This is a genomic window from Arthrobacter rhizosphaerae, assembly GCF_023062595.1.
In the GTDB taxonomy this organism is placed as follows: domain Bacteria; phylum Actinomycetota; class Actinomycetes; order Actinomycetales; family Micrococcaceae; genus Arthrobacter; species Arthrobacter rhizosphaerae.
In genome coordinates, this window is record NZ_JALLAN010000002.1 from 416,363 (window position 1) to 473,395 (window position 57,033).

The 57,033-nt window shown below is 62.7% G+C and carries 52 protein-coding genes (2 of these 52 only partly in view); 33 read left to right on the plus strand and 19 right to left on the minus strand.

Features of this window, described 5'->3' with window-relative positions:
* The 3 genes from MU551_RS04565 to MU551_RS04575 all read left to right on the plus strand — a co-directional run.
* Positions 1–430, plus strand: partial view of an SLC13 family permease gene (locus MU551_RS04565; protein ID WP_247040987.1) — the 3' end only. The gene continues 1,094 nt to the left of window position 1, outside the view; only the last 430 of its 1,524 coding nucleotides appear in the window; its start codon lies beyond the left edge, outside the window; it ends in the stop codon at positions 428–430.
* Positions 431–452: 22 nt separating this feature from the next.
* Positions 453–1,661 (plus strand): glycerate kinase family protein, encoded by a 1,209-nt coding sequence (locus tag MU551_RS04570; protein ID WP_247040989.1) that lies wholly within the window; start codon positions 453–455, stop codon positions 1,659–1,661.
* A 127-nt stretch (positions 1,662–1,788) separates the two neighbouring features.
* Complete coding sequence (locus tag MU551_RS04575) at positions 1,789–2,760, plus strand: SMP-30/gluconolactonase/LRE family protein (protein ID WP_247040991.1); 972 nt, start codon at positions 1,789–1,791, stop codon at positions 2,758–2,760.
* A gap of 94 nt (positions 2,761–2,854) precedes the next feature.
* Here the strand turns inward: MU551_RS04575 and MU551_RS04580 are convergent, their stop codons facing one another.
* The 4 genes from MU551_RS04580 to MU551_RS04595 all read right to left on the minus strand — a co-directional run bounded on the left by MU551_RS04580 (position 2,855) and on the right by MU551_RS04595 (position 8,501).
* Positions 2,855–5,059 (minus strand): alpha-galactosidase, encoded by a 2,205-nt coding sequence (locus tag MU551_RS04580; RefSeq protein ID WP_247040995.1) that lies wholly within the window; start codon positions 5,057–5,059, stop codon positions 2,855–2,857.
* 106 nt (positions 5,060–5,165) lie between these two features.
* Complete coding sequence (locus MU551_RS04585; RefSeq protein ID WP_247041127.1) at positions 5,166–6,506, minus strand: ABC transporter substrate-binding protein; 1,341 nt, start codon at positions 6,504–6,506, stop codon at positions 5,166–5,168.
* A gap of 62 nt (positions 6,507–6,568) precedes the next feature.
* Entirely contained in the window at positions 6,569–7,540 is a 972-nt protein-coding gene (locus MU551_RS04590; RefSeq protein ID WP_247040996.1) for a carbohydrate ABC transporter permease, read from the minus strand.
* A gap of 10 nt (positions 7,541–7,550) precedes the next feature.
* Positions 7,551–8,501 (minus strand): carbohydrate ABC transporter permease, encoded by a 951-nt coding sequence (locus tag MU551_RS04595; protein WP_372489789.1) that lies wholly within the window; start codon positions 8,499–8,501, stop codon positions 7,551–7,553.
* Between the two features lie 207 nt (positions 8,502–8,708).
* Here MU551_RS04595 and MU551_RS04600 point away from each other — a divergent pair, with 207 nt between their 5' ends.
* Together MU551_RS04600 and MU551_RS04605 are read left to right on the plus strand one after the other, a co-directional pair.
* Complete coding sequence (locus tag MU551_RS04600; RefSeq protein WP_247041131.1) at positions 8,709–9,911, plus strand: Gfo/Idh/MocA family protein; 1,203 nt, start codon at positions 8,709–8,711, stop codon at positions 9,909–9,911.
* 14 nt (positions 9,912–9,925) lie between these two features.
* Positions 9,926–10,957, plus strand: coding sequence for a LacI family DNA-binding transcriptional regulator (locus MU551_RS04605; RefSeq protein WP_247040997.1), 1,032 nt, complete (start codon positions 9,926–9,928; stop codon positions 10,955–10,957).
* A 40-nt stretch (positions 10,958–10,997) separates the two neighbouring features.
* Here the strand turns inward: MU551_RS04605 and MU551_RS04610 are convergent, their stop codons facing one another.
* The gene (locus tag MU551_RS04610) at positions 10,998–11,801 is read right to left on the minus strand and encodes a DeoR/GlpR family DNA-binding transcription regulator (RefSeq protein WP_247040999.1); all 804 of its coding nucleotides are present in this window, start codon (positions 11,799–11,801) and stop codon (positions 10,998–11,000) included.
* 253 nt (positions 11,802–12,054) lie between these two features.
* Complete coding sequence (acs, locus tag MU551_RS04615) at positions 12,055–14,109, minus strand: acetate--CoA ligase (protein ID WP_247041132.1); 2,055 nt, start codon at positions 14,107–14,109, stop codon at positions 12,055–12,057.
* A gap of 404 nt (positions 14,110–14,513) precedes the next feature.
* On the opposite strand from acs, the gene MU551_RS04620 reads away from it, so the two are divergent.
* The 3 genes from MU551_RS04620 to MU551_RS04630 are packed head-to-tail and all read left to right on the plus strand — an operon-like array spanning position 14,514 to position 17,477.
* Positions 14,514–15,917: a hypothetical protein gene (locus MU551_RS04620; protein ID WP_247041001.1), complete on the plus strand. Its 1,404-nt coding sequence runs from the start codon at positions 14,514–14,516 to the stop codon at positions 15,915–15,917.
* Between the two features lie 10 nt (positions 15,918–15,927).
* Positions 15,928–16,803, plus strand: coding sequence for an endonuclease III (nth, locus tag MU551_RS04625; protein ID WP_247041003.1), 876 nt, complete (start codon positions 15,928–15,930; stop codon positions 16,801–16,803).
* A complete protein-coding gene (locus MU551_RS04630; RefSeq protein WP_247041005.1) occupies positions 16,800–17,477 on the plus strand; it encodes an NUDIX hydrolase in 678 nt (225 codons plus the stop codon). Before nth ends, MU551_RS04630 begins: the two co-directional genes overlap by 4 nt.
* Positions 17,478–17,523: 46 nt before the next feature.
* Here the strand turns inward: MU551_RS04630 and MU551_RS04635 are convergent, their stop codons facing one another.
* Positions 17,524–17,721, minus strand: coding sequence for a YegP family protein (locus tag MU551_RS04635; RefSeq protein ID WP_247041007.1), 198 nt, complete (start codon positions 17,719–17,721; stop codon positions 17,524–17,526).
* Positions 17,722–17,858: 137 nt separating this feature from the next.
* Positions 17,859–19,565, minus strand: a complete 1,707-nt coding sequence (locus tag MU551_RS04640) for a bifunctional 3'-5' exonuclease/DNA polymerase (RefSeq protein WP_247041009.1) — start codon at positions 19,563–19,565, stop codon at positions 17,859–17,861.
* A 233-nt stretch (positions 19,566–19,798) separates the two neighbouring features.
* Between MU551_RS04640 and ssd the strand changes: the two genes are divergently transcribed.
* The 7 genes from ssd (at position 19,799) to MU551_RS04675 (ending at position 25,137) form a co-directional block, all read left to right on the plus strand.
* Positions 19,799–21,064 carry a septum site-determining protein Ssd gene (gene ssd, locus MU551_RS04645; protein ID WP_308198285.1) on the plus strand — a complete coding sequence of 422 codons (1,266 nt, stop codon included), beginning with the start codon at positions 19,799–19,801 and terminating at the stop codon, positions 21,062–21,064.
* On the plus strand, positions 21,061–22,326 hold the full coding sequence (locus MU551_RS04650) for a TadA family conjugal transfer-associated ATPase (protein WP_247041012.1): 1,266 nt from the start codon (positions 21,061–21,063) through the stop codon (positions 22,324–22,326). Before ssd ends, MU551_RS04650 begins: the two co-directional genes overlap by 4 nt.
* Positions 22,327–22,544: 218 nt before the next feature.
* Positions 22,545–23,231 carry a type II secretion system F family protein gene (locus MU551_RS04655; RefSeq protein ID WP_247041014.1) on the plus strand — a complete coding sequence of 229 codons (687 nt, stop codon included), beginning with the start codon at positions 22,545–22,547 and terminating at the stop codon, positions 23,229–23,231.
* The gene (locus tag MU551_RS04660; RefSeq protein WP_247041016.1) at positions 23,228–23,917 is read left to right on the plus strand and encodes a type II secretion system F family protein; all 690 of its coding nucleotides are present in this window, start codon (positions 23,228–23,230) and stop codon (positions 23,915–23,917) included. Before MU551_RS04655 ends, MU551_RS04660 begins: the two co-directional genes overlap by 4 nt.
* 146 nt (positions 23,918–24,063) lie before the next feature.
* The gene (locus tag MU551_RS04665; RefSeq protein WP_247041018.1) at positions 24,064–24,411 is read left to right on the plus strand and encodes a DUF4244 domain-containing protein; all 348 of its coding nucleotides are present in this window, start codon (positions 24,064–24,066) and stop codon (positions 24,409–24,411) included.
* A gap of 8 nt (positions 24,412–24,419) precedes the next feature.
* Complete coding sequence (locus MU551_RS04670) at positions 24,420–24,794, plus strand: TadE family type IV pilus minor pilin (protein ID WP_247041020.1); 375 nt, start codon at positions 24,420–24,422, stop codon at positions 24,792–24,794.
* Complete coding sequence (locus tag MU551_RS04675; RefSeq protein WP_247041022.1) at positions 24,784–25,137, plus strand: Rv3654c family TadE-like protein; 354 nt, start codon at positions 24,784–24,786, stop codon at positions 25,135–25,137. Before MU551_RS04670 ends, MU551_RS04675 begins: the two co-directional genes overlap by 11 nt.
* Before the next feature lie 166 nt (positions 25,138–25,303).
* Here MU551_RS04675 and sftH read toward each other — a convergent pair whose 3' ends face one another.
* Together sftH and MU551_RS04685 are read right to left on the minus strand one after the other, a co-directional pair.
* Entirely contained in the window at positions 25,304–27,688 is a 2,385-nt protein-coding gene (gene sftH / locus MU551_RS04680; protein WP_247041024.1) for a DEAD/DEAH box helicase, read from the minus strand.
* A gap of 53 nt (positions 27,689–27,741) precedes the next feature.
* Positions 27,742–28,434, minus strand: coding sequence for a GNAT family N-acetyltransferase (locus tag MU551_RS04685; protein ID WP_247041026.1), 693 nt, complete (start codon positions 28,432–28,434; stop codon positions 27,742–27,744).
* Positions 28,435–28,606: 172 nt separating this feature from the next.
* On the opposite strand from MU551_RS04685, the gene trhO reads away from it, so the two are divergent.
* Positions 28,607–29,500: an oxygen-dependent tRNA uridine(34) hydroxylase TrhO gene (gene trhO, locus MU551_RS04690; protein ID WP_247041027.1), complete on the plus strand. Its 894-nt coding sequence runs from the start codon at positions 28,607–28,609 to the stop codon at positions 29,498–29,500.
* A gap of 81 nt (positions 29,501–29,581) precedes the next feature.
* Here the strand turns inward: trhO and MU551_RS04695 are convergent, their stop codons facing one another.
* The 3 genes from MU551_RS04695 to MU551_RS04705 all read right to left on the minus strand — a co-directional run bounded on the left by MU551_RS04695 (position 29,582) and on the right by MU551_RS04705 (position 31,574).
* Complete coding sequence (locus MU551_RS04695; RefSeq protein WP_247041028.1) at positions 29,582–30,118, minus strand: hypothetical protein; 537 nt, start codon at positions 30,116–30,118, stop codon at positions 29,582–29,584.
* 62 nt (positions 30,119–30,180) lie between these two features.
* Positions 30,181–30,768 (minus strand): hypothetical protein, encoded by a 588-nt coding sequence (locus MU551_RS04700; protein WP_247041031.1) that lies wholly within the window; start codon positions 30,766–30,768, stop codon positions 30,181–30,183.
* Positions 30,765–31,574 (minus strand): hypothetical protein, encoded by an 810-nt coding sequence (locus tag MU551_RS04705; RefSeq protein ID WP_247041033.1) that lies wholly within the window; start codon positions 31,572–31,574, stop codon positions 30,765–30,767. The genes MU551_RS04700 and MU551_RS04705 overlap by 4 nt, the downstream gene beginning before the upstream one ends.
* A 255-nt stretch (positions 31,575–31,829) precedes the next feature.
* Between MU551_RS04705 and MU551_RS04710 the strand changes: the two genes are divergently transcribed.
* The gene (locus MU551_RS04710; RefSeq protein WP_247041035.1) at positions 31,830–32,402 is read left to right on the plus strand and encodes a GNAT family N-acetyltransferase; all 573 of its coding nucleotides are present in this window, start codon (positions 31,830–31,832) and stop codon (positions 32,400–32,402) included.
* Positions 32,403–32,470: 68 nt separating this feature from the next.
* On the opposite strand, the gene MU551_RS04715 is transcribed toward MU551_RS04710, so the two are convergent.
* A complete protein-coding gene (locus tag MU551_RS04715; protein ID WP_247041037.1) occupies positions 32,471–32,914 on the minus strand; it encodes a DUF6023 family protein in 444 nt (147 codons plus the stop codon).
* Between the two features lie 206 nt (positions 32,915–33,120).
* On the opposite strand from MU551_RS04715, the gene MU551_RS04720 reads away from it, so the two are divergent.
* From MU551_RS04720 to MU551_RS04750, 7 genes are all read left to right on the plus strand, one after another.
* The gene (locus tag MU551_RS04720) at positions 33,121–33,888 is read left to right on the plus strand and encodes a MerR family transcriptional regulator (protein ID WP_247041039.1); all 768 of its coding nucleotides are present in this window, start codon (positions 33,121–33,123) and stop codon (positions 33,886–33,888) included.
* Positions 33,889–34,023: 135 nt separating this feature from the next.
* On the plus strand, positions 34,024–35,685 hold the full coding sequence (locus tag MU551_RS04725; RefSeq protein WP_247041041.1) for a DUF7059 domain-containing protein: 1,662 nt from the start codon (positions 34,024–34,026) through the stop codon (positions 35,683–35,685).
* 102 nt (positions 35,686–35,787) lie between these two features.
* Entirely contained in the window at positions 35,788–36,399 is a 612-nt protein-coding gene (locus MU551_RS04730; protein ID WP_281506918.1) for an ArsR/SmtB family transcription factor, read from the plus strand.
* Between the two features lie 180 nt (positions 36,400–36,579).
* Positions 36,580–39,306, plus strand: coding sequence for a type I DNA topoisomerase (gene topA, locus MU551_RS04735; RefSeq protein WP_247041045.1), 2,727 nt, complete (start codon positions 36,580–36,582; stop codon positions 39,304–39,306).
* 73 nt (positions 39,307–39,379) lie between these two features.
* A complete protein-coding gene (locus tag MU551_RS04740; RefSeq protein ID WP_247041053.1) occupies positions 39,380–39,826 on the plus strand; it encodes an SseB family protein in 447 nt (148 codons plus the stop codon).
* Positions 39,827–39,889: 63 nt separating this feature from the next.
* The gene (locus MU551_RS04745) at positions 39,890–40,918 is read left to right on the plus strand and encodes a Ppx/GppA phosphatase family protein (protein ID WP_247041055.1); all 1,029 of its coding nucleotides are present in this window, start codon (positions 39,890–39,892) and stop codon (positions 40,916–40,918) included.
* Positions 40,919–41,752, plus strand: a complete 834-nt coding sequence (locus MU551_RS04750) for a sugar phosphate isomerase/epimerase family protein (RefSeq protein WP_247041057.1) — start codon at positions 40,919–40,921, stop codon at positions 41,750–41,752.
* A gap of 312 nt (positions 41,753–42,064) precedes the next feature.
* On the opposite strand, the gene MU551_RS04755 is transcribed toward MU551_RS04750, so the two are convergent.
* Positions 42,065–42,754 carry a hypothetical protein gene (locus MU551_RS04755; RefSeq protein WP_247041059.1) on the minus strand — a complete coding sequence of 230 codons (690 nt, stop codon included), beginning with the start codon at positions 42,752–42,754 and terminating at the stop codon, positions 42,065–42,067.
* A gap of 330 nt (positions 42,755–43,084) precedes the next feature.
* Here MU551_RS04755 and proC point away from each other — a divergent pair, with 330 nt between their 5' ends.
* Positions 43,085–43,918 carry a pyrroline-5-carboxylate reductase gene (gene proC / locus MU551_RS04760; protein ID WP_247041060.1) on the plus strand — a complete coding sequence of 278 codons (834 nt, stop codon included), beginning with the start codon at positions 43,085–43,087 and terminating at the stop codon, positions 43,916–43,918.
* A gap of 15 nt (positions 43,919–43,933) precedes the next feature.
* Here proC and MU551_RS04765 read toward each other — a convergent pair whose 3' ends face one another.
* Positions 43,934–44,572 carry a potassium channel family protein gene (locus MU551_RS04765; RefSeq protein ID WP_372489793.1) on the minus strand — a complete coding sequence of 213 codons (639 nt, stop codon included), beginning with the start codon at positions 44,570–44,572 and terminating at the stop codon, positions 43,934–43,936.
* A 40-nt stretch (positions 44,573–44,612) separates the two neighbouring features.
* Entirely contained in the window at positions 44,613–46,049 is a 1,437-nt protein-coding gene (locus tag MU551_RS04770; RefSeq protein WP_247041064.1) for a TrkH family potassium uptake protein, read from the minus strand.
* 104 nt (positions 46,050–46,153) lie between these two features.
* On the opposite strand from MU551_RS04770, the gene MU551_RS04775 reads away from it, so the two are divergent.
* Both MU551_RS04775 and MU551_RS04780 read left to right on the plus strand, forming a co-directional pair.
* On the plus strand, positions 46,154–47,365 hold the full coding sequence (locus MU551_RS04775; RefSeq protein ID WP_247041066.1) for an acetoin utilization protein AcuC: 1,212 nt from the start codon (positions 46,154–46,156) through the stop codon (positions 47,363–47,365).
* 62 nt (positions 47,366–47,427) lie between these two features.
* A complete protein-coding gene (locus MU551_RS04780; RefSeq protein WP_247041068.1) occupies positions 47,428–47,991 on the plus strand; it encodes an ArsR/SmtB family transcription factor in 564 nt (187 codons plus the stop codon).
* Between the two features lie 81 nt (positions 47,992–48,072).
* On the opposite strand, the gene MU551_RS04785 is transcribed toward MU551_RS04780, so the two are convergent.
* Positions 48,073–49,413, minus strand: a complete 1,341-nt coding sequence (locus MU551_RS04785) for an alpha-hydroxy acid oxidase (RefSeq protein WP_281506869.1) — start codon at positions 49,411–49,413, stop codon at positions 48,073–48,075.
* Positions 49,414–49,536: 123 nt separating this feature from the next.
* Here MU551_RS04785 and MU551_RS04790 point away from each other — a divergent pair, with 123 nt between their 5' ends.
* On the plus strand, positions 49,537–50,226 hold the full coding sequence (locus tag MU551_RS04790; protein ID WP_247041073.1) for a FadR/GntR family transcriptional regulator: 690 nt from the start codon (positions 49,537–49,539) through the stop codon (positions 50,224–50,226).
* A 221-nt stretch (positions 50,227–50,447) separates the two neighbouring features.
* Here MU551_RS04790 and MU551_RS04795 read toward each other — a convergent pair whose 3' ends face one another.
* On the minus strand, positions 50,448–51,461 hold the full coding sequence (locus tag MU551_RS04795; protein ID WP_247041074.1) for a LacI family DNA-binding transcriptional regulator: 1,014 nt from the start codon (positions 51,459–51,461) through the stop codon (positions 50,448–50,450).
* Between the two features lie 178 nt (positions 51,462–51,639).
* Between MU551_RS04795 and MU551_RS04800 the strand changes: the two genes are divergently transcribed.
* From MU551_RS04800 to MU551_RS04820, 5 genes are all read left to right on the plus strand, one after another.
* Positions 51,640–53,079 (plus strand): Gfo/Idh/MocA family protein, encoded by a 1,440-nt coding sequence (locus tag MU551_RS04800; protein WP_247041075.1) that lies wholly within the window; start codon positions 51,640–51,642, stop codon positions 53,077–53,079.
* On the plus strand, positions 53,076–54,098 hold the full coding sequence (locus MU551_RS04805) for an NAD-dependent epimerase/dehydratase family protein (RefSeq protein ID WP_247041076.1): 1,023 nt from the start codon (positions 53,076–53,078) through the stop codon (positions 54,096–54,098). The genes MU551_RS04800 and MU551_RS04805 overlap by 4 nt, the downstream gene beginning before the upstream one ends.
* Complete coding sequence (locus tag MU551_RS04810) at positions 54,095–55,000, plus strand: 5-dehydro-4-deoxyglucarate dehydratase (RefSeq protein ID WP_247041082.1); 906 nt, start codon at positions 54,095–54,097, stop codon at positions 54,998–55,000. Before MU551_RS04805 ends, MU551_RS04810 begins: the two co-directional genes overlap by 4 nt.
* 14 nt (positions 55,001–55,014) lie before the next feature.
* Positions 55,015–56,157: a mandelate racemase/muconate lactonizing enzyme family protein gene (locus MU551_RS04815; protein ID WP_247041084.1), complete on the plus strand. Its 1,143-nt coding sequence runs from the start codon at positions 55,015–55,017 to the stop codon at positions 56,155–56,157.
* A gap of 70 nt (positions 56,158–56,227) precedes the next feature.
* Positions 56,228–57,033, plus strand: the 5' portion of a protein-coding gene (locus MU551_RS04820; RefSeq protein ID WP_247041090.1) for an aldehyde dehydrogenase (NADP(+)). The gene runs 667 nt beyond the window's last position; only the first 806 of its 1,473 coding nucleotides appear in the window; its start codon is at positions 56,228–56,230; its stop codon lies off the right edge, out of view.

A 57,033-nucleotide genomic window follows, 5' to 3' on the forward strand; every position in this document is an offset into this window, starting at 1 on the left:
GACATCGGGTGCGGCTCATTGGCTGGCTTCATCGCTCCTGGGCCCCGTGGAATTGCTTGGTCCTGCCAAACCGGTGATTTTTGTGGTCGCCGTCGTGGCAATTTCCACTTCTGCTCATCTGGTCATCCAATCCCGTTCGGCGCGTTCGGCAGTGCTTATCCCCATCGTGGTGGCGTCAGCCGGGGCGATGGGTGTTGACCCTGTGGCCGCGGCCTTCGCATCGACAGCTGCTGCCGGTTTCTGCCACACCCTTACGAGCTCAGCCAAACCCGTCGCTCTCTTCGCCGAAACCGATGGCCAAGCCAATTACGAGCCCCGCGATCTCCTGCGGCTCTCGGCGTGGCTGGGTCCGGCCAATGCCGTCGTCGTCCTGCTTTTCAGCTTTTTTGTCTGGCCGCACATGGGCCTTCCGCTCTTTCCGTCCCACTAACCACTAGCTAAAGGTGGCTCCAATGGTCATGTCCATTCCGCAAAGGATCCTCGTGGCTCCTTCAGGATTCAAGGAAAGTCTCGATGCTGTGGAGGTCGCAGCCGCCATAGCCGCGGGCATACGGCAGGTGATCCCCGGCGTTCAGGTCAGATCAGTTCCGCTGGCCGACGGCGGCGAAGGTACGGCTGTTGCCCTGGCGGCGGCCACCGGGGGAAGGATCGTGACCCGGGAGGTGACAGGGCCGCTCGGTCAGAAAGTATCGTCGCATTTCGCCATGCTCGGCGGAGCGGCGGGCAGGACGGCGGTGGTGGAAATGGCCGCAGCGGCCGGTTTGAAGCTGGTACCCAAGGACTGCCGAAATCCAGGCCTGACTTCTACCCGCGGTGTGGGAGAACTCATTCTGGCCGCTCTGGATGAAGGTGCGGAGCGGATCATTGTGGGCTGCGGGGATTCCGGAACGTCCGACGGCGGTGCGGGCGCCTTGCGGGCTCTTGGGGCACGAATTCATGGCTCGAACGGGGAGGCGCTGGAGGAGGGAGGGCAGTCCTTGGCGAAGGTTGAGGGAATTGATCTCAGCACACTGGATGCCAGGTTGGCGGCCTGCAGGATCGATCTTGCCCTTAATCCTTTCAACGTTCTGTGTGGTCCCCAGGGAGTGGCGCGGGTTTTTGGACCCCAGAAAGGAGCCACGCCGGAACAGGTCGAGGTCCTCTCCTCTGGTTTCGATCGGTGGGCAGCGGTGCTTGCCGCGGCGTCGGGCAAGTCTGAACTGGATCTCAGGACCGGAGCAGGGACAGGGGCGTCCGGGGGTTTAGGGGCAGGTCTGGCAGCGATTGGAGCCAACCTGGTGCCTCGCTTGGAGCTGCTGCTGGATTCCGGGCTGGCTGGAATCGACCTGGATGCCTGCATCGCTGACGCGGACCTGGTGGTCACCGCCGAAGGAGCTATTGACTTCCAAACTCCCCGGGGAAAAGTGCCAGCCGAAGTGGCAAAACGGGCGCAGGCAGCGGGTGTCCCGGTTCTGGCCTTCGCCGGATCGATCGGTAAGGATGCCCACGACGTTCACGCCGCCGGGATCGACGCTATTTCGGGAATTATCCCGATTCCCATGGACATGGACCGTGCTGTGGCAGAGGGCGCGATGCTTCTCAGGGAAGCTACAGAACGAACGTTTCGCGTGCTCCTGCTCGGCTCGGCAATCTCCTCCCGGCTGGGCCGTTTGGCTGCCTGAAAAGTGGTCCAGTGGGGAGCTATGGCTACTCGTGGCGGGGTTGCCTACACTGGAAAAACCATCGTGCGGAGTAGCCCGTTCGTACCCAGAAAAAGCCCGCACGGAAGAACCCGAAGCGGGGAGAATCATGTCTACAAATGCCAGGAAATTCACGTTATTCCGCAATGCCGCCGCAACGATTGCCGCGCTGGCGGCCCTGCTGCTGGCCGCACCTGCAACGTTGGCCGCGCCCCAGGCCTCAAACGGGGGGACTACCGTCATCGATCTCCCCGAAGCAGAAGGAGCTGAGGGGATTGCTGCCGGTAAGGGAACCACGTTCTTTGCTGGAGATCTTGTGAGCGGTGATATTTACCGCGGGGACATCCGTACAGGGACGGCCGAAGAGTTCATCACGGCTCCGGAAGGCCGGGCAGCCGCCGGCATGAAAGTGGATGTGAAGAACGACCTCCTGTTCGTCGCAGGAGGCGGCACCGGCCAGGCCTACGTCTATGACCTGCAAACCGGCGACACCGTTGCCACCTACCAGCTCGCGCCTGCGGGAACGGGTTTCATCAACGATGTCACCCTCACCCAAGAAGGCGCCTGGTTCACCAACTCATTCGAAGGAGTGCTCTACTTCATCCCTGTTGACAACCAGGGGAACCTGGGGACCTTTGAAGTCCTCCCCTTGAGTGGCCCGGCCGCCAACGACACCTTCGGATTCAACGTCAACGGGATCACGGCCGTCCGCGGCGGCCAGACGCTGATTGTGGCACACTCCGGACTGGGCACCCTGTTCACCGTTGACCCCGAAGCCGGCGGCAGTGCACCGATCATGGTCACCGACACTGCCGGAAACCCGGTGGTGTTGACCAACGTTGACGGCATCATCGCTCAAGGCAACACCATCTGGGCGGTTCAGAACTTCAGCAATCAGGTCAGCCGCATCCAGTTGGATGCCACACTGTCCTCGGGCGTTGTTGAGGAAGTCATCACCAGTCCGGCCTTCTTGATTCCGACGACGGCTGCCCTGATTGGCGGAACGCTCGCCTTGCCGAACGCGAAATTCATGTTGGGCGCCACCGAATTTGAAGTGGTGCTCGTCGACGCCCGGAGCTGACGGCTCCTGCTGAGGCTGCTTATCGATCAAACCGTGCCGGCCCTTTCGGGCCGGCACGGCCTGTTCGTATCAAGTGCTCGCTGCACAGTGCTAGCTACAAGCTGGTGAACTTCAGGACCAAGGCATGCTCGGGGTTGAGAATGGGCATCGGCAGGCCGACTTCCGCGAGGAACCGTCCTGTCGCTTCGGCTCCTGAATTAAGCCAGGCAGGCGGCTGCGTCTGGGTGAAGGTATGTCCATAGTCAGCATCACCAGGGGCCGGGAAGATGGCCTCGACGCGGTAAGGCTGTTCGGGAACAAGGCCGGGAATGGCGATTCTTCCGGGCTGCTCGGCGAAACCGGTCCCCGTGCTCACCACCGCAAACAATCCGCCGGTTTCACCAGGTTCCGGCGAGGAAGCAGGTACGACCCCGTGGAGCATCAGGGAACCCTTGGGGACATCAGCCCTGATCATCGTGCCGGAGTGGATGAGGCCCCGGTGCTCCTTGTACAAGGCGATAAAGCGCTGGAGCTCCTCACGCTCCGGGCCTTGTACTTCACGGACGTCCCACTCCATCCCGAAGTGTCCGAACAGGGCAGTGATCGCGCGGAAGGACAGGTCATGGGTCCGGGCGGTGGTGTGGGACGTGGTGGGACCAACATGGCCACCGACCAGTTCCGGCGGTACTACCAGCCCGGTCCAGCGCTGGATGGTCTGGCGTTCGAGGGCGTCGTTGCAGTCCGATGCCCAGATCCGGTCGGTGCGTTCAAGGATGCCCAGGTCCACCCTGGCACCTCCTGAAGAGCAGCTCTCGATTTCGACGCCGGGATGCGCCTTGCGGAGCTCGTCGAACAACCGGTAGGCGGCCAGCGTCTGTTCGTGGACAGAGGCGCGCCCTGCGTGCCCGTGCTCAGTCAGGTCACGGTTCTGGTCCCATTTGAGGTAGCTGATCTTGTATTCCCGGAGGAGGGAATCGATCCGGTCAAAAATGAACTGCCAGGCGTCAGGATTGACGAGGTCAATGATGTGCTGGGAACGCCAGGGCAAAGCCAGCCTGCCGCCGTCCTTATAGGACAAGCTTGCCGGGCCTACAATCCATTCGGGGTGTGCCCTGGCTGTGTCCGAATCAAGGTTGACCATTTCCGGCTCCACCCAGAGGCCGAACTCCATGCCACGGGCATTGACGGCATCGATGAGCGGGTGAAGTCCGTCAGGCCACAGGGCGTCGTCAACGTACCAGTCGCCCAAGCCCGCCTGGTCGTTGCGACGGCCAAGGAACCAGCCGTCATCGAGCACAAACCGTTCTACCCCGAGATCGGCGGCGGAATCTGCGAGCTCGATCAGAGTGTCGAGGCGGTGGTCGAAGTACACGGCCTCCCAGACGTTGAGGACCACTGGCCGCGGTTTTCCGCCACCGGCCGCCGGGAGTACGTGGTGAGGCCTGGCGCGGAACCAGCTGTAGAAGGCCTCGCTGATGCCGTCCAGGCCGCGGTCCGAGTATGCCGCGAACAGGGCGGGGGTGGTGTAGCTCGTTCCGGGCTCGAGGATCACTTCGGCTGAACCGAGGAGTTCCGAGCCGCCAATCATGGTGCGGCCGTCAGCGATGGTGTCGGCGAACTGTTCGTGGTTGCCGCTCCAGGCCAGGTGGGTTGCCCAGACCTTGCCGTGGCGGTTGCCGAAGCCGGCGCTGCCTGCGGCGAACAGGAGTGAGGAATCGTGGCCGGTGCGTCCGTGGCGTCCGGTTCGGACCCACGTCCCCTGCTGGATGGACCGGCGCTGGGGGTGGCGTTCGCGGCACCAGCGGCCCGTCAGGTCAAGGAGTTCCACGGCGTCCGGTCCCACGGGAAGGACGGTGGCCAGCTCATCCAGCTGGAACGGCGATGATCCCGTATTGGTGACGGTGTGCCGCAGCTCCAGCAGCCCGCCGTCGTGAAGGGTGAGGGAGGACTCCACCGTAATTCCGGCTTCCTCATCAGCCTGGACGACGACGGCGGAAGTACCTTTCCCGGGAACGTCACCTGTGGCGACCACGGAGGCTTTCACCGCCCGGAGGCGAACCGAGAAGTCGAGGCCGGAGACGCCGTCGGAAATCCTGTGACCGCGGAGGGCGGGGCGACCGCGCCAGCTGGAGGACGCCTGGGGAAGCAGGCCTGCGGGAACCGTCGCGTCCACCGACGACGGCGGAATGGGCTCGCCGAGGATGGAGAGGTCCGGCAGCGCGGCGCCGAGATCAGCCCCCCAATGAATGACCTCAGCCTCCCCGTTGTCGAAGCTCATCACCAAGCTGGTGCCGGCGGAACGGAGGTGCAGGGGATCCATTGATAAGTCTCTTTCTGTACAAAAAATTCGATCATTGCAGGGCCCGCTTTACACGCTCGAGTGGATCAAGCGCGCAAAGCGGGCCCCGGAACTGCTAGCTGGGTTCTTACTTGAAGAGGGCGTTGACCTGATCGTTGGCTTCGCTCAACGAGCTGGCCGGCTTCTTGCCTGACAGGACAGCGTCCATGGCCGGCTTCATGATGCCTTCAACCTTCGCCGCCTTATCTGCGATCGGGAGGAGGAACGTGGTTTCGTCCTTGACGTGGGTGGTGAAGGCGCTGACATCGATTCCCTTGGCCTCGAAGGCCTTGGCGGCGAGTTCCGAGGAGGTGCTGATGGCGGGGAACACCACAGCCTTGGAAGCTACAACGTCCTGGCAGTCGGCAGAGGCCAGGTACTCGACCCACTTGACTGAAGCTGCTGGGTTCTTGGTGCCGGCCCAAATGGAGTCGGCCAGCCCGTTGAACATGCTGGCCCGCTTGCCGTCCGGTCCCTTGGGGGTGGGGGCAATGCCGGTTTCCACTCCCTTGTAGCTGGTGTACTGGCCGATCATCCAGGAGCCGTTGGTGTTGATGGCGGCCTTACCTGCACCGAAGTTGTCGGCCACGCTGGCGCCGACTGTGGTTTCCAGCTTGGGCATGTAGCCCTTTTCTACGAGCCCGGTCCACCAAGCGATCGTTTCCTGGAACTTGGGATCGTCATAGTTGAATTCCTTGCCCCACGGGTTCTTGTCCGTGTGGGTCCAACCCATGGTGGCGCTAAGGAAGCTCCACTGGGTCTGGCCCGTGCCGGCTCCGGAGTTTTCCAGCCCCAGTCCGTAAACTGCAACGTTGTTCTTGTCGAAGCCGGACTCGTCTCCACGCACGCCGTTCTTGTCCACGGTCAGGTGGGCGATCGCTTTTTCGTAGCTGCCGCCGTCCTTGGCGTTCCAGTCAAGGCCCTTCAGCTGCTCCTCGGTGTAACCGGCATCGGCGATCAGCTTCTTGTTGTAGAACAACGCGATGGTGTCCCAGTCCTTGGGCAGCCCGTAGCGTTTTCCGTCTTCAGTCACCCAGAGATCGGTCAGGCCCTTGTTGTAGACCTCCAGGTCAAGCTTGTCGTTCTTGACGGCGTCGTCCAGTGCGAGGAGTTGCTTCTTGGAGGCGAACTCCGGGTACTTGGCCAGGTGGTTTGTGAAAACGTCAGGGGCAGTCCCGGCAACAAAACCGTTGGTCAGGGTGGTCCAGTAGTCGTCCCAGCCACGCTGGGTGACCTTTACTTTGATGTCAGGGTTGGCCTTGGTGAAATCGTCAGCGCACTGCTGGTAGGCCGGAAGCTGGTTCGCGTCCCAAAGCCAGTAATTGATTTCTCCCTTGGCCTCGGTGGATGCCGGCGCGGAGCCTCCGCAGGCGGACAGGGATAGGGCGATGGCTGCGGCGGCAGCGACGACGCCGATAGATTTCTTCATCATGAACCTTTCGTTTTTACGTCTAAGCAGGGTGCGGTTGGGGGTGAGGGGGAACGGTGGGACTATTTGACGCCGGAGAAGCCGATGGAGTTGACCACCTTCTTGCCGAAGGCGATAAAGAGCAGGAGGACCGGAAGGGCGGCAATAAGGGTGGCCGCCATAAGGCCGCTCCAGTCCGGGGCGCCCTGCGGCGACTGGGACTTGAAGACCCCCAGGCCCACTGTGAGGACCCGGACGTTCTCGTCCTGGCCCACCAGCAGCGGCCAGAAGTACTCATTCCAGGTGCCGACGAAAGTCAGCAAAGCCAGCGTGGCCATGGGGGCGGCAGCGTTGGGCAGCACGATCTGGAAGAAGATACGGAACTTTTTGGCGCCGTCGAGCATGGCTGCCTCTTCAACTTCCCGGGACATGCTCATGAAGAACTGGCGCAGGAAGAAGATTGCGAAGGGCGTCATGAACAGGAAGGGGAGGATAATACCGGCGTAGGTGTTCAGGAGGCCCAGGTTCTTGATCATCAGGAAGTTGGGCAGCGCGGTGAAGATCGGCGGCACCATCATGGTCGCCAGGAACAGGGCGAAGACCTTTTCGCGGCCCGGCCAACGCAGCCTGGAGAAGGCATAGGCCGCCATGGCGCTGAAGAAAACCTGTCCGGCAGTCACCAGAGTGGAGACAATGATGGAGCTTCGGAGATACCACCAGAAGTTGATCGCGGCACCGGAGCCGCCCTCAGCTATGGCTTCTTCAGGGGTTTGCAGGCCCATAACGCGTTTGAAAGCGCCCCAGCTGAAGTCGGCCGGCAGGAGGTTGCCTGCATTCGCAGCGAGGGAATGGTTGCTGGAAAGGGCTGTGCGAAGCATCCACAGGAACGGTGCAATGGTGACGATCAGAGCGATGACAACAAGGGCCCAGGCGCCGGCGCGGCCCCAGTTGATGGGCTTGCGGGGCTTGGTGATGACGGGCTTGATCGGGGCATCAGCTCCGCGGCGGGCGGAGGGCCGGCCTGCATCTTGACGGGAAGGAGACGTAGTAGTCATTGCGGGGTCCTTAGTCCAGATCCGATTCATTGCCCTTGAGGAACTTCATTTGAATGAAGGCCACCAGGGCGAGGATGACGAAGAGAATGACGGACAGTGCAGAGGCATACCCGAAGTCAGACTCGGTGAACGCCTTCTGGTAGATGTACATCTGGATCACCCGCGAGGCGTTGATGGGTCCGCCACCTGTGGTGACTGCCACCGTGTCGAAGACCTGGAACGATCCGATCACAGTGACCACCAGGACGAGCACCAGGACGGGGCGCAGGAGAGGAATGGTGATGCCCCAGAAGGTCCTGGTGGGTGAAGCGCCATCCAGGGAGGCCACTTCGTAGACGTGCTGTGGAATGGCCTGGAGCCCGGCAAAGATCAGCAGGGCGGTGTAACCCATGTGGCGCCACACGTTGACGGCCGCGATGGTCGGGATGGCCCATTGCTCGCTGCCGAAAAACGCGATACGGGGAAGGCCCATCCAGTTGATGACCTCGTTCACGATACCCAACTGGTAGTCGAGCATCCAGAACCACAGGAGCGCAACGATCACGTTGGCCACGAAGAACGGCAACAAGAGGGCGCCGCGGATGAACGTTGACTTTGCCACCCGGTGCATGAGGAGGGCCAGGCCAAGCGCAATGACCGTCTGGAATCCGATGTTGATCGCCACATACTGGACGGTCACCGCCATCGAGTTCCAGAAGAGCTCATCGGCAAAAATGGAGACGTAGTTTTTGACGCCGATCCAAGTGGGGTCACCCAGGATGCTGTACTCGGTGAAGCTGAGGTAGACGCCGCGGATGGTGGGGATCAGGAAGAAGACGACGAAGCCGATCATCGCCGGGAAGATAAACACCAGTGCCATTTTGAGGTCACCGATGCGTTGGCCCTTTCGGACCGGGGCAAGAGTCCCGGCCTTCTTGGTTCCGCCTGTCGGCGGGTCAGGAAGTTTAGTGATGGTGGTCATCGTCGACCTTCCGTAGGTGTGACATGGATAACAGCTGGGAGTGAATCTACACGAGTAGAAAGGCGGTGGCAAGAGTGAATTCTTTTATTTCCAAGAAGAACTTGCTGCGGGCTGTCTGTCTGTTGACTCGAGTAGATGGCGATGCAACACTGGGAATCAGTTGCTGCCCGCCCGGGCAGCGGGATTGAAACCATTCATGGAGGAACAATGGCGTTTTCGCTGGGGGTCGTAGGGGCGGGTCAATTCGGGGGGCAGTTCGCCCACCTTTTCAGGCTTCACCCCGGCGTTAGCAGCGTCGTTGTCGTGGACGAACTTCCGGAAAGAGCCGCTTCGGCGTGTAAGCAATGGGGCCTCGACGGCGTCCTGGACAGCTTCGAGGAGCTCCTTGCGTCCGACGTCGACGCCGTTGCCATCTTTACTCAGCGCTGGACCCACGGACCCTTGGTAGAGCAGGCACTGCGCGCCGGCAAAGACGTCTATTCGGCTGTTCCGATGGCTGTCTCGGAGGAGGAGATCTCACGGATCATCGACGCCGTCCGCGAGACCGGGAACGTCTACATGATGGGCGAAACGAGCTACTACAACCCCGCCACCGTCTACGCCCGGGAGCAGCATGCCGCCGGGCGGTTTGGCCGCGTCTTCTACTCCGAGGGGGACTACGTCCACGACATGGACCTCGGCTTTTATGATGCCTACCGGTATAGCGGCGGCGAGAGCTGGAAAGAGACTGCGAGCTATCCGCCCATGCTCTACCCGACGCATGCCATCGGCGGAGTCCTGGGGGCAGTTCCTGCCCATGCTGTCAGTGTGAGCTGCGTCGGAGTCAGTGACAGCCGCGGGGACGGTGTCTTCGACAAGGGCGTCAGCATGTTCGGCAACGACTTCTCCAATGCCACGGCCCTTTTTGAACTGAACGACGGCGGAGTGATGCGGACCAACGAGATGCGCCGGGTGGGCTACCCCTCGCATATTCGTGAATCGCGCTTCAGGTTCTTCGGCACCGAGGCAAGCCTGGAACAGCTGGCCCATGTCACCGTGTGGCAGGACAAGAAGGACGTTCAGGACATCTCCGCCCTGATGGAGACGCGGCCCAGCATTCCTCTGGATGACCCCTCGCTTGCCAACGTTGCCCCGGAACTGCGCGATGCCTTCGTCTCAGGCCTGGCCCCTGTACACGATCCTGCCCGGCTTCCTGAGGAATTCCGCGGCGCCCCCAACGGCCATGAGGGAAGTCATCATTTCCTGGTGGACGACTTCGTCACGGCCGTCAACAACCGCAGCATGCCGCCGGTGAACGCGTGGGTTGCTGCCCGGTTTACCCTGCCGGGGATCGTGGCCCACGAGTCAGCCCTCAACGGCGGTGAGCGCCTTCCTATCCGGGACTTTGGCGATGCTCCGCCGACTCTCTAGCTAGGATCTAAACCATGACGACTCCCACAGTGCAGGCTCCTCGCGGCCCGGTAACCCGGAAGGATGTTGCCCGGTACGCAGGCGTAAGCACCGCCGTCGTCAGCTACGTTGTGAACGGTGGCCCGAAGAAAGTTGCCCCGGCGACGGAAGCCAAAGTGCAGGACGCCATCCGGGTACTCGGGTACCGTCCCAACGCTGCCGCGCGCGCCCTGAAGCTGGGTTCCAGTGAAACCATCGGCCTGGTGATCCCGGATAACAGCAACCCGTTCTTCTCCTTGCTCTCTCACGCCGTTGAGGATGCAGCCGCGGAGTGTGGCTATGCCCTGGTTCTGACAAATTCCGATGGGAGCGTGGCCAAGGAACGCCGTCATATCCGGAACCTTGCTGCCCGGCAGGTGGACGGTGTGGTGCTGGCCAGCGTGCTTTTTGAACCCGACCTTGTGGAACTGGACGACGCCGATATCCCGGCGGTGCTGCTGAACCACGGGGACGCGGCTCCGGGCTTCAGCAGCGTTGGCGTAGACCTGGCCGCCGGCGCGAGGATCGCAGTTGAGCACCTGATCGGTCATGGGCACACGAATATCGGCCTCGCCATGGGCACCAATACCGCCAACGACTTGGACGGCCGCGAAAAAGGGTGGCTGCAGGCGCTCTCGGATGCCGGTCTGCTGGAAGGTCCGATTGTGCGCGGGCCCTTTTCGCGGGCGGGCGGTTATGCTGCCGGTCAGCGGCTGCTGGCCTCCGCGAACAGGCCGACGGCGATTTTTGCCAGCTCAGACATGCAGGCCATCGGAATTCTCCGCGCGATCCACGAGGCCGGGGTCTCTGTCCCCGGGGATATCGCAGTGGCTTCCTTCGACGGCTCGGTTGAAGCGGAGTACAGCTGGCCGGCCCTCACCACGGTGGAGCAGCCTGTCAAAGCCATGGCCGAGGCCGCCGTCAGTGCCTTGATCGGGGCCGATCGCGGTAAGTCGGCCGGCCACCAGCTGTTTCCCACCAAGTTGCTGGTCCGGCAATCCTGCGGGTGCACCAGGACCGTTACGTAGAGCTTGTATTCCAGCCCTGCGTTCTCAGGCGTGTGTTCTCTCAAGCTTGGGCAGTAGCCAGTTCGGCAATCCGCAGCCTGCTGACGCGCTCCTGAAGGCTGCGCTGGGCATCCATGCCCAGCCCTGAATCGCTGATGACCTCATCAGCCTCCTCAAGCTTGGCGATGGTGCTGATCCCGAGGGTGCCCCACTTGGTATGGTCCGCCAGGACCACCACCTTCCGGGCCGATTCCATAAACGCCCGATTGGTTTCAGCTTCCAGCAGGTTCGGAGTGGTGAACCCTGCTTCGGCGTCCATTCCATGGACGCCGAGGAACAGGACGTCCAGATGCAGCTGCCTAAGCGCCGCGGTGGCGATTGGCCCCACAAGCGCGTCCGACGGCGTGCGCTCACCGCCGATAAGGATCACGGTGGAGCGGGTACGGTTGGACCCCGCGGATACATCTACCTGGAAAAGATCGGCGATACGTACCGAGTTGGTGACTACTGTGATCCGTGGCCCCGCCGCGAGTTCCCGTGCCAGCGCCCACGTTGTGGTCCCGGCGCTCAGCCCTACGGCCATTCCTTCCTGGACGAGTGAGGCAGCCTCCAAAGCAATGGCCCGCTTTTCAACCGTCAGTTGCGTGGACTTGAGTTCAAACCCCGGCTCGTGCGTACTGGCATCGCCCGGCAGCTTCGCGCCGCCATGGATCCGTTCCACCCGTCCAGCTTCTTCCAGGAGATCGATGTCCCTGCGAACGGTCATCAGGGAGACGCCCAGTTGCTGGGCAAGGTCGGAGACGCGCACTATCCGATCGCGCTGGACTGCATCCACGATGGCTTGGTGACGTGCTGCGGCGAGCATCTCAGCGGAATCCTTAAGGCAGGGGAAAGGGCTGGTCCCAGTCTAGGCATGCATCACGCTGACGCGAGCGGGTCATCCTCCGCGTGCTGCTCGTTCCGTCCCCACCTTCCCCCTAGCCTCGCAAGCTCGGCCTGGGAACCCTGACGGCGTGGCCCCACTGAGGACGCTTCCGGATGACCCCCTCGCATCAGCTCATCACGATGGTGGGATCCAGCTCTTTGCCTGCTGGGGCCGCTGAGTGCCCCGCCTTTCCTTATTTTTTGAGGGACGCCGCGATTTGTTGCATGACTGTGTTGTCGGCGAGGGTGGTGGCGTCTCCGACGTCGCGGCCTTCGGCGACGTCTTTGAGGAGGCGGCGCATGATTTTTCCGGAGCGGGTTTTGGGCAGTTCGGGGACGATGAGGATGGTTTTGGGTTTGGCGATGGGGCCGATTTCGTGGCCGACGTGGTTTCGGAGTTCCTGGACCGTGGCGTCCCCGGTGTCGACGGCGTCCCCGCGGAGGATGACGAACGCGACGATTGCCTGCCCGGTGGTGGTGTCCGCGGCGCCGACAACTGCCGCTTCGGCGACGGCGGGGTGGGAGACGAGGGCGGATTCGATTTCGGTGGTGGAGAGGCGGTGCCCGGAGATGTTCATGACGTCATCGACCCGGCCCAGGAGCCAGATGTCGCCGTCGTCGTCTTTTTTGGCGCCGTCTCCGGCGAAGTACATGTTTTCGAATCTGGACCAGTAGGTGTCTTTGAAGCGTTGGGGGTCTCCCCAGATCCCGCGGAGCATCGCGGGCCAGGGTTCGCGGATGACGAGGTAGCCGCCGGAGCCGTTGGGTACTGATTGGCCTTGCTCGTCCACGACGTCCACGGCGATGCCGGGGAGCGGGGTTTGGGCTGAGCCTGGTTTGGTGGCGGTGACTCCGGGCAGGGGTGCGATCATTTGCGCGCCGGTTTCGGTTTGCCACCAGGTATCGACGATCGGTGCGTTGTTTCCGCCGATGACTTCGCGGTACCACATCCACGCTTCGGGGTTGATGGGTTCCCCGACGGATCCGAGGACACGGATGGAGGCGAGGTCGTACTTGGCGGGGATGTCCTTGCCCCACTTCATGAAGGTCCTGATGGCGGTGGGGGCGGTGTAAAGGATGGAGACTTTGTACTTCTCGATGATTTCCCACCACCGGCCCTGGTGCGGGGAATCCGGGGTTCCTTCGTACATGACCTGGGTGGCGCCGTTGATCAGCGGTGCGTAGGTGACGTATGAGTGCCCGGTGACCCAGCCGACGTCGGCCGTGCACCAGTACACATCGGTTTCGGGGTGCAGGTCGAAGACCGCCCTGTGGGTGTACGCGGTCTGGGTGAGGTAGCCGCCGGTAGTGTGCAGGATGCCTTTGGGCTTACCGGTGGTCCCGGAGGTGTAGAGGATGAACAGCGGGTGTTCGGAGTCGTGCCCCACGGCCGTGTGCTGGGTGGAGGCGGCGCCGACGGTGTCTTCCCACCAGTGGTCGCGGCCCTCGTGCCAGTCCACGCCCTGGCCGTTGCGTTTGACCACGATGACGTTCCGGACGGTGTGCCCGTCGCGGGCGAGGGCGTCGTCCACGGCGGGTTTGAGGGCGCTGGGCTTCCCGCGCCGGTAGGTGCCGTCGGCGGTGACGACGAGTTTGGCTTCGGCGTCCTCGATCCGGGAGCGCAGGGCGTCGGCTGAGAAGCCGCCGAATACCACCGAGTGCACGGCCCCGATCCGGGCGCAGGCCAGGAGGGTGATGACGGCCTCGGGGATCATGGGCAGGTATACGGCCACCCGGTCGCCTTTTGCCACGCCCAGGGACTCGAAAGCGTTAGCGGCTTTTTTGACCTCGTCGGTGAGCTGGGCGTAGGTGTAGGTGCGGGTATCGCCGGGTTCGCCCTCGAAGTAGATGGCCACCCGGTCACCGAGCCCGTTCTCGACATGCCGGTCCAGGGCGTTGTACGCGGCGTTGACTTTACCGCCCACGAACCATTTCGCGAACGGCGGCGTGGACCAGTCCAGGGCCTGGGTGAAGTCCTGGTCCCACGTCAGCAACTCCCTCGCCTGCCGCGCCCAAAACGCGGGACGGTCGGCGTCGGCCTCTGCGTAATCCGCCCCCGTGACCACAGCCCGGGCAGCGAACTCCTCGGACGGCGGGAAGCGGCGGTCCTCATGCAGAAGGTTCTCGAAAGCGTCTCCCTGCCGGGCAGGCTGGTCGGACGGAGCCTGGCCGGCGGCAGCGTCGGCGTGTGTTCCTCCGGACCCTGCGCGGGCGGCGATGGCAGCAGAGCCGGGCATTTCCTGGGACATGGTGAACCTCATCATTCATCGATCTTTGCTGAGCGGAACTCCCTGCGACGGCCGTCCGTTCGTCGTTGACCGGGGACAGCGGCCCGTCATGGAAGTTCCGCAAAGAGCTGTTCCGAAATACACACTAACTCTTGCGCACGACAGTAAGTGGCGAGCCTCACAAAGTCCGCCACGAACGGCGTTTATTAAGCGCTGAGCGGTTTTATCCCGGGACTACAGGGCCCCTGCCGTCCCGGCCAGTCAGCTAGTGATTGGCCGGGCACTTGACTAGGCTGAGATGGAATCGTGACATCCGAGGAGCACTGGGCCGCTAGCGGTCCGGTTGTGTCTGCCGCAGGCGGCACTATCCAGGCGGCACTATCAGACGGCCCTGTCCAGAGGGCCGTGATGCTAAGGAGAACAAATTGAACGAGCAACGTGGCCAGCAGGACGCCGCCCCAGATAACCGGGTCCCGCAGTCTACTGAGGATCCCCGGACCGGCACGTCCCAAACCATTTCCTCCCAGCCCCAGGCCCAAGCGAACCCCTCGCAGCCACTGGCTTCCGATCCCCGCACTTCAACGGCGGACCCGGTAGCGGGCAGCCCGGTAGGGGGAAGTCCTGCTACAGGAAGCCCGGCGGCCAAGGCCGCCACAAGCGGCGCAGCGACCACAGACGCAACAAAGCCAGGCGCAACAAAGCCTGGGGCAAAGAACGAGGCGGTTCTCAGCCATTTCACCATCCGGGACCTTGCGGTCTTCGCTTCGACGTTGATCCTGTTCGTGGCATCGCTTATTCCCATGTTCGCCGGGCGATACAACCTCTGGAATATGGGGAGCCTGTTCTTCCTGGGTCTTGGCGTCATTCTCCCGTTGATTGTCACCGCACTTTTTGTTGCCCGCCGTCTTACGCCTGGTTCCAAGGTCCGGATTGGTTCGCTGTCCGTGGACCAGTTCGCCTCCGTCACCGCTTCCTTTACTTTGGCTTTCTTCTTTCTGGCCATCGCGGACGCCTTCGCGCCGAGCCTCCTGGTGGGGCTGATCGGCTCCCTGGGACTTTTCGCAGCGACTGTGTTGGCACGTTTTATCCCCTATTTCGCCGGTGACTTCCTGGACCGACGGGAAGAGCCCGCCCATGTGGTGGCGAGGGAATCCGCCGCTCCTGCGCGGAAGCCACACGTTGCCAAGGAACCCAAAACCGCCAGGGAGCCTAAGCCGGCTGCCAAAGAAGCTTTGGCCAGAATCCTGCCGAGCCGGGGGCCACGCACGACGCCGGACAGTCAGTCAGTACGGACGCCAGCTGCGCGCAGTTCATCGGCGGGGGCGACGGCTGTACCGGGACCAGCAGTAACTGGACCGGCTGTTGGCGGAGCGGCTGCCGGGGCTGCGGCTGCCGCCGCTTACCCGACGGCGGCGGAACAGACCCAAGCGGCCGCCGTCGTTCCTTCCTCCTCAGCGGAGGAGACCCGGACCTCGGCCCTGCCCACCACCCGCTCAACTGCTGGTGCAACCGCTGTTCCCGGCCCGGCTGGGGCCACGCCCGCGACGACGGTGAATCCCCAGGTGAGGTCCCAGGAGCCCATTGGTGCCACTGTGGATCCGGCTCATCGGCCTGAACAGGATGAAGACCAGCCGGTGCAGGAGGCCTTCTGGTTTGCGGTGGCCCAGCCCCGGACTGCCTTTGACGAAGCAACCGGAGCGCCTGCCTTCATCATTGAGCCTGGCGGTTGGGTGCTCGCACTGGAGGACCGCGGCAACGAGTTCCTCGTTCAGCACACGGATGGCCGGCTTGGCGTCCTTCGGGATCTCAGCAACATCGAACGCGGCTAACCCCACACCCATGGACCTGGATCCGGGCCAACAGCCAGAAGCTGAGCCCCCTGCGACGGAAAGGCAGGGGGCCAGGCCGCGCCGTGGCGCGACGTCGGTGAGGCCGGTCGAGTCCCTGTTGGCCCAAAAACGGCGCGCCCGCAGGATTAACAAGGAGCTGGCGAAGGTGTACCCCTACGCCCACGCCGAGCTGGACTTCCGCAATCCGTTTGAGCTGTTGGTGGCCACTGTCCTCTCCGCCCAAACCACCGATGTCACCGTCAACCAGGTCACCCCTGTCCTGTTCGCCCGGTACCCTGATGCCCGCAGCATGGCCGAGGCGCCGATGGAGGAGCTCGAGGCCCTCATCAAGCCCACCGGGTTCTTCCGCGCCAAGACCCGGAGCCTCCTGGCGCTGTCCACCCGCCTGGTAGATGAGTACGACGGCGTTGTGCCCGGCCGCCTTGAAGACCTGGTCACTCTCCCCGGGGTGGGACGGAAGACCGCCAATGTGGTGCTTGGCAATGCTTTTGGTATTCCGGGGATCACGGTTGATACCCATTTCGGCCGCCTGGCCCGCCGTTTCGGCTGGACCACGTCGGATGACCCGGTGAAGGTCGAATCGGATGTGGCTGAACTTTTCGAGCCGCGTGACTGGACCATGCTTTCCCACCGTGTGGTGTTCCATGGCCGGCGCGTTTGCCATGCCAAGAGACCGGCGTGCGGGGCCTGCGCGGTGGCTAACTGGTGCCCCAGCTATGGCATGGGGGAGACGGATCCGCAGAAAGCGGCGAAGCTGCTGAAGTATGAACTGGCGCCCGGAAATGAGGAGCTGCTGGCCCGCCTGCAGGCAGAAACCCACCGTGCGGCCGAGATCCGGATGGAATCCCAGAAGAGGCCTCAGTGACGGCCAGGCAGGATCTCCTTGACCTCGTCGCGGCCATCGAAGCCGGGGCCGGGCCTGCCCCGGACCCCCGGTGGCGCGAGCTTTCGGTGGACCCCGCTGTAGTGCGAAAAGCCGCGGTCCTGATGCTTTTCGGCGTCCTGGACAAGGTTCCTGCCGCCTCCGAAAAGAGGCTGGCTCCGGCTCATCTTGATGTCCTGCTGTTGCAACGCGCCAACACTCTGGTGGACCACCCGGGTCAGGTCGCGTTTCCAGGAGGTGGCATTGATCCCGGGGAGACGCCGGTGGAGGCCGCCCTGCGTGAAGCCGAGGAAGAGACAGGCCTGGACACTGCCGGAGTGGAAGTCCTCGGCGTCATGCCGGAACTCGCATTGCCGCGCGGGAACTTCCTGGTGACTCCGGTCCTTGCCTGGTGGGCATCGCCGTCCCCGGTGCGTGTAGTTGATTACGCGGAATCGTCGCAGGTCTTCCGGATCCCGGTCAGGGATTTGCTGGATCCTGAAAACCGGCGAATGGCCACGGTGACCAGGCGAGGCGAAACTTTCCAAAGCCCGGCGTTCACTGTCAATGGTGTGGTTGTCTGGGGCTTTACGGGATTAATCCTGAACCAGCTGTTTGATCAGCTGGGGTGGTCAGTACCTTGGGACAGGTCCCGGCTGATCCCGATAGAACCCTGAAAAGCCCCTCCGCTTCAGCCAGTCCCTGTCCCTGCGGAAGCCTTTCCTAGCCGGAGGCCTTCGGCGCGGAGCAATCAACAATCTGTCCTGTTGCTGCGTTCTCCCTGACGGCCGTAATTCCCGCAGCCACTCCTTTGAGTGTTTTGAAGGCCGGCGACACCGCCACCACCGATCCGTCATCTGCAGTGAGGCGGAAGTGGAATGACTCGTGTCCTTCTTTAACTATTTCAAATGTTCCAGCCATGGCTGTTGTTTCCCCCTTGTAACGCATAGTGCTGATCGGCTTAGCCCTTGCGGCAAACCGACCTCAGTCGACAGTACCCTTCCTGTAACGGGCTGTTCAACGCTACCGACGGGTAAATGACAGAAATTGTCTTGCGACTACTTGGCTTTGTCATAGGAGTCGGTTACAGCAATGTTGACGGGGAATTCGACCGGAATCCTTCCAAACAGCAATTCCTTGGCTGCGCTAGCCGCCTCTTCGATGGCAGCGATGCTTGCCTCAACCGCATTATCTGGGCTGTGCACCATGACTTCGTCGTGAAGGAAGAACACCAGTTCCCCGGCGGGTGAGCCGTTGGAGCGCAAGGTGCGCAACCGGCGTCGTAATTCCGCCAGCCAGCACGCCGCCCAGTCCGCTGCCGAGCCCTGGACCACAAAGTTGCGGGTGAAGCGGCCGCGGGACCTGGCTATCGAGTCGGCCCTGCGCTGTTCCTCGGCCGTCGCGGTCTGCTGGCTTTGGACCCACCATTCAGAAGGCGGCGGGCTGCTCCGGCCCAACCGGGAGGTCACCGTTTTCCCTGCCTCTCCATCGCGGGCCGCCCGCTCAACGAGGCCAACGGCACGCGGATATGTCTTGGTGAGCTGGGGCATGAGCCTCCCTGATTCACCTGATGTTGCGCCGTACATGGCGCCAAGCATGGCGATTTTGGCCTTTGCCCGATCGCCGCCAAAACCCTGTGCTGCAACGCCGGCGTAAAGGTCCTTGTCCTTGGCGGCTTCGGCCATAACGGTGTCCTGGGAAAGGGCCACCAGCACGCGGGGTTCCAGCTGGGACGCGTCTGCCACGATGAGCTTATGGCCAGGATCGGCATGCACGGCCCCGCGGATCTGGTGCGGGATCTGCAGTGCACCGCCGCCGCGCGATGCCCAGCGGCCGGAAACCACTCCACCCACCACATACTCCGGCCGGAAGCGGCCGCCGTCCACCCAGGCATCTAACCAAGCCCAACCGTTGGCCGTGTGGAGGCGGGAGAGTTTTTTGTACTCAAGCAGCGGGACGATTGCGGGATGATCGGACTGCTTCAGCTCCCATTGCCTGGTGGTCTTGACCTCGATCCCGCTTCGATGGAGGGAACGCATGAGTTCCTGCGGCGAATCCGGATTCAGGGCGGGGGAGTTGAGCAGCTTTCTGAGCTTGGCGGTGAGTTCTTCGAGTTTCGCTGGACGTTGGCCGTTCGCGGGACGGGGTCCGAGATAGTCCACCAGGATTTTCTCGTGCAGTTCTTCCCGCCAGGGCACGCCCGTGTGCTGCATCGCGGCAGCAATCATGGATCCGGCGGACTCGGCGGCGAGGAGCAGCTGGAGGCGCTGTCTCCTGTTCCCCTCGGCACTCGCGCCGTTGAGAGCGTTCTGCTGCGCTGCGAACTCCCTGCGGAGGTGCTCAATTGAGTGCTGCGCGGTGGTGGCCGGGCCAAGGTGTTCGAACAGGGCCCCTTGTTCCTTGGGCGGCGGAGGCGGACGGAGTCCGGCGGGTGGCCCTTGAAGGTCATCGTCCTGGACGAGCTTCTCAGCGGTACGGGCATAGTCGGTATGGGCGGTGAACTCCGAGTGGGCAAGGATCGCACCGCAGAGACTGAGGTCGTAACACCGCTCCAGCTCAATGCCGGAACGCAACAAACGCGGGTACCAGTCCTGCGTCCGGTTCCAGATCCAGCGCGGCCGGCGCTTTTCCAGTTCACGCACGACGCCGGGGAGCTCGCCAATGCTTATCACCTGCGGTTCCGGATGGGCTGGGGCAGGTTCGCCCGCCGGAGTGAGTTCCTGAAGGGCTGCGCCGTCGGCGTGGGCGGCAAGCAGCAGATACATGCTTCAATTCTGCCTTGTGGTGCCCGGCGTCCCTGACCGAACCGGTTCTATTGAGGACGTTGTGTGTCCTGATGCTTTTTGCTGCCGGACCTGGGCGTTGGGGCTTTCGATCCGGACCCTTCGGGGATAGACCCTTGTTCTGGGGTCCCGGGGTATCCGCCAGTAACCGTGACTTGTCCACATAGCCTCATCGCTGTCTTACCTGCTGACTCCGCTCCCGGCACTGTAGCCGTATGAGCAGGCACCACCTGAAGCATCCTCCCGGCAGCGGTCAACCTTCCGCCACGGCAACACCAGCCAACCCCGCCGCATCGGCTGGTGCGGCATTGGCCATCCCGCTGGCATCAAGCCTCCCGACCGCATTAATCACCCCCGCGTATGGCCGATCGGAAAGGGCAGCACCGTTTCGTGAAGGAACGCGGAGACCACGTCCTACCCCCGGCTCTTGGCTCCCCGCCGAGGCATCGGAGACTTTGCTCGTCACCGGGTTCGATGTGCTCCGATCCGAAGTGGAGCGAATCGTAGCGGCCACGGGCGGAGAATTGCGGGTAGTCGCCGACGCCACTGAGGCTGCACCCTTCTGGGACTCTGCCGCCGCGGTGCTGGTAGGAAGCGATGTCCGGGAGCTTCCTCCAAGGCGCCGTGCCCCTGCAGTTCTGGTAGGCCTCAGCGGCGAAGGTGACAGTCTGTGGCACCTTGCGACCACCTTGGGAGCGGAGCGTGTGGCTGTTCTGCCGGATGCGGCAACGTGGCTTGCTGAATATTTGAGCCGGGCCGACTCACCCGAAGCAGGAGGATTGGTGGTCGGCCTGACCGGAGGCTGCGGTGGTGCAGGTGCCACGACGGCAGCCATCTGGATAGCGCAGGCAGCAGCCGGCCTCGGGGCCCGGGTGCTCCTAGTGGACGGGGATGCCTGGGGAGGAGGCCTTGAACTCGCGCTCGCAGCAGAGGAATCGGCGGGATTGCGCTGGCCGGACCTCGCCGATGCACGCGGGAGCATAAACCCCGAACAACTGAGCGATGCCTTGCCCGTGGCCGGAGGCTTTTCGTTTCTTTCCTGGCCTGGCAGCCGGGACCGCGCTGCAGTGGTGGAGCCCAGCACAGTCGCCGGAGTCCTCGACGCCGCCAGACGCGGCTATGAACTTGTGGTCGTCGACATCGGACGCGGAACAGAGCCGCTTCGGAACTTCGCCTGGGATTGTGATCGGCTGCTGATCGTAGTGCCTGCGCAGCTGAAGGCCGCAGTCGCCACAGCAAGGATCCTCCAGGAGCTTCCCCCGGTGGAAACGTCCTTGGTGGTGCGGGGCAAGGCGGGGGCGGCCCTGGACGCCGGCCTGATAGCGGATTCAGTAGGGCTTCCCCTGCAAGCCGTATTACCCGAGGTGAGGGGAACTGCCGGGGCTACTGAACAGGGTCGGCTGCTGGAAGTGGGGCAACGCAGGAACGTCCGCCGGTTTGTGTCGTCCGTCCTGGAGCTTTTCGACGAGGAGGGTGCATGAACGCCCGCCGAAACCTGCCCCGTCTCCCATTTGCCCCCGCCAGTTCGGACGCTGGCCTAACCCGGCGCGGGCAAGGACGTTCGCTAGACGCCCGGCTGCTTGAATCCGTCCGTGAATCTGTCATGGCCGACGCCGGACCAGTCACGCCGTTGCGGGTGGCTTCGGCAGTCCAGGCTTCGGGACGTCTCCTCGGTACTGCGGGTTCCCTGGCGGCCGTGGAAAGCATCAGTGCCGAGCTCAATGGACTGGGGCCGCTCCAGGTGCTGGTCCGTGACCCGGCTGTTACTGACATCTTCGTGAACGCACCGGACGCCGTCTGGCTGGACCGCGGCAAGGGCCTCGAACGGGCTCCGGTCACCTTTTCCAACGAGGCCCAGGTACGCGCCCTTGCCGCGAGGCTTGTGGCAGCCGGAGGACGCCGGTTGGATGACGGCTCTCCCTGCGTGGACGTCAGGCTCGACGGCGGGTATCGAGTCCACGCCGTTCTTCCCCCGATCTCTACCTTGGGAACGCTGTTGTCGGTGCGGATCCGGCGCGATCAGGTGTTTTCGCTCGACGAACTCAGGGAGGGCGGAATGTTCGGGCCTCTTGTTCAGCAGGTGCTGGAAAGGATGGTGTCACACCGGTTGAGTTTTCTGATCAGCGGTGCCACGGGATCCGGGAAAACCACCCTCCTTTCAACTCTGCTGGGCTTGTGCCATCCAAGCGAAAGGCTTGTTCTGATCGAGGACGCTTCCGAGCTTAATCCGGTGCATCCTCATGTGGTGTGCCTTGAATCAAGGCACGGGAACCTGGAAGGCGGAGGCGCCGTCGATCTGGGCGAACTGGTGCGGCAGGCCCTCCGGATGCGTCCGGACCGCTTGGTGGTAGGGGAGTGCCGTGGGGCAGAGGTGCGTGAGCTCCTGACAGCCATGAATACGGGTCATACAGGAGGAGGCGGCACCATTCATGCGAACGCAGCGGCGGCCGTTCCCGCGCGGCTTACGGCGCTTGGTGCGCTGGCAGGACTAAGCCAGAATGCAGTGCGTCTGCAGGCAGCCAGCGCCTTGGACGTCGTGGTGCATGTTGAAAGATCGGGCCGTGGCCGGAACCTGGCATGCATTGGCCTGATTGAGGATGCGAGGGAAGGGCTGACCGTTTCCACAGCACTGGAGATCCGTAGCGGTGAACTCTGTCAGGGACCCGCGTGGCCCCGACTTGCGAGGCGTCTGGGACTCCAAGGCCCGGGGCTTGCAGCAGGGCAGGGCAGGGAATCGGCGTGAGCTTCGCGATGGCGTTTGCCCTTGGATTCGCATTCTGGCTAATCCTTCGTCCTGGGCGAACCCCAGGACATCGCCTCCGACTCACACTGCCCACTGGCGGCACACGGCATGGGAGAGGTCGTGCCGTTTCAACGTTGCCCGGACCGGTTGCAGCTGGCGTGGCTACGAGGCGAACTTTCCACTTTGGGAAACCAAATCGCCGCCAAGATTCCAGCCACATGACAGTGGTGGTTCAGCAGCTCGCTGCCTTGTTGAAGGGCGGCCGTACTCCCTCCCGGTTATGGGATGAGCTCGCTACCCTTTATCCGTCAGATTCATCCGGGCCGACTCCAGGCTCGGCCAATGGTGCTGGCCGGGTCGGTGGTGCTGGCCGGGCCGGTGGTGCTGGCCGGGTCGGTGGTGCTGGCCGGGTCGGTGGCAAAGTCCGGCTTCAGGCAGAAATCTCTGGTTCTGCTTTTCAACTCGTGCTGGCCGCAGCCCGGGCGGCTTCCCTCCGCGGGTCACCTGTCTCGCACGCTATCCGATCAGCTGCAAGGAGCGCCTACCCGGGCAAGTCGCGGAACCGCCGGATCTGGGGTCAACTCGCCGCTTGCTTTGACATTGCGGAAGCCAGCGGATGTCCATTGGCGGATATCCTCACCCGATTCGCGGCACAGCTGGAAGCGGAGGATGACGCCGATGCGGCGCGGCAAACGGCGTTGGCAGGACCAAAAGCAACCGTGAAGCTGCTGACGTGGCTGCCCTTCCTTGGATTGGCTCTTGGCACGGCGCTGGGAGTGGACCCGCTCGAGATCCTCCTGGGGAACCCCTACGGAATCACCGCCCTCGTTGCCGGCCTGGTGCTGACTGTGGCAGGACGTGCCTGGTCGGCGCGTCTCGTTCTGCAGGCTGCGGGGATGCCATGACGGTTGATTTCCTACCGGCCGTTGCCGTTGCAGCTTTGCCCGCCGTGGCTGCTCTGTTGGCGTTGGCTGGCCCTGAGAGGGTGCGGAAACGTCTGGCCTTGCTTCTTGCCACAGGCGAAGAGCGCTCCGCACTGGAGAAAGGTCATCGGAATGGGCGAGCGGGAAACCGGAGTGATTTGGGTGGAGACCGGGCTGACTTGCGGGGAAAGCGGGCACCGCCGGCGAACGGTGCCGCCCCCGCTCTGGAGGAAGGCTTGGCCGACACAGCCATGATGCTTGAGCTCATTGGCGCAATGCTGGATGCCGGTGCCGGAGTTGGCCGCTCACTTCAACTTGTGGCTGGCTGCTCATCCTCCGAGCATGCAGTGTCCCTCAGACCGGTTGTTTCAGCGCTTGCCATCGGAGCGGATTGGGATACGGCGTGGCGGAGCTCTGCCGTTCAATCCCGGCAAATGCTCGAGCTCCGTGATGCCTTGGGCTTTGCGGCGCTCACTGGTGCCCCGTCGTCGTCGATCCTTTATGCCCAGGCTGCCCGCATGCGGAGGGAGCGGTTCAGGGCGGCTGAAAAGCGGGCCGCTGCCTTGGGCGTGAGGCTTGTTATCCCCTTGGGTCTGTGCTCATTGCCGGCCTTTGTCTGCCTTGGTGTGGTTCCTGTTCTTCTCGCGATGATTCCGTCAGCGGGCTGAACGCGTTCCCCAGTTTCCCTCCACAGCGGTGGAATTCGACGGTTATCCACTTAGCGGTCAACGTCACTTATTTGCCGCAGAACAAGCCGGAAGAGTCGAAGCAGCCGGGCTTCAGCCGGCACCCACCCCTTAAGAAAGGACACATTATGTCGACCACAGCACAGCCCCTCGAGAAGCCAGAGCCCACCCAGGCGGAACAGGCCGAAGCCAAGGTCAGTGAGATTTACCCCGGCGCAAGCGCTGCTCCTCAGATCCGCAATAACATCGCTGGTCTTCGCAACAGGCATGGTCGCATCCGCCGGCTGGGTTTTCGGCGCTACAGTCTTCGCCGGCACACTTCGTGGAGTCCGGAAGCGGGCATGGCGACGGCTGAATATGCCATCGCCACGTTGGCTGCGGTGGGTTTTGCCGGCCTGTTGGTATTTATTCTCCGCAGTGAGGAGGTCCGGGGCTTTCTGCTGAACCTCATCCGTACGGCGCTGGCTTTACCATGACGCCCGCGATGGAGATGCTCGCAGTCCCGGGCGCGGGGAAGTGCCGGGGTGCTGTAACCGCTGAGTTTGCCGTCGCCTTGCCTGCAGTGTTGTTGCTGCTGGCAATGGTGCTTGCCGGTTCCGCAGCTGGTCTGACCCAACTCAGGTTGGAGGAGGCCGCAAGAGCAGGGGCCAGGGGGCTTGCAAGAGGTGAGGACACAGGAGCCGTTGAGGGCATTGTCAGGCAAGTGGCAGGTAGTTCCGTGTCGGCTGCCGTCAGCGCAGAGGGGGAATGGCTGAGTGTCACCGTGTCAGGCCGGAGCGGGGGGCCAGTGGGTTCCCTGGTCCCGTGGACGTTGTCGGCCAAGGCAACGGCCAGGGGAGAGTCCGGCAGTGCACCCTGAATCCCGCCACGAGCGTGGTTCCGGGACCGTCCTGGCTGCGGCCCTGGGCCTTGTGGTGATGACGGCGATGGCCCTTGTGCTGCTGCTTGCACAGTCGGCCGTGATGGCATCCAGGGCAGCATCCGCCGCCGACCTTGCAGCCCTGGCCGCAGCTGACGCGGCACGCGGACTGACCGGTGGTGAACCGTGTGCAATCGCAGCGGCTGTCGCGGCACGGCACGATGCAAGGGTGACAGCCTGTGCACAAGGAACAGGCCACACAGTCGAGGTCCGCACCGAATTGCAGGCACGGACTGTAGTTGGCGCAGCCACGGGACATGCCCGCGCTGGCCCCCCACCCTGAGAGGAAGCCGTATTAAAAGGAAGCCACCAAACGAAGGGAGGCACCATCTTCGGGTTAGCCGGCGGGACATAGCCAGCGGAACTAGGCCGCCTGGACTTTGCCGGCGGGACTTAGTCGGCAGGGCTTGGCCGGCTGGACACGGCCGGCTGAACCTAGGCCGTAAGAGTTAATTGCGGTCGGGGCTCGTTTGAAGCTTTTCCAAGCGGGGGGCTTCGCTGGCATCCCGTAGCAAAACGTCCAGCAGGATGACTGCCGCTGCTTTGTCCAGGGGGTTGTTCTTGTTGCCGCATTTGGGCGATTGCACACAGGACGGGCAACCTGACTCGCATTCGCACGCTTTGATGGCTTCCCTGGTTGCTGACAGCCACACCTTGGCCTTCTCGAAACCCCGTTCCGCGAAGCCTGCCCCACCGGGGTGCCCGTCGTAAACAAAAATGGTCGGCACCCCGGTATCGGCATGGAGGGCGGTGGAAACCCCGCCGATGTCCCAGCGGTCACTCGATGCCACCAAGGGCAAAAGTCCGATCGCGGCGTGCTCCGCGGCGTGCAGCGCACCGGGAAATTGCGCTTCGATAAGGCCTGCAGCTGTGAGTGAGCGGTTGTCCACCTCAAACCAGACTGCTTTGGTGAAGAGCTCCCTGGCGCCAAGCTCCAGCGGCTCCTCGCCCAGGATCTCGTTCGAGATGAGTGCCTTGCGCTGGAAGGAGACAACCTGGGTGGTTACTTTCACGTCGCCGAAGTGCACTCCAATGTCGCCCCACCGAACGTGTCGCTGACTCTCCAGGACCTCGATTTGGGTTACGTCCCTGGCCGTCGTGTAGTAGTCCGGGTTCGCCCGCCGCACCACCACGCAATGGTCGTCCTCGTTCAGGTCTTCCACCACATAGCTGTCGCCCTGGTGAACGTACACCGCCCCCGTATGCGCCTGGTAGTGAGTCTGCGGCGAGTCCATTGTTCCCAGGAGGGAGCCTGTGTCTGCGTCCACGATGCTCACCGGTCCGCCGCCGTCGGCTCTGAGGTTCACCATGGCAGCAGCACTTTGAGAATGGGTCCAAAACCACCCGGCCGGTCGTTTTCGCAGGTATCCCTGGATCACGAGCTGGTCCAGCAGCTTCTCAGACGTGTCGCCGAAAAGTTCCAGTTCGCCGTGGCCCAAGGGGAGCTCGGCAGCTGCTGCGCAGAGGTGAGGACCAAGGACGTAGGGATTGGACGGATCAAAGACCGTCGCCTCAACTGAGAGCTCAAAGATGGCTTCGGGGTGATTGACCAGGTAGGTGTCCAGCGGATCGTCACTGGCGACGAATGCGGCGATGGCGTCCTGCCCGGTACGTCCGGCACGCCCGATCTGCTGGAACAGAGAGGCCCTGGTGCCGGGCCAGCCTGCTATCAAAACAGCGTCGAGACCGGAAATGTCGATGCCGAGCTCGAGGGCTGAGGTGCTGGAGACGCCCAGGAGCTCACCGGACCGAAGCGACTTCTCCAACGCGCGCCTCTCCTCCGGCAAGTATCCGGAGCGATATGCAGCCACCCTTTGCGGAAGGCTCGGATCCACTTCATCAAGCAGCCGCTTGGCGATGGAAGAAATGGTTTCCGCTCCGCGGCGGGACTTGATGAAGGCGATCGTACGGACATGGGAGGACACCAGGTTGGCCAGCAGATCTGCTGTTTCAGCGACTGCGGTCCGCCGCTCCGGGGCGCCGTTTTCGCCCCGGAGTTCCATCAAGGCAGGCTCCCACAGGGCCACCGTGGTGGAACCGTGAGGTGAGGAGTCCTCAGACACTTCCCGCACCGGGGCGCCGATGAGCCGTCCAAACGATTCGCCAGGTTCAGAGGCGGTGGCCGAGGCAGCAATAAACACCGGCCCCGGCGATCCGTTGCCGGCGTAGTAGGCACAGATCCGCCGCAACCGGCGCATCAGGTTGGCCACATGAGAACCGAAAACCCCGCGGTAGCTGTGGGCCTCATCCACAATCACATAGCGGAGCCTCCGGAAAAAGCTTGCCCACCAGGCATGGTTCGGCAGGATGCCGAAGTGCAGCATGTCCGGATTGGCCAGGATGAAGTTGGCATGGTCACGAATCCACCGTCGGGAGGCCGGATCGGTGTCCCCATCGTATGTCTCGGCCCGAACGGTGGGGAGCTTCAGTGCGCGGATAGCGGAAAGCTGGTCAGCGGCCAGAGCCTTCGTGGGGGAGAGGTACAGCGTCACGGCGCCGTCGTCGTGGATTTTTCCCGGTTGGGACAGTACCTCCAGCTCCGAGCGGTGGATCGAGTCGAGCGCCGGGAGCTGGTACGCCAGGGATTTTCCTGAAGCTGTTCCGGTGGCTATCACCACATGGTCGCCGGAGTGGGCGAGATCGGCAGCGAGTACTTGATGCCGGTATGGCTGGTGAATCCCCAAGGAGCCGTAAGCAGCGACGAGGTCGGGGTGGGCCCATTCCGGCCAGGTCTCGTGGATGGCTTGTCGGGCCGGAATGGTGTGGACATGACGCAACTGCTCCGGGTCGGGGCCTCTGCCCAGAAGCGGGATCAGCGAGTCATGTGGGTTCACCTAAACATTGTTTCACCCGGGCTCAAATCGCTGGCTTCCACCGGTCCTTCGGACTACGCGACGGACAGGTCTGCGCCCTCGTCAGAGGCGGAGATCATCATCACATGGCAGACGGTTTTCCAGCCCAGGTGTGAATACAGCTTCTGCCCGTCCAATGATGCCAGCAACAGTCCATTCTCGACGTCGTGCTCAAAGGCCTGGGCGGCCAGCGCTTTCATGATGAAGCTGCCCAGACCGCGGCGCTGGAAGCCGGGTTCCGTGACGATCCTGTCGAAAACGGCCGTTTTCCCCACCACGTAGACACGGCCACTGGCAGCCACCTCGTCGCCGCTCCGGACCACGGCATGGTGCACGCCGCCTGTTTGCGAGGTCTCGGCCCTGAGATCATCGTCAGCGAGCCAAGGATCCTCAGAGTCCTGGGTCTCCATATCAACGAACATCATGGTCTGCGACGCTGATGTGATGTTCAGCCCGTGCTCCTGCGCGAGGAAACTGTACCGGGCGGCGTCTTTAGTGAAGACCGTGATGATCCGGGTGGAAGATTCTGCTGCCTTGGACACCAACTCGGCGAATTCTGCATTGGAGGGATCATGGGCGAAGTAAACCCAGTCCCTGTTGGCGTCAGCTCGGAGCACCGCAGGGAAGCGGCCCTCGGAGCGGGTCTCGTAGCCCCGGCAGCCGGCCCAGCCGGCTACCCAGACTTCCAGCAAGTGGGTGATGTCTTCAACCATGGCGTCCGGAGTCATGTGATGAGGGTATTCCAGCGCTGTCACAAGCAACAGGGGTAGGTAGGGGAGAAAGGCCTTGCTTATGAAATTGTGACCGAGGCAGGGTGTCCCAGCGCCCGGCGCAACGGAGCCCGGCGCAACGGAAGACCCACCGCAACGGCGATTTCCTGTACCAAGTACCCTTAAATACGTGGCTTTGAACCGAATTGTACTTTTCTACGGCTTTACCCCTCTCCCGGACCCTGACGCCGTCCGGCTCTGGCAGCGTGCATTGTGCGAGAAGCTGGGACTGACGGGGCGCATCATCATCTCTAAGGACGGCATCAATGCCACAGTTGGCGGTGAGATCGGTGCTGTAAAGCAATACGTGAAGACCACACGAGAGTACAAGGGTTTCCACGACGTCGACGTGAAGTGGTCGGACGGCGGTTCCGAGGACTTCCCGAAACTCAGCGTGAAAGTCCGGGACGAAATTGTGTCCTTCGGGGCGCCCGGCGAACTGAAGGTCGACGAAAACGGCGTCGTCGGCGGTGGCACCCATCTCAAGCCTGAAGAGCTGCATCACTTGGTTGACACCAAGAAACAGAGCGGCGAGGACGTGGTGTTTTTCGACGGACGGAACGCCTTCGAGGCCCAGATCGGGAAATTCAAGGATGCTGTAGTCCCTGACGTCGCCACGACGCACGATTTCATCAAGGAGCTGGACTCGGGAAAGTACGATTCGCTGAAAGACAAGCCCGTCGTGACGTACTGCACCGGCGGCATCCGCTGCGAAGTCCTCTCAAGCCTCATGGTCAACCGCGGCTTCAAGGAGGTCTACCAGCTGGACGGAGGGATCGTCCGCTACGGCGAAACCTTTAAGGATCAGGGGCTATGGGAGGGCTCCCTCTACGTCTTTGACAAGCGTATGCACCTGGAATTCAGCGACGATGCCAAAACAATCGGACAGTGCACCCGTTGCTCGGCGCCCACCAGCAAGTTCGAAAACTGCTCAAACCTCAGTTGCCGCACGCTTACCCTGTATTGCACAGAGTGCGCCTCAAATCCCGATACCCTCCGCTGCCCCGACGGCTGCGCAGCCTAACAACTGACGGCAAGTTGCCGCCATATACACTTGCCGCTGCCTAACACTTCCCGCTGCCTAACACTTCCCGCAGGGGTCTGTTCAGATCCGACTCACGATATACGCGTAGTTTGCCGCGGGGACGGTTTCCATCTCCACGGTCAGCACAGAGTCCTTCGTAAGCTGGACCACGCTGACCCGCGCAGTTCCGCATCTCAGGCTCAGGTTGATCAATTCATCGTCCCCGTTGCGGACGATAAAGTTCATCCGGTAGTGGCTTCTGCAGGCCAGCGTCAGGGCATAGGTGCCGCTGGGCAACTGTCCCGTGCTTTCGGTCAGGGTTGCCCTGGGCTCCATTGAACCAAAAGCCGTATGGAACACCTGCCCCTGCGTACCCGGCAGGACTGACGCCACCCACAGCTCCAGTTCGTCACCCGTCACTGGCTCATTCATCCTCGGGTCCCGGGGGAGCCTTACATCCGTGAACGTCGGTGTGGGGGTCGCGATGAGCGGCCGGCCGTCGTCGTACACGTACTCACAGCCAGTGGTGATCGCCGCGGCTGCCAAGGCAACGGAAAGGACGACGGCGGCGCCTGGCCGGCGCTTGAGCGTCGCCCGCGGTGCCCGCACTCTGGGCATACTCTGACTCTAAGCCCGGCAAAGTCGCTAATCCATAGGAAGTTCAGGGGGGTGTGCCAGGGCTACCCCTGCCCCTCCATCCACCGGCTGAGTTCAGGGCTGGGAGTGGCCCCGGCCGCTCTGGCGAGCTGAAAGCCCACCCTCGCGCCCGCCTCCCGCGGGGGGTTCGCATCCGTCACCCCGGCTGAGATTGAGAGAACCCCGGCAGCTTCCAGCTCGTGCAGTACTGGTTCCCCGCACACGAAGGTTGTCTGGAGAAGCACCCCACCTTCGGGCCCCACAACAACCAATTCGGCTTCGGACGCGCCCAGGCACTCTGCAGCCACAACGTACTTGCCGGACGGGAGGGAATTGGTGCTGGTGGAAACGCCACCCGCGGTACCATCCGCCCCTGACACGCCGTCAGGTGCTGCAGCCACCAGGTGTTTTCGGATGATCTCCGCATTCCTGTCTTGCGCGGCTGCTTCCTCCGGATCAAGGGTAGGAAATGGGGTAAAAGAGGGTGTGAGACTGGGATCGCTGCTTATGGGGGAGGCACCTAAGGGAGCTCCGTCGTCGTATTCACAGCCCCCGCAGCCGAGGAGGAGGACTCCGGCCACAAAGAGCGCTGAAAGCGGCGGGCGGCGCAGGCTCCGGAACACCGGGATCACGAGCCGGCTTTCTGCCCGGGAAGCATGCTGACGGCGGCCCGTAGCCCGTCTGAGTCGGAGTCCAACAGGATCTGGACACCGTCCGCATTCAGTTGGAGAGCTGTCCTGAATACCTGCCCGCAAGGGACGTCCGGCAGCTCAGCTATCGGATCGCCGTTGGCGTTCATCGCCAAGAGGTCCACGGAGTCAGGTCCGGAGCAGACAAAGGCGAGATCGTACATTCCCGCACTTGCCAGAGGACCGGTTGAGGTGCCCTCCCCAGAAGACAGGAAGCGGCGGAACTCGCCTGGTTTTTGCTGACCCAGGTGCTCCGTCATCCAGCCCTGATTCCTGGCTGCCATATCGCGCGGTGCCGGGTGGGGCTTGAGTTTCAAGCCAGTAACGGCGCCGGCTCGGGGTTCCTGGGCGACCACTTCCGCCAGAATCCTCCCGCCAGCGTGGTCGATTTGAATAACCTTTCCCATGCCGCAGGAGAAGGAATATTTCTCCGCGGATGAATCGCCGAACGTGACCGAGACTTCTGCCCCCGGAGCCCCGACGCAGCCAGCAGTCAGCAGGTACTGTCTGGGCTCGATTTCAGCGTTAAGAGTCGCGTCAGGGCCTGTCTCATACGGTAGCCCCGTGGCGTCTGGAGGTCCCAGAACCCTCATCAGTGCAGCCATGCTGGATTCAGCGGATGCCGGCGACGAGCCGGACGGCTGGCCTGCAGAACTGCTGCTCGCCCGAGCATCTCCTGGCGAGTATTCGCAGGCACTCAAACCGCCGGCGAGCGATACCGCCACAGCAATCAACGCACATCTGTTCATGAGCTGCCTTCCCCCAACCTGCTGCCGTAGACGACGAGCCTACTAGCCAACGCCGCAAATGCCGCCGTCATCCCGGCCAGTGGAAAGGAGGGGGGAAACCAAACCAGCGATCCGGAAGAACCAGCGCAGGGAGGATTCGAGGCGAGACTCCCTTGGATTCCGGGAGGAGGTTACTATCGTTGGTCTGGAGGGCCATTGCAGGAGCCGGCGGCTTCTGCATCGGATTCCGGGATCCAGTCGAGAGGACTCCACGAAGTGGCGATCGAGATTCGTCCTGCCAAGCGGTTCGAGGACGTGAAGACGATGGTCGGACCCAAGCGGCCCGACGCGAACGTGTGCTGGTGCCTGAGCTACCGGATTCCCTCAAAGCAGAACCTGGAGTTGCGGGGCACCGAACGCGGGGAACTGGTCAAACAACTGGCCGCCCAGGAGCCGCCGCCCGGGGTACTCGCATACGACGGCGACGAGGTGGTGGGCTGGGCGGGTGTCCATCCACGCGCCGACACAAGCTTTGCCCGCAATCGGAAGATTCCCCATGTGGACGATCTCGACGTTTGGTCAGTTTGGTGCATCCGTGTTCGGCCGGGGTATCGAGGCAAGGGAATCTCTCATCACCTGCTCGAGGGAGCCGTGGACTTCGCCCGCAGCTACGGAGCGCCCGCCATCGAGGGCTACCCCGTCGATAACCAGGGCAAACACGTTGATCTCACAATGGCCTATGTGGGCACCCGCAAGCTCTTCGAAGAAGCTGGTTTCACCAAGGCAGCCGACACGGACTCCCTGATCAACGGCTTCCCGCGTGTGCTGATGCGCCTGGACCTGCGCTGACTTCTGTTCCCGGACAGGTGAACCCCCGGACAGGTCAACTCCCCGGCAGGCTGGCTCCCCAGAGCACGTTAGCTCCCGGGCGTCAGCTGATAGGCGAAGATCAGAGGTGCGTCCACGCTGGAGGTGCTGATTTGGAGCGACCCCGCTTCAGGCACAGAGACCTTGGCGCGCTCCAGGCTTCCGTTACAGGCTGCTCCTGCGTCGACGATTTCCCGGCCCTGCTGGGTGACTGCGAAGAAAGCCTTGCCGCCACCCTCACACGTCATGGTGAGCGTATAGGCCCCGGCCTGAACGTCGGCCGCTTCCTGCGTCAATGCGCGCCGATCCAAAATCTTCCCCGAGTCCTCCAGCACCACACCTGCAGCAGTGGGCAGTGCCGTAGCCTTCCACGCAGGGACATCAGCATTTTCGATGGAAACGGCCGAAGAGCACGCCGTGATGCTGCCTGCCGTGAGCATGGTGAGCGCTGCAGCCGCGAGGGCACGCCGCAGCAGTACTTCAGATCGGGACATACTCCCAACTTACCTGCTGCGCCCCGCTCACCGTTGCTCAGCTTCGGCACTATCACTTGTGGTATGAGAGGGCGAGAATTGCCAGTGAAAGATCCTTGACCTTGACGTAACGTCAACCTTTACAGTCGATAGTACGGGCAATCACGCCTGTCACGAAGCACTTCGCGAGTGCAGGGGTACGGGTTAGCGGAAAGAAGGGAGCAGTAATGGAGTGGTCGATCCAGGAGATCGCCAAGATCGCCGGGACCACCAGCCGGACGCTCCGTCACTACGACGACATTGGGCTCCTCAAACCGAGCAGAACAGGCCACAACGGCTACCGCTACTACAGCCAGTCGGCCCTGGTGCAGCTCCAACGCATCCTGCTCCTTCGCCAACTGGGTCTCGGGCTACCGGTTATCGCCCAGGTACTCGACCGTGAGCAGGAGGCCGCGGTGGCCCTCAACGGACACCTCGGCTGGCTCGAGCAGGAACAGAACAGGCTGGCCCGGCAAATAGCATCGGTCCGGCGGACCATAAAAGCAGTGGAAGGAGGTGAAAATCTTATGGCAGAAGAAATACTCGATGGCTTTGACCACACCCACTATAAGGACGAAGTCGAGGAACGATGGGGTAAGGACGCCTATGCCAAGGGCGACGCTTGGTGGCGGGGAATGGGCCCGGACGAAAAGCTCGCCTGGAAACAGCGCGCCCAGAAGCTCGGCAGCGACTGGATCGCGGCTGCAGAAGCCGGCATTTCACCGGACAGCGCGACAGCCCAGGAACTGGCCAAACGCCATGTGGAGTGGCTAAAGGACATCCCGGGCACTCCGGCCGCGGCCAATGGCGAAAACGGAGTAGGCATTAAGGAGTACGTGACAGGGCTGGGCGATATGTACGTTGCTGATCCCCGCTTCGGGGCCAATTACGGCGGCACAGCCGGTGCCATCTTCGTGCGGGACTCGCTGCGGACCTACGCCGAGCTAAATCTGTAAGCACAACCGGGCAGGAATGGCGCCTGCCTTCCTGCCCGGCTACCCTGCCTGGTTGTCCCGCCCCGTTATCCAGTAGACGGCCCCGATATCCAGCCGTGCGTGGTCTTGTCTGACGCCCCGAATAGACTTGCAAGCGTGACCGAACCAGCTGCCCTTTCGCCCGCATCATTCATTTCCGGAAATACGCCGGACGCTCCGCGTAGCGATATTCCCGGCCTTCTTGAGGCATTGGCAGCGGATCTGCAGAGCCTCGACTACACCGTGGACGGCGTCGCCCGGCTGCTTGGAGAATCGGCCTCGGAGGCGCTGAACCGTGACCAGCTCATCCCGGCTTTGATCGCCACCGGGTCCGCAGCCGGAGGTGAGAATGCAACAGCCCTGCTGGCCGCCGTCGTCCGCTTATTTCTCCTGGCCCAGACCCAACAGCCTGCAACGCTCGACGCCGCGTTCCCCACTCTCCGGACGGAAGGCCTGGTTACGCTGGGATTGGTCCAACACGCCGACGACGGCGTGAGCGCGATGGTGGATCTGCGTCCTTACAGTTGGGAGGGTGGAGCAGAGGTTTCCGCCGGGGACGACGCCGTCGATACCAGCACTGTGGAACTGTGGGTGGCGAGCGATCTGGCCGCCCATCAGCGGCCTGGCGTCCTGCGTCACGATCACGTTCTTGGTATCGGCCAGGCGTCCACCACGTTGGTTCAAGCAACCATCCGCCGTCCTGTTTCCCGTGCGCTGGACCTCGGTACCGGTTGCGGCATTCAAACCTTCCATTTGCTGCAGCATGCCACGCACGTCACGGCAACTGACATTTCCGAGCGGGCGCTGGCTTTTACCCGCTTTAACCTGCTGCTGAACGCCGCGTCGCTGCACTTAGATCCATCAAACCCGGAAGCGCGCGTGACGCTGCGGCTGGGATCGCTGCTGGAACCTGTGGCGGAAGAAGCGTTCGACCTCGTGGTCTCGAACCCGCCCTTCGTTATCACGCCTCGGAGTCTTGACCTGTCCGCGCCCAACCAGTTCACCTACCGCGACGGCGGGCTACCCGGCGACGAAATTGTGTCATCGCTGATTCGGGGTTTGCCAACAATCCTTGCGCCCGGGGGAACGGTACAGATGTTGGGTAACTGGGAAATCAGTGCCGGTACTTCCTGGGAGGAGAGGCCGCAGAGCTGGGTCAGCCCGGACACTGATGTGTGGATAATCCAGCGTGAGCAGTTGGGGCCGGACCTGTACGCGGAAACCTGGCTTCGTGATGCCTCCGAAAGCCGGGATCACGGGAGGTATCAGGAGGCCTACGCTGCGTACCTGCAGGACTTTGCATCCCGGGATGTGTCCGGAATCGGCTTCGGAATGGTTTGGCTGCGCCGGCCGGCGGGAGCGGGTGGCAGGGTGATCGAACGGTTTGAGGAGATCACCTACCCAATAGAACAGCCTGTCGGTCCCCACCTTGGCGCCGCCGTCGAACGTTCTGATTGGCTGGTTGCGAATGACCTGGCTACTGCCCATCTTGTGGTTGCTGACGACGTGACTGAAGAACGGCACCAGCGTCCCGGGGCAGAGCACCCCGGCGTGATCCTGCTCCGCCAAGGAGCCGGGCTCCGCCGCACTAACTTGCTGAGCACTGAGCTGGCCGGGTTTGTTTCCGCGTGCGACGGAGACCTTAGCGTCGGACAGATTATTGGGGCATTGATTGCGTTGCTCGGCGGGGAAAACGGATTCGACGCCGCGACATTCCGAAGCGCCCTCCTGACGGAAGTGGGCAACCTCGTCCGGGACGGATTCCTCCTGCCTGCCTGAGGTGCGAGATGTCAAGCAGTTATTTCAGGGTTAGGTGCCGCTGGATAGACTGGATGAGTGAATACACCAGTGTTGGGGTCTGAACCTGCGGCTCCTGCCGCCATGGAGAAGGTGGAAATCACCGACCCCAAGGCTATCCGTGCACTTGCGCACGCTGCCCGGCTTGAGGTGATCTCGGAACTGTATTCCACCCAGATGAGCAGGACAGCCACCGAGCTTGCAGTCCAAACCGGGCTGACGCCAAGCGCCATGAGCTATCACCTGCGTGCCCTCCAAAAGTGGGGGATAGTTGTGCCTGCAGAGACAGCCGGGGATGCCCGGGAACGTCGATGGCGGGCAGCCGGGACCGATGTCACCATTAATTCGGGTGGCAGCTTGGCCAATCCGGAGTTCGCGGTTCTTGACCTGGAACTCGATGCCTTTCGCCGGCGGGCCAAGGCCTATGCCAAGTCCAAGTCGGAATCAATCCGGTCCCGATCCCGGTCATCTGAAGAGCCGACGCCGGGCATCGACGCTGCGCCGAACCCGTCCTCGGTGGTGCTGGCCAGTAACCTGCTGTATCTGACGGTCGAGCAGCGGCAGGAACTTAACGGCAGGATCTTTGAACTTTTGCATGACTATGAGCTTGAGGATCCGAGACGAATCCCGGACAAGGCTGAGCGGATGGCTACGCTGTGGTCCATGATTCCGGATGATCGCCTGCGTCCCTCCTGAAAATCTCCTGGGCGGCCCCTCGACGGGATATCAGGACGCCGGCTGAGTAGAATAAGGCCCTCGCATCCAGCGCTTTTTGCCATCGGTTTTCCACATGAATGCGCATCATTCAGGAAAATATGGTGAACTAGGCCAATATGGGCTCATCTGCCCGAGCAAATCTTTTTCTGTAGGAGCACCGTGCCAAGCAAGGCCAAATCCGGCAAGAAACTCGTCATTGTGGAGTCTCCTGCCAAAAGCAAGACCATCGCCAAGTACCTCGGCGAGGGCTTCATCGTAGAGGCCTCCATCGGTCACATCCGCGACCTGCCACAGCCGTCAGAGCTGCCTGCGGAACTCAAGAAGACCTCAGTGGGCAAGTTCGCCGTCGACATCGAAAACGGCTTCAAGCCGTACTACGTGGTGTCCCCCGACAAGAAGAAAAAAGTCGCCGAACTGAAGGCCCAACTCAAGGACGCCGACGCCCTCTATCTCGCAACCGATGGGGACCGGGAGGGTGAGGCCATTGCCTGGCACCTCCTGGAAGTGCTCAAACCCAAGGTCCCGGTGTACCGGATGACCTTTGGAGAAATCACCAAAGAAGCCATCCACCGCGCCATGGACAACCTGCGCGACGTCGACACCGCTCTGGTCGATGCCCAGGAAACCCGCCGCGTCCTTGACCGCCTGTACGGCTATGAGATTTCCCCTGTGCTGTGGCGCAAAGTGGCCCGCGGCCTATCGGCCGGCCGCGTGCAGTCCGTAGTCACCCGCATGGTGGTGGACCGTGAACGGGAACGCATGGCGTTCAAGGCCGCCTCGTACTGGGACCTGACCGGCCAGTTTGGCGCAGGCACCGGTTCCTTCAAGGCGAAGCTCGCTTCCGTTGACGGTGCCAAGGTAGCCAGCGGCCGTGACTTCAACGACGACGGGGAACTCACCTCACGGAACGCAGCGCACCTCAACGAGGAACTCGCGACGTCCCTGGCAGCCGCGCTGCAGGATGCCGACTTCCGGGTCAGGTCCGTTGACACCAAGCCGTACACCCGGCGTCCCGCTGCCCCGTTTACCACTTCGACCTTGCAGCAGGAAGCCGGACGAAAGTTGCGGTTCTCCTCCAAGAGCACCATGCAGGTAGCCCAGCGCCTGTATGAAAACGGCTACATCACGTATATGCGTACGGACTCCTCCGCACTGAGCAACGAGGCCGTCACCGCTGCCCGCCGTCAGGCTTCCGAGCTCTACGGCCCGGAATACATTCCGCAGTCTCCCCGCGTCTACAGTGGCAAGGCAGCAAACGCCCAGGAAGCCCACGAGGCCATCAGGCCCGCCGGTGACTCCTTCCGTACACCGGCCCAGGTTGCCAAGCAGCTGTCCGGTGACGAGTTCCGCCTCTACGAGCTCATCTGGAAGCGCACAGTTGCTTCGCAGATGGCCGATGCCAAGGGTTCAACCGCAACAATCCGCCTCGGTGCAGTGGCTTCGGATGGCCGGGACGCAGAATTTTCCGCCTCCGGAACCGTCATCACCTTCCCCGGCTTCCTCGCCGCCTACGAAGAGGGCAAGGACGAGAGCCGTGGGGATGACGAATCCGACGAAGCCCGCCGGTTGCCGAACGTGGCCAAGGACGATGCCCTCACTGCAACGGACCTCGTTGCCGTCGGCCATGAGACTTCACCCCCGCCGCGTTATACGGAAGCTTCCCTGACGGCGGAGCTGGAGAAGAAGGGAATCGGCCGCCCGTCCACGTATGCCTCCACCATTTCCACCATCCAGGACCGGGGCTACGTCCGGAAACAGGGTTCGGCCCTGGTGCCCAGCTGGATCGCCTTCTCGGTCATCCGGCTGCTCGAGCAACATTTCACGGACTATGTGGACTATGAGTTCACGGCTGACATGGAAGGCGATCTCGATAAGATCGCCAACGGACAGACTGTGGGTGCCGCCTGGCTGAAGCACTTCTACTACGGTGAAGACTCCGATCCCGGGCTGTTGAGCATCGTGAACAACCTCGGCGAAATCGACGCCAGGGAGATCAACTCGGTTCCCATCGCGGAGGGCATCACCCTGCGCGTGGGTAAGTTCGGCCCGTACCTGGAAAGCTCCATCCCCACGGTCGATCCGAAGACCGGCGAAGTGGTTGAGTCCGCGCGCGCCAACGTTCCCGAGGACCTCGCCCCCGATGAGCTCACTGCCTCAAAGGCTGTTGAGCTGATGGAGACTGCGGCGCCGGAAGAACGCGTGCTGGGTGCTGATCCGCACACAGGCCACACCGTCGTCGCCAAGAACGGCCGCTACGGCGCTTATGTCACAGAGATCATTCCTGAAATGACGGATGAGCAGTTGGCCAACCAGCCCGTTGAGTACTACAAGAACGGGAAGCCGAAGCCGGCAAAGAAGCCTGTGAAGGCCAAGCCGCGCACCGGCTCGCTGTTCAGCTCCATGAGCGTTGACACCATCACTTTGGATGAGGCACTTCAACTCATGAGCCTGCCGCGCGTCCTTGGGGAGGACGCCGAGGGGAATGTCATCACGGTGCAGAACGGCCGCTTTGGTCCCTACCTGAAGAAGGGAACGGACTCGCGCTCCATCGGCTCGGAAGAAGAAATCTTCACCATCACGCTGGAACAAGCCCTGGAGATCTACTCCCAGCCGAAGCAGCGCGGGGCACGTGCAGCTGTTCCGCCGCTGGCCGAATTCGGGCCGGACCCGGTGTCTGAGAAGAACATCGTGGTGAAGGAAGGCCGCTTCGGGCCCTACATCACCGACGGCGTCACCAACATCACTGTTCCGAGGACCACTTCGCTGGAGGAGCTTACGCGGGAACGCGCCGTCGAACTCCTTGCCGAGAAGCGCGCCAAGGGACCCGTGAAGCGCACCGCTACCGCTCGGAAGGCCCCGGCACGGAAGGCAGCAGCGAAAAAGTAGCACGCTTCAGGCGATTTCGCATTGGGACAGAACTCCGTTTGCGCGTCATCCCTCAACATGATCGAGTAGAGGCATGACTGAACAGCCAGATCCCATGGATACCCGGCCGCTGAACGACCTTGAGGAGAAGCTGGCGAAGGGGGAGCAGCCTGATGCAAACCCCGTGGACGTCATCCTGTCGTTCCTGAACAACGAGGTCTACATCATCAGCTCTGACACCGTCGAGGGCCCCGACTCCCAGGTGGAGCCGCTGGTGCTGGCGAACTCGGAAGGCCAGCCGGTTCTTGCTGTCTTCTCCCATCCCAGCAGGGTTGACGAGCAGTTTCTTGCCGCAGCACCAAACGTCCTGGGCACCCAGGGCGCGGCGATCATCGGCAATCTCGGCGACGAGCTGGGCATGGTGATCAACCCCGGCAGTGCCTTCGGCTTCGAAATCGGCCCCGAAGGGGTGGCCAATATCCGCCGCGACTTCAAGCGCGAAGACGAGCAGGCGGCTGATGACCAGGCGGCGGAGGAGTAACCGCCGAGGACTTCGAATGGACGCAGTTGGGTCTGTCGCCTGATCTCCGGCGATAATGGCAGAATGCGTCTTGGCGTCCTCGATATCGGTTCCAATACTGTCCATTTACTTCTGGTTGATGCCCATGCGGGTGCCCGGCCGGTGCCTTTTGCCTCCCACAAGCGGCCCCTGTCCTTGGTGCAGTTCCTGGACGCGGAGGGCAACATCAACGAGGACGGACAGCATGAGCTGATCGAGTTCGTCCTCGAGGCTTGGGAATTCGCCGCCAAGCACAAGGCCGAAGACCTGCTGGCTTTTTGTACCTCCGCCATCCGTGAGGCCACCAATGGCGCCGAAGTCCTGGCCCGTGTGAAGCATGAAACCACAGTGACGCTGCAGGAACTCACAGGCAGCGAAGAAGCGTCAATGACATTCTTTGCAGTCCGCCGCTGGTACGGATGGGGAGCCGGACCAATTCTGGATCTGGACATCGGAGGTGGCTCCTTCGAGATGGCTATCGGGCATGACGAACTCCCTGAGCTGGCTTTGTCCGTCCCGCTGGGCGCGAGCCGCCTTACCCGGGATTGGCTGCATGAGGATCCCCCTACCGCCAAGAGCGTCAAAGAACTGCGCCGGTACATCCGCTCCACGCTGAAGCCGGCGGTGAGGAGCTTCGAAGCCCTCGGACGGGCTAACCTGGTGGCCGGTACGTCCAAGACCTTCCGCTCCCTGGCTCGAATCGCCGGAGCAGCCCCCAGCGGCGCCGGGCCCTACGTCAAGCGCGAACTCTTCTCGGCTGACCTCGGATTGTGGGCCCAACGGATCTCGGCCATGAAGGTGGAGGACCGCCTGCACTTGCCCGGCGTTTCGGAGGCCCGAGCGCCGCAGCTGCTTGCCGGGGCACTTGTGGCGGAGGCTGCACTGGAACTGTTTGAGTTCCCCAGCATGCAAATCTGCCCTTGGGCCCTGCGCGAGGGGCTCATCCTTCGCCGATTGGACCAGTTGGTTTTGGACGGGCCCCTTGAGCCCGCCCCGCACGTGGAAGCCAGGCAGGCATTGTCCGCTTCGATGACCGCCTCCACTGTGCCCGCAAGCCACCAGGCCGCGAGCTAGATGGAAGAGTTATCGCCGGGTAAAGACATTGCTGTTCCTGTGGCGCTGTCCAGTGCTTCCGTTTATCCCCTGAGCGTTCATGACGCATTCGCTGCTGCCCAGGAGGTGGGGTACGACGGCGTGGAGGTGATGGTTACCAATAACGCCACCAGCCAGAACGCCCACGCCCTCCTAGAGCTAAGCCACCGCTACCGGAAACCGATTGTCTCCATCCACGCGCCGACACTGCTCTTGACGCAGCAGGTGTGGGGCACAGCGTGGAACAAGATCGAGATGTCCTGCCGAATGGCCAGGGAAGTCGGCTGCGATACGGTCGTGGTCCACCCACCATTCCGCTGGCAAGGTAACTACGCCGGAAAATTTGCTGCCGGAATCCGCGAGCTCGCAGAAATGTACCAGGTCCGCATTGCCGTCGAAAACATGTTTCCGTGGAGAGTCCGCGGTAGGGAGGCAGTCGCCTATGCGCCCCATTGGGACCCGCGTGACCAGGATTACGACGACGTCACCTGGGACTTCTCGCACGCCTCCACAGCGGGTTCCAACAGCCTGGACGCCATCAGGGGCCTGGGTCCCAGGCTCCGTCACGTCCACCTCTCGGACGGATCGGGTTCCAGGAGGGACGAGCATCTGGTTCCGGGCACGGGTAACCAGCCCTGTGCAGAGGCACTGCAGTATCTGGCTGCCACCGGCTTCGATGGCGTGGTGGTGGCCGAAATCTCCACGCGCAGGGCTCGGAATGCGGGTGAACGCCAGCAACGCCTTGAGCAGACCCTCCGATTTGCCCGCCAACACTTGGGCCTTCCGCTGGTAGGAGCTTCCGACAAGCACTCGTAGTGTCCCCGTTTATGAGAGCGCCGGGTGGTTTCGCAGGAGAAGTTGGGGGAAGGCTTCTACAACGACTTAAAGAGAGAAGCGCCGGGTGGTTTCGCAGGAGAAGTTGGGGGAAGGCTTCTACAACGACTTAAAGAGAGAAGCGCCGGGTGGTTTCGCAGAAGAAGTTGGGGGAACGCTTCTACAACCACCCGGCGCGTTCGCCGATTCGGGGGAATCAGCTCATCACTCGCACCTTTTCAGGCACTTTCCAAGGTAGTTCCTCTTTTTGGGCGTTCCGGGGGATTTTCCTGTGAGTAGGCTGGGAATTCCGACTTACTTGCGCCGCGCACTTAATTGCACCTGGATATGGTTCAGCTCGGCGCGTGGAAGCACCGCGGTCACGACGCCTCCGCCTGGCAGTTCTGCGCCAATGCCGTAAACGAATGGGGCCTCATTGATCTCAGCACCGGGCATGTCAACTCCATCGATGAGAACACTGGCCTGATCATTGACCACGTGGTCAGTCAATGCGGGTCCGGACTGTTCCCAAGGTTTGTCGCTCAGTCCGAGTTCCTGCCGGTACTGGTTCATGAGGATGTAGTTGACGTGGTCGACCAGGACACTGCTGACCGAAGCGTGCTCGGATGAGTCACGGTGCCAAGTAGTTCGCACAGCCTCCCAGAGCTGGGGATATCGCATTCGTTCCACCTGCTCGACCAGCCACGCAGGTCGCGGCCATGGCGGGACATCCTCTATCGCCCTTCTCATTTGCTCATCGAGTTCCGAGAGGTTTATCGGGTCAGACCGGTCGTTCGGATTTCGCCAGATTGTATAGCTGACGCTCACTGTCATTTCACTGTATCCACGAGCATCCTGAGCGTATGTCAGGCCGACGGTATCTGTATCCTCAAGCGAGGGCTGGGGAACGAGTCCCATCACCGGGATCGGCATAAGTTTCAGGCGCTCAGCCTGCTCGATACGAGGGTCGGGCGCGTCCTCAGGGAGAATTCCGGTCACTCTCATGCCTCATTATGAACCAGGCTTGTGGCGACTCGTACGGACCCAGGAACCGTTCTGCGTTAAACGCGAAAGCACCGGCGATCTGCCGCAGGAAAATGGGGGAAACCCGCTGCAGAATCACCGGTGCCAAGGCAGGCATCCCCATGCCTGCTGCATCACTCGCACCCTCAATGAGGTAGTTACTACGTTAGGGGTCCACTTTGTGTAGAGCCTGCGGCCAAGGTGGGAATGAGCTGGGAATGCAGGTTTCCGTTTGTGGTTCTCATCCGGCGGCGACCGGTCACAGCAGAGTAATCTCCTGCACCCATCCCTGCGAACTGCAATGATGGAGCAATGAGCAACCGAATCGCCTTCCTGGGCTGTGGATCCATGAACGAGGCCATCCTGACCGGACTCCTGGAGGCCGGAACGGATCCTGCCGATATCGTCGCCACCGTCCGTCGTGGCGAGCGAGCGGCTGAACTCGCCGAACGTCACCATGGCATCACCGCGATCGCCGGTGAGGAAGAGCCTGACAATAACAAGGACGCAGCGCGAGGCTCCGCCGTCGTGATCCTGGGCGTGAAACCGTTGGGCATTGCAGACCTGGCGCGAGAGATCAGCTCCTCCATTTCTCCCTCCACCATTGTCATCAGTGTGGCCGCTGCTGTATCCATCGCTCAGCTGGAGGCCGCCCTGCCTACAGGCCAGCCGGTCATCCGGAGTATGCCGAACACGCCCGCCAAACTGGGCAGGGGAGTCGTTTCAGTGTCGCCGGGCACCAACTGTTCCCCGGAGCAGCTGCAGCTGGCCAAGGACATCCTCCGGGGCGCCGGCAGAGTAGTTGAGGTTCCCGAGGATCAGGTGGATGCGCTCGGAGCCATCAGCGGTTCCGGTCCCGCCTACGCTTTCTACCTTGCCGAGGCAATGGCGGCGGCCGGAGTCAGGCTGGGCCTGGACCCGGAGCTGTCCCTGCTGCTCGCGACCGAGACTGTCGCCGGGGCCGGCTTCATGTTGGCCGAACCCGGGGCTAATCCCACCCAGCTCCGCAAGGCAGTAACCAGCCCGAACGGAACTACCGAGCGCGCCATTGCTACCTTCGACGAGCGCGACCTGCCCTCGATCATCGCAGACGCAGCCCGCGCCGCCGCCGATCGATCCGCCGAAATCACCAAACAGCTCGCCTAGGCCGCGCGACTGCTGTCACGGCCTGGCCGCGAACCGTTCCAGCAGATCCACGTGACCCGACACAATGAGCATGTCCCTGGCTGAAACCTTCGTCTCCGGCCGGGCGTATGTGAAGTCCTCTCCCGGAGATTTCACGCCCACTATGGTCACGCCATATTTGGACCTGACCTTTGATTCGTCCAACGTGAAACCGACTGTTTCCCGTGGTGGATACATTTTCACGATGGCGAAATCGTCGTCGAACTCAATGAAGTCCAACATGCGCCCGGAGACGAGGTGGGCAGCCCGGACACCGGCGTCGGCTTCGGGGTAGATGACGTGGTTGGCCCCAATCCTGGTCAGGATTTTGCCATGCGAGGGCGTGATGGCCTTGACCCAGAGGTGCTCGATGCCGAGGTCCACCAGGTTCACTGTGATGAGCACGGAAGATTCAATGGACGTTCCCACCCCAACCACCGCGGAGCTGAATTCCTGGGCTCCGAGCTGCCGAAGGGCCTCGATATTGGTGGCGTCGGCTTCCACCACGTGAGTGAGCACGGGTGCCCACTTCTGCACGAGGGTCCGGTCGCGTTCGATGGCCAGCACTTCCCGGCCCTGCTTGACCAGCTGCTCTGCGGTTGCTGATCCAAAACGGCCCAATCCCACAACCAACACCGGTGCGTTGTGGGCGGGGCGGTTGGTGGCGCCGGACGAGTTAGCCAATGATCGGCCTTTCTTCGGGGTAGTGATACAACTGGCTGCGCTGGCGCAACGCCAGGCCGGCCGCGAGGGTGACGGTGCCGACGCGTCCGGCAAACATCAGGGCGGAAAGAACGTAAACCCCCGACGGCGGCAGCTCGGCACTGAGCCCTGTACTGAGGCCGACGGTGGCGAACGCGGAAATGGTTTCGAAGAGCACCCGGTCCAGTGACGCGCCGCTGATAGAGAGGAGCATGAAGGCGGAAACCGAGACGAGCGTGGCGCCAGCGACGATGACGGAGATTGCTACCCGCATGGTGCCTTGGGGGATGGTGCGGCCGTAGACCTTCACATCGGCGTCGCCGCGGGCTTCAGCAACGATGGCCAGGAACATGACGGCAATGGTGGTGACCTTGATGCCGCCGGCCGTGGACGCTGATCCGCCGCCTGCGAACATCAGGGCATCCGTGAGGAGCATGGTGGTGGATTCCATGTGGTTCTGCTCCACCAGGTTAAAACCGCCAGAGCGGGTCATCACAGAGGCAAACAACGAATGCGTAATTTTGTCCGCGAAACTCATGGTGCCGATTGTCCGCGCGTTGTCCCATTCCATGAGGGCCCAAAGCAGAGTCCCCGCCGCCAAGAGGATAAAAGACACCTGGATGGTGAGCTTCGTGTGCAGGTTCCACCGCTTCCAGTTGAACCCGTTCTGGTGCAGGACCATCACCACCGGGAAACCAAGGCTGCCCAGAAACACGCCCAACATCAGCGGTATCAGAATCCACAAGTCGGTTTCGTAGGGGACGATTCCGTCTGAATGCGGGGTGAAGCCTGCATTGTTGAAGGCAGAGATCGAGTAGAAAATGCCATGCCAGACGGACTGCCAGAAGGGCTCGCCCAGTGTCAGGAACCGGGGAATCAGCGCGAGGGCAAGCACGCCTTCGATCACCACTGAAGTAGTGATAACGATCCGAAGCAAGGTACCGACTTCACCGAGCCGGCCTGCATTGTTCATGGCCTCCTGGGCAATCAGCTTGCCGCGCACGCCGAGCTTCTTGCTGACCATCAGGGCCAAAAGGGAGGCTAGCGTCAGAGTTCCCAAGCCACCCACGAAGATGCCGATCAGGATCACGAGCTGGCCGAAGAAGGACCAATGAACGGCAGTGGAGACGACGGTGAGGCCCGTCACACAGACTGCTGAGACGGCCGTGAACAGCGCCTGATGCAAGGGAGTGAAGTCGCCGGTTGCCGATGACGCAGGCAATGACAGCAGGAAAGTGAACAGCAGAACCACCAGCGCGAAGGCGGTGAGGGCCAAACGCGCGGGGGAAGTGTTGGCAACGCTGTCGATGAAGTCTCGGAGGCGGGTGAGAAGCCAGAGACTTTCCCGGTCCGGTGGTTCGGGCTGCTTCCAGCTGGCCGGGCTCTTTGACCTCGGCTGGATCTGCGTCATGTGTGGCTTTTCCTCGGTCGAAACTGCTTCCTTGAGTAGTAAACCACTAATTTTCGCACGAATGCGGGGCTGTCTGCCCGCCACGCTCGGGTAGCCTGTCCATGATGACATTCCTGCCCGGACTCAGCCTGCCCGCACTGCCAACGACGGTGGTGTGGGATTCTGCCATGACCTCGTACAACTTCGGCCTCGGGCACCCGATGGCTCCGGAGCGGATGGAGCTGACTGCGCGGCTTGCCCGCAGCCTCGGGCTGCTGGACCTTGAGCACGTCACCGTAACAGCACCGGAAGTGGCCGGGGACGAAGAGCTCGTCACTGTGCACAGCCCGGAATTTGTTGCCGCCGTGCGCCGAGTCAGTGAAGCCCCTGGCATGCCGGATCTGGACCGTGGCCTGGGCACTGAAGATGACCCCGCCTTCGCCGGAATGCACGAGGCGAGCGCCCGGATTGCCGGAGGGTCACTGCTGGCCGCAACTTCCATCCTGGACGGCAGCGCGGTCCATGCCGTGAATTTCGGCGGAGGAATGCACCATGCCTCCCGTGAACGTGCCAGCGGGTTCTGTATTTATAACGATGCCGCCCTGGCTGTCCAGAAACTGCTCGACGGCGGAGTGCACCGTGTTGTGTATATCGATGTGGACGCGCACCACGGCGACGGAACGCAAAGCATCTTTTGGGACGATCCCCGCGTCATGACCATCTCACTGCATGAGAGCGGCATGACGTTGTTTCCGGGGACAGGTTTCGCCAACGAGATCGGCGGACTGAACGCCCTGGGCACCTCGGTCAATGTCGCCTTACCGGCCGGCACGGGTGACGCCGGATGGCTGCGTGCCTTCCACGCCGTCGTTCCCCAATTGGTGGGCGCCTTTGAACCGGAAGTCATCGTCAGCCAGCACGGCTGCGATGCACACAGGCTGGATCCCCTCACGCATCTCAACGTCAGCATTGACGGCCAACGCGAGGCGGCCACCGCCGTCGGGAACCTGGCGGCACGCCATTGCGGCAACCGCTGGATCTCCACCGGGGGCGGCGGCTACAGCGTGACCAATGTTGTGCCGCGGTCCTGGAGCCACCTCATTGCCATCGCGGCCGGGCGTCCTGTGCCGCTGCGGACCCCTGTCCCGGAAGATTGGCGCAGCTACGTGCATGACAAATATGGCATGCATGCCCCCGAACTGATGGGCGACGACGTCGATCTGTGGTGGCGCTCCTGGGAAGTGGGCTTTGACCCCAACGACGCCGTGGACCGCAGCGTTATGGCCACACGGAAGGAAATCTTCCCGCTGCACGGGCTCGATCCCTGGTTCGACTGAATTCGCAGTTCCATGAGCAGCTAGTGATGCCATCTCAGGCATATGTTCGCTAGGGTGGACCCATGGTGACAGACGACGTATTTGCCGTCATTGCTGAGGCAACCCGGCGTGACATTCTGGTATCCCTTCGGGCAGGGGATAAAGCAGTGGGTGAACTGGTCCAGGAGCTGGAAGCAAGCCAGCCCACCATTTCCAAGCACCTGAAAGTTCTTCGGGAAGCCGACCTCGTCACCATGCGGGCCCAGGGACAGAAGCGCTATTACACGCTGAACCCGCAACCGCTGATCGGTATCGCCAATTGGCTGGAGACGTTCGACGTCGGCCATTCAACTGCCGCCGGAATGTCACCGGCAGCAGAAGGTGCGGCAGTCTCCGAGACAGAGGGGCTCCCGGCGGCACAGCGACCGGGCAGCGCCGAGGCCGGCCTTGCAGCTGCCGTCAGTTCGGAGGCCCAGTCCGTCTCCCCCCGTTCGGCGCAGGGCCAGCTGAGCCCCGCCGTCGCGATTCCGGTTGGCGTGGGCCCAGACGGAACTGTGCCACAACAGATTGGCCGGACCGTGGGGCGTGCTGCTGCCAAGGCCTCCGACCTTCTCTCCAACCTTCCCAAGTTCGGCCGAAAAAAGTAGCTCGCCGCCCCAACTGGGTAGCAGTAGCTGCTGTTTTGAGCGCTCAAAACAACATGTGCTGCTACCTGGTTGGGGGAGACGTTACTTTCCGAGGATCCGCACGTGGTCCGGGGTCAGTTCTGAGAGCTTGGTGACGCCTAGAAGCGCCATGGTGCGAGTCATGTCCTTTTCCAGGATCTGGATGGCCCGGTCCACTCCGGCGCGGCCACCCGCCATCAGCCCGTAAAGGTAGGCGCGGCCGATCAGAGTGAAGTCTGCGCCGAGGGCCAGGGCCGCGATGATGTCGGCGCCGCTCATGATGCCGGTGTCGAGGATGATTGCGGCATCACTGTTGTCGGCCTTGAATGCCGCTGAGACCTCAGGCAGCAGGTGGAACGGGATGGGTGCCCGGTCCAGCTGGCGGCCGCCATGATTGGAGAGGATCACGCCGTCGGCTCCGTGGTCCACTACTCTGCGGGCGTCCTCGACGGTCTGGATGCCCTTGACTACCAGCTTGCCCTTCCACGTTTCGCGCAGCCAGTCCAGGTCCTCGAAGGTGAGTGTCGGATCGAACATGGAGTTGATCAGGTCAGCGACGGTGCCGGTGTAGCGGGAGAGTGAGGCGAAGGTCAGCGGCTCGTGGGTGAGGAAGTTGAACCACCACGCCGGCCTGTACGAGGCATCCAGGACGGTCTTGAGAGTGAGCGCCGGAGGGATGGTCATGCCATTGCGGACGTCACGGAGGCGGGCTCCGGCGACGGCCGTATCCACCGTGACCATGAGCGTATCGTTCCCGGCTTTGGCGGCACGGTCGATGAGTTCCAGTGAACGGTCCCGGTCCGTCCACAGGTACAGCTGGAACCAGTTCCGGCCGTTCGGGGCGGCCTCGGCCACGTCTTCGATGGAGGCGGTGCCCATGGTGGAGAGGGTGTAGGGAATACCTGCGGCTTCGGCGGCCTGGGATCCGGCGTACTCGCCCTCGGACTGCATCATCCGGGTGAAGCCGGTGGGAGCGATGCCCACAGGCAGCCGCGATGACTTGCCCAGAATGTCAGTGCTCAGATCGATGCTGGAAACGTTACGAAGGATGCCGGGCCGGAACTCAATATCCAGGAAGGCTTCGCGTGCCCGGCGCAAGGTGATCTCGGCCTCGGCAGCGCCGTCGGTGTAATCGAACGGGGCCCGCGGGGTGCGGCGCTTGGCGATATCCCGCAACTCCCAGATGGTGCTTGCCCGGCGCAGCTTGGCCTCTCGGCTGAACTCAGGCTTCTTGAATTGCATGAGGGGAGCAAGATCTGAGTATTTGGGCACCCGTCGCTTGAGGGCCGCCGGAATTCGCTCCCTTGAGCTGGAGGTTTCGACCGCGTTCGCGCTGCCGCCGGGGGTGGTGGCGTCCGGGGTGGTGGGTGCTTCCGGGTTTGTGGGTTGAACAGTCTGCGTCATGTGCTGCCTCGTCAAGGATAGGGGCGTGGAATCGTTCGCGGCCAGGTTTGGGCGGAGGAAAGCTGCTGTGGTCTAACCACACTGTAGGGCATGTGGTCCAACCACATCAAGTACCATGGCTCCATGCGTACGCACCAGCTCGTCCTGCAGTGGATCGAAAGCCAGCTCCTCGGTGGCCACTTGGCCTTGGGTGGCCGGCTTCCGGCCGAGCGGACTCTGGCAGAGCAGCTTGGTGTGTCGCGTACATCGGTGCGCGAGGCCATCCGGATCCTTGAAGCCATGGGAGTGGTGCGGGCGGGTGTGGGCTCGGGCCCCGACGCCGGAACGGTGGTTATTGCGGACCCCACCACAGCGCTTGGCTCGGCATTGAGGCTCCATGTTGCGACCTCGCACCTTCCGGTCGCGGATATAGTCCAGACCCGTGTACTCCTCGAGTCCTGGGCGGTGGCCCGCGCAAATCCTGGTTCGCCTGCTTTGGCGGAGGCTGCGGCGCTGCTCGATGAAATGGAAAAGAGCACTGAAACGGACCAGTTTCTGGCCTTGGACGTGCGCTTCCATCTCGCTTTGGCGGAAGCTGCCGGCAACGCGGTTGTCAGTGCCATGATGGGCTCTCTGCGCGAAGCCATTCAGGGTTACGTCGGCCGACTGACGGCGAACCTTCCGGATTGGGATGCCACCGCGGCCAGGCTGCGGGACGAGCACCGCTCAATTCTTGCAGCCATCAATGAGAACGACGGCGCCGCGGCGGCAAAGCTCGTTGCCGACCACATCCAGGGGTACTACGAGGAAGCCGGCCTCGGCTCCGGGCACTAACCCCCGCACGATACACATCCCGCCCAGCGCCGCATCCCGCATCGGTATGCCACATACCTGCGCGAGATGACATTTCACGGCAGTGTCCGTCGCCAACACTGCCGCGAAATGCCATTTCGCGGGAGGGCAGGAGGAGTGGAGGGCAGGAGGAGCGCAAGGGGAGTGCGTGAGGGGGAGGGATTGAGGGCAGTGGCGGGCAAAGGGGAGTGTGGTGGTGGACCCTACCCCTTCGCTGGCCCAGTGCTGCCCCGGACCTCCAGTTGAGGCTGGAACGTGCTGGGTGTTGGAGGCGCGTCCGCCTGCTGGATCAATGCACGCATGCTGTGCCATGCCTGCTGGCCAAGCTCGGTAATGGGAACTGCGGCGGTGGTGAGCGGGGGCGTGGTGTAGCGCGCGAACGGAATATCGTCGAAGCCTGTCACTGAGATGTCTTCGGGAACCCGCACACCCCTCTCGTGGAGCCCGCTCAGGAGGCCCATCGCGACGAGGTCGTTGAAGGCCAGGACGGCGGTGGCACCGGTCGCCATGACCTTGTCCGCCGCTTCATGCCCGGCTTCAAAGCTTGAGCCGCCTTCAAGTATCTGCACCTCAATGTCGGGATGGGCCGCGGAGAACGTCTCCAAGCCATGGAGCCGCATGCCGTTTGAAGCACTGCGGGCAGGGCCTGCCAGGAATGCCAGCCGGGTGTGGCCCAGGCTGACAAGGTGGTCTGCCAGTTCCTGGATCCCTTGGCCATAGTCCACCATGAGGCTGGGTGCCTGGGCTGATTCAGTGCTGCGGTTGATGAGCACCATTGGGTGGAGCGAGGGAGCAAGCTCCTCCAGTTCGGCGTCACTCATGCGCGGGGCGCAGAGGACCAGTCCATCGCAGCGGCGCCTTGCCTCTCCCGCCAGGATGGCTTCTTCGCTGGAGACTTCCGAGGAATCGGCGATCAGTACGCGGTAGCCGTCCTGGGCGGCGGCCATGCTAAGGCCGCGCAGGATGGCTTGGAAGGTGGGGTTGGACAGGTCCGGCACCACGATGCCGATGGTGTCCGTCTTCCCCAGTGCAAGGCTGCGGCCCACAGGATTCGGCTGATAGTTCAACTCAGCCGCGGCGGCACGAACGCGCTCAGCGATGGTTGCATCCACCGTGAAGTTGCCGTTCATGACACGCGAAACTGTGGCATGTGAAACTCCAGCCAGAAGTGCGACGTCGGCTATGCCGATTCGCCGTGTGGTGGATCTCCTGCCCATGGGGCCCCTTTCCGGGAATCTAAGATCCGGGCCGTTCTGGCTGATGGTTGACGTGACCACCGGAGTCTTGGTACAAAGTTTATAACGGACTGAGAAAACGCTTTCTCATAATTCTTCCCGCATCATCATCGGCCGTCAAGCGGCCAGGCTTCCTGCCTTTCGAAAGGGGCGCATCCCAATGGTCAACGTTGACACCGCCGATATACCGCCGGCTTCACAAGCGGCGGCACTGGCGGCAGCCAAGGAGCAAAGGCCGCAGCAAAGGCGCGCGCGGATTGCCTTGATCGGCACCGGCGGGAGATCGGAAATGTACATCCGGGCCATCCTGGGCCCTCACTCGGATACGGCAGAACTCGTGGCACTATCCGACATGAACCCGGGACGCGTGGACTACTACCAGAAGCTCATAGGAGAACTTGGCGGTACCGGCTCTGTCGGTTCTTTTGAGCCTTCGCAGCTGACGTCGTTTATCAAGGAAAACGGCATCGACCGTGTCATCGTCACCACCCCTGACTACACCCATGCCGACTACATCGTGGAGGCGCTCCAGGCGGGTGCCGACGTCGTCGTCGAAAAACCCCTCACGATCGACGCCGATGGCTGCCGCCGCATCACCGCTGCGGTGGCGGCAACCGGCCGCAATGTCGTGGTCACCTTCAATTACCGCTATTCGCCACGCAACAGCGCCCTGAAGGAAATCATCCAGAGTGGCGTGATCGGAAAGGTGACGTCCGTCGACTTCAGCTGGGTGCTGGATACGGTCCACGGTGCGGACTACTTCCGCCGCTGGCACCGGGAGAAGAAGAACTCCGGCGGCCTGCTGATCCACAAGGCGTCGCACCACTTTGACCTCGTGAACTGGTGGATCGACGACGTCCCGGAGCGCGTTTTTGCTTCGGGCGGACTCAAATTCTATGGGGACAAGAACGCGGCCGATCGCGGGCTGGGTGCGCGTCCTGAACGCGGCACCCTTGACGCGCAGGATGCCGACGGCGGAGCGAACGATCCGTTTGTCCTGGATCTTCGCGACGACGAGAAACTGCGCGAGCTGTACTACGAGAATGAGCACTACGACGGCTACCGCCGCGACCAGGACGTCTTCACAGCAGGGATCACCATCGAGGACAACCTCGCCTTGATCGTTGATTACCAGGGTGGCCCCACGCTCAGCTACTCCCTGAACGCACACAGCCCCTGGGAGGGCTACCGCGTGGCGGTGAACGGTACCGAAGGCCGTGCGGAACTGGAAGTGGTGGAGCGTGCAGCTGTCGTCAGCAGCACCGATAAGAAAACCGTAGTGGATCCGAGCGCGACGCCAGTGGAGGAGGACGACGCCGTTCGCCGCAACGGAGAGCGCCTGGTGGTCCAGCGGCACTGGGAAGCCGCATATGAAGTGCCCATCATCAACGGTGAGGGCGGCCATGGCGGGGGAGACATCCTGCTTCTGTCGGACCTGTTCAATGGACCTGGCGAAGATCCGCTGGGACGTCCTTCCGGTTATCTGGACGGCCTGCGGTCGGTCTCGGTGGGCATTGCGGGAAACCTGTCCCTTGAGTCCTCATTGCCGGTGCGCATCGAGGACCTGGACCTCGGCGTCAATCTGCGACGTCAGCCATGAGGATCCTTGTCACGGGAGGCTCGGGAAGGCTGGGGCGAAGCGTCGTGGCAGGCCTCGCCGCAGCCGGCCACCGGATTATCTCAGTGGACCGCGACGCCGTTCCCTCCGCCCAGCTGCCTTCAAACGTCGAGCAGGAAACTGCCGACCTCCTCGCCCCGGGAGAAGCGCGCCGGATCATCAGCGCAACCCTGCCCGACGCCGTCGTCCACCTTGCGGCTATTGCCGTACCGTTCAGCGCTCCTGAGGACGTTATCTTCACCACCAATACACGGCTCGCTTTCGCCGTCATGAGCGCCGCTACGGAGCTTGGGGTGCGCAAGATTGTCACAGCCAGCAGCCCCACCGTACTGGGCTACGGCTCGCCCGCAGGCTGGCTGCCTGAGCGGTTCCCCGTGGACGAGGAAACGGTGCCGCGGCCCTGGAATGCCTATGCATTGTCCAAACTGATCGCCGAGCAGACCGTCGAGATGTTCGCCGCTGCCCAGGGCGAGAAGATCCGGTATGCGGCTTTCCGGCCCTGCTACGTTATTTCGCCCGAGGAATGGCAAGGAGCACCTACGCAGCAAGGCCATACAGTCCGGGAGCGGCTGGAAGATCCTGCCTTGTCCGCTCCCGCCTTGTTCAATTACGTGGATGCCCGGGACGTAGCCGACTTCCTGGATGTTCTCCTCGGCAAAATTGATTCCATCCCCAACGGCCAAACGTTCTTTGTGGGCGCAGCGGATGCGCTGGCCACGGAGCCCCTCGCCGCGCTGATGCCGGAATTCCTGCCAGGCAGCAGCGAAGCAGCGAGCGGCCTGACGGGAACCAGCCCGGCCTTCTCCATCGCCAAGGCACGCGAACTGCTCGGCTGGGAGCCACGCCGAAGCTGGCGGACCGAACTCAGTCCGGCACTTGGTTACGAGCCACCAGTTGCTGAACAAGTCAGTGCTGAACCACTCGTCAATGCCGAACCAACACATCCGGAAGGTACCGCGGCCCTCATAACGGCCGGGACCGGATCCAAGGAGAACAAGTGAAATTCGACGGCGTCCTATTCTTCCCGGTGACACCCTTCACTCCCGAGGGTGATGTCGATGTGGCCATCCTCAAGGAGCACATCACCTCCCGGCTGCCATTCGGACCGGGTGGCGTTTTTCCGGCCTGCGGCACGGGGGAGTTCCACGCCCTCAGTATCGAAGAAGTCCGCACTGTAGTTACCGCCGCTGTGGAGGCCGTCGCCGGGCGGGTACCGGTTGTGGCCGGGGCCGGCGGACCGCTGGGTCATGCTCTGGCGGCTGCCCGGGCCGCGGAGGAAGCGGGAGCCGATGCTCTCTTGGTTCTTCCGCCATACCTCGTGACAGGTCCCAGCGCCGGATTGGTGGCCTACATCGAGGCGGTGGCTGACGCCAGTAGCCTGCCTGTCATCGTCTACCACCGGGGCAATGCCCAGTACACGGCGGAATCCATGACCCGCCTCGCGGCAAACCCCAAGGTGATCGGCTTCAAGGACGGGCTGGGGGATGTGGGGCTCGCCCAGGAAATCGTCTCCGCCATCAACGCCACCGGACGCAGCGACTTTGCTCTGTTCAACGGCCTGCTGACAGCCGAACTGAGCCAAGGCGCCTACCGAGGCCTCGGCATCCCTCTGTATTCCTCTGCAGCTTTTGCGATGGCTCCTGAGATTGCCAAGGCATACTACGACGCCTACATGTCCGGCGACGAGGTCCGGCGCAACGCCCTGCTGGAAGGTTTCTACGCACCGCTGGTCCGGCTTCGTGACCAGACCCCCGGTTTCGGCGTTTCGCTGATCAAGGCCGGGCTCCGCCTGGGCGGGCTGCCCGTGGGCTCGGTACGTCCACCGCTGGTAGACCCCAGCGAGGATCAGTTGCTGCAGCTGAAGGCCATCCTGGCCAAAGGCTACGAGCTGGCAGGGCAATGACTGCTGGACGGGCAATGACCAGCAGGATCACGGGGCTCTCCGCCCGGCTGCTGACTGTCCCGCTGCGGCGGAGCTGGGGTCCGGACGCTCCGGAAAACCATGTGATCGTTACGGAAATCAGGACGGACGACGGCGGGGTGGGGCAAGGCTTTTCGTGGACCCCCACCATCGGTCCAGAGGCGGTGAAGGCACTGCTTGAGTTCGATATCGCACCGTTCGTCACCGGGCTCGAGGCCAACCCGGAGCTTGTGTGGGACCAGTTGTGGAGGAGGCTGCATGAAGCCGGCAGCGGAGGCCTGACCACCATTGCGATGGCTGGCGTGGACCTGGCCCTGTGGGACCTGCAGGCCCGGCGCGCGGGGTCTTCGGTGACAGGACTGCTCGGCCGGCGTCAGGAGTCAGTGGAGGTGTATGGCTCCGGAGTTAACCTGCACTACACCCTGGACGAACTGGTGGGGCAGGTCCAGCGCTGGGTGGCGGCAGGCCACAAGGCTGTGAAGATCAAAGTGGGGAAGGCTGATATCCGGGAAGACGCGGAGCGCGTGGCCGCAGTGCGTTCTGTACTGGGGCCTGACCGGAAACTCATGATTGACGCCAATCAGCGATGGGATCTTCCCACAACGTTCAGGGCTCTGGATGTGCTGGCAGGCTACGGGCTGGAATGGCTGGAAGAACCCATTCGGGCGGACGATCTCTGGGCCTACCGCAGGCTGCGGAAGCACTCACCCGTTCCCATCGCACTGGGAGAAAACCTCCACACTATCTACCGCTTCCGTGACTTCATCGAAGCGGAGGCGGTGGATATCATCCAGCCCAACATCGTGCGGGTTGGCGGAATCACGCCCTTCCGTCGGATCGTTGAATTGGCCCGAACCAACAGCATCAAGCTGATGCCTCACTTGCTTCCTGAGTTGTCCGGGCAGCTGGCGCTCACCATGGCCGAACCCACCCTCGTCGAGGACGTGGAGGACGCCTCCTTTGAACAACTCGGCGTGCTGGACGGACCGTCGCCCATCCGCATCACCAACAGCCTCCTCACCGTCACAGACCAGCCCGGGCTCGGCCTCAGCTTCATGGAAAAGCCCGCGTTCATGGAAAAGCCCGCGTTCACGGAACGCCCCGCGTTCGGGGAACAGCCCTCGTTGCTTTTGCCCTGAACCGGCAGGCCCTTCGTTCCACCGCTCATTTGCCGGCACCGCACTATCAATCGCAGAACAGGATCAAACAGTGACAACAGCAACTCTTGACCTTACGGAACTGACCGGGGCGGCCACTCGGGCCGCCAAAGAGTCCGCTAAAGCGAGCGATGCACAGCGCGCGTCCTGGCTGACCGCCGTCGCCGATGCCCTCGATGCGAACGCGGCTGAACTGGTTTCCGTTGCAAACGAGGAGACCAACCTGGGCCAAACAAGGCTCACGGGAGAAGTGGCGCGCACTTCGGGCCAGCTGCGTTTGTTCGCCACGGTGATCACGGAGGGTTCTTACCTCGAAGCCGTCATTGACCACTCCGATCCCACAGCCACTCCGCCCCGTCCCGATCTTCGGCGGATGTTGCAACCCATCGGCCCGGTGGCGGTGTTCTCGGCGTCGAACTTCCCGTTCGCTTTCTCCGTGGCGGGCGGCGATACGGCCTCCGCCTTGGCGGTAGGCAGCTCTGTGATCGTCAAGGCCCACTCCGGCCACCTCAAGTTGTCGTTGCGGACGGCGGAAATCGTGACGGAGGCTTTGAAGGCGGCGGGCGCGCCCGAGGGCCTCTTTGCGCTTGTCAGCGGACGCGAAGTGGGTACTGCGCTGGTTCAAGACCCGGCGATTAAGGCCGTGGGCTTCACTGGCTCCATCCCGGGCGGCCGAGCCCTGTTCGACCTCGCCACGTCGAGGCCGGACCCCATCCCGTTCTACGGAGAACTGGGAAGCCTGAACCCCGTTGTCATCACCGCCCAAGCCCTTGAAGCCCGGTCCCGGCAACTGGCCACCGGACTTGCCGCCTCCTTCACCATGGGCGCCGGGCAGTTCTGCACCAAGCCCGGACTCGT

Excerpts from the sequence above, each read along its gene's own strand:
- MU551_RS04650 (WP_247041012.1), top strand. The coding sequence starts at position 21,061 with ATGAACGCCCGCCGAAACCTGCCCCGTCTCCCATTTGCCCCCGCCAGT.
- MU551_RS04655 (WP_247041014.1), top strand. The coding sequence starts at position 22,545 with ATGACAGTGGTGGTTCAGCAGCTCGCTGCCTTGTTGAAGGGCGGCCGT.
- MU551_RS04670 (WP_247041020.1), top strand. The coding sequence starts at position 24,420 with ATGGAGATGCTCGCAGTCCCGGGCGCGGGGAAGTGCCGGGGTGCTGTA.
- MU551_RS04750 (WP_247041057.1), top strand. The coding sequence starts at position 40,919 with ATGGAAGAGTTATCGCCGGGTAAAGACATTGCTGTTCCTGTGGCGCTG.
- MU551_RS04590 (WP_247040996.1), bottom strand. The coding sequence starts at position 7,540 with ATGACTACTACGTCTCCTTCCCGTCAAGATGCAGGCCGGCCCTCCGCC.
- MU551_RS04585 (WP_247041127.1), bottom strand. The coding sequence starts at position 6,506 with ATGAAGAAATCTATCGGCGTCGTCGCTGCCGCCGCAGCCATCGCCCTA.
- MU551_RS04575 (WP_247040991.1), top strand. The coding sequence starts at position 1,789 with ATGTCTACAAATGCCAGGAAATTCACGTTATTCCGCAATGCCGCCGCA.
- MU551_RS04740 (WP_247041053.1), top strand. The coding sequence starts at position 39,380 with ATGACTGAACAGCCAGATCCCATGGATACCCGGCCGCTGAACGACCTT.
- MU551_RS04785 (WP_281506869.1), bottom strand. The coding sequence starts at position 49,413 with ATGACGCAGACTGTTCAACCCACAAACCCGGAAGCACCCACCACCCCG.
- MU551_RS04755 (WP_247041059.1), bottom strand. The coding sequence starts at position 42,754 with ATGAGAGTGACCGGAATTCTCCCTGAGGACGCGCCCGACCCTCGTATC.
- proC (WP_247041060.1), top strand. The coding sequence starts at position 43,085 with ATGAGCAACCGAATCGCCTTCCTGGGCTGTGGATCCATGAACGAGGCC.
- MU551_RS04600 (WP_247041131.1), top strand. The coding sequence starts at position 8,709 with ATGGCGTTTTCGCTGGGGGTCGTAGGGGCGGGTCAATTCGGGGGGCAG.
- MU551_RS04595 (WP_372489789.1), bottom strand. The coding sequence starts at position 8,501 with ATGACCACCATCACTAAACTTCCTGACCCGCCGACAGGCGGAACCAAG.
- MU551_RS04640 (WP_247041009.1), bottom strand. The coding sequence starts at position 19,565 with ATGTATCTGCTGCTTGCCGCCCACGCCGACGGCGCAGCCCTTCAGGAA.
- MU551_RS04780 (WP_247041068.1), top strand. The coding sequence starts at position 47,428 with ATGGTGACAGACGACGTATTTGCCGTCATTGCTGAGGCAACCCGGCGT.
- MU551_RS04795 (WP_247041074.1), bottom strand. The coding sequence starts at position 51,461 with ATGGGCAGGAGATCCACCACACGGCGAATCGGCATAGCCGACGTCGCA.
- MU551_RS04705 (WP_247041033.1), bottom strand. The coding sequence starts at position 31,574 with ATGAACAGATGTGCGTTGATTGCTGTGGCGGTATCGCTCGCCGGCGGT.
- MU551_RS04580 (WP_247040995.1), bottom strand. The coding sequence starts at position 5,059 with ATGGATCCCCTGCACCTCCGTTCCGCCGGCACCAGCTTGGTGATGAGC.
- MU551_RS04790 (WP_247041073.1), top strand. The coding sequence starts at position 49,537 with ATGCGTACGCACCAGCTCGTCCTGCAGTGGATCGAAAGCCAGCTCCTC.
- MU551_RS04660 (WP_247041016.1), top strand. The coding sequence starts at position 23,228 with ATGACGGTTGATTTCCTACCGGCCGTTGCCGTTGCAGCTTTGCCCGCC.
- MU551_RS04730 (WP_281506918.1), top strand. The coding sequence starts at position 35,788 with ATGGAGAAGGTGGAAATCACCGACCCCAAGGCTATCCGTGCACTTGCG.
- MU551_RS04745 (WP_247041055.1), top strand. The coding sequence starts at position 39,890 with ATGCGTCTTGGCGTCCTCGATATCGGTTCCAATACTGTCCATTTACTT.
- MU551_RS04805 (WP_247041076.1), top strand. The coding sequence starts at position 53,076 with ATGAGGATCCTTGTCACGGGAGGCTCGGGAAGGCTGGGGCGAAGCGTC.
- MU551_RS04635 (WP_247041007.1), bottom strand. The coding sequence starts at position 17,721 with ATGGCTGGAACATTTGAAATAGTTAAAGAAGGACACGAGTCATTCCAC.
- acs (WP_247041132.1), bottom strand. The coding sequence starts at position 14,109 with ATGTCCCAGGAAATGCCCGGCTCTGCTGCCATCGCCGCCCGCGCAGGG.
- nth (WP_247041003.1), top strand. The coding sequence starts at position 15,928 with ATGGACCTGGATCCGGGCCAACAGCCAGAAGCTGAGCCCCCTGCGACG.
- MU551_RS04800 (WP_247041075.1), top strand. The coding sequence starts at position 51,640 with ATGGTCAACGTTGACACCGCCGATATACCGCCGGCTTCACAAGCGGCG.
- MU551_RS04570 (WP_247040989.1), top strand. The coding sequence starts at position 453 with ATGGTCATGTCCATTCCGCAAAGGATCCTCGTGGCTCCTTCAGGATTC.
- MU551_RS04770 (WP_247041064.1), bottom strand. The coding sequence starts at position 46,049 with ATGACGCAGATCCAGCCGAGGTCAAAGAGCCCGGCCAGCTGGAAGCAG.
- MU551_RS04605 (WP_247040997.1), top strand. The coding sequence starts at position 9,926 with ATGACGACTCCCACAGTGCAGGCTCCTCGCGGCCCGGTAACCCGGAAG.
- MU551_RS04695 (WP_247041028.1), bottom strand. The coding sequence starts at position 30,118 with ATGCCCAGAGTGCGGGCACCGCGGGCGACGCTCAAGCGCCGGCCAGGC.
- ssd (WP_308198285.1), top strand. The coding sequence starts at position 19,799 with ATGAGCAGGCACCACCTGAAGCATCCTCCCGGCAGCGGTCAACCTTCC.
- MU551_RS04610 (WP_247040999.1), bottom strand. The coding sequence starts at position 11,801 with ATGCTCGCCGCAGCACGTCACCAAGCCATCGTGGATGCAGTCCAGCGC.
- MU551_RS04715 (WP_247041037.1), bottom strand. The coding sequence starts at position 32,914 with ATGTCCCGATCTGAAGTACTGCTGCGGCGTGCCCTCGCGGCTGCAGCG.
- MU551_RS04665 (WP_247041018.1), top strand. The coding sequence starts at position 24,064 with ATGTCGACCACAGCACAGCCCCTCGAGAAGCCAGAGCCCACCCAGGCG.
- MU551_RS04815 (WP_247041084.1), top strand. The coding sequence starts at position 55,015 with ATGACCAGCAGGATCACGGGGCTCTCCGCCCGGCTGCTGACTGTCCCG.
- MU551_RS04685 (WP_247041026.1), bottom strand. The coding sequence starts at position 28,434 with ATGACTCCGGACGCCATGGTTGAAGACATCACCCACTTGCTGGAAGTC.
- MU551_RS04720 (WP_247041039.1), top strand. The coding sequence starts at position 33,121 with ATGGAGTGGTCGATCCAGGAGATCGCCAAGATCGCCGGGACCACCAGC.
- MU551_RS04775 (WP_247041066.1), top strand. The coding sequence starts at position 46,154 with ATGACATTCCTGCCCGGACTCAGCCTGCCCGCACTGCCAACGACGGTG.